General features: G+C 62.9%; 63 protein-coding genes and 1 pseudogene (2 of these 64 cut by a window edge). 27 read left to right on the top strand and 37 right to left on the bottom strand.

The window, feature by feature from the left end; genetic code table 11:
* The 7 genes from ahpC to DU505_RS06170 all read left to right on the top strand — a co-directional run.
* Positions 1-123 carry the final stretch of an alkyl hydroperoxide reductase subunit C gene (gene ahpC / locus DU505_RS06200; RefSeq protein ID WP_043515649.1) on the top strand. Its footprint begins 441 nt before the window's first position, so the window shows 123 of its 564 coding nt (coding positions 442-564); its start codon lies off the left edge, out of view; it ends in the stop codon at positions 121-123.
* A gap of 174 nt (positions 124-297) precedes the next feature.
* Positions 298-1,854 carry an alkyl hydroperoxide reductase subunit F gene (gene ahpF, locus DU505_RS06195; protein WP_114478121.1) on the top strand — a complete coding sequence of 519 codons (1,557 nt, stop codon included), beginning with the start codon at positions 298-300 and terminating at the stop codon, positions 1,852-1,854.
* Positions 1,855-2,078: 224 nt separating this feature from the next.
* Complete coding sequence (locus DU505_RS06190) at positions 2,079-3,086, top strand: amino acid ABC transporter substrate-binding protein (RefSeq protein ID WP_181872753.1); 1,008 nt, start codon at positions 2,079-2,081, stop codon at positions 3,084-3,086.
* A gap of 188 nt (positions 3,087-3,274) precedes the next feature.
* Positions 3,275-4,303: an amino acid ABC transporter substrate-binding protein gene (locus DU505_RS06185; protein WP_114478119.1), complete on the top strand. Its 1,029-nt coding sequence runs from the start codon at positions 3,275-3,277 to the stop codon at positions 4,301-4,303.
* Between the two features lie 114 nt (positions 4,304-4,417).
* Positions 4,418-5,608 carry an amino acid ABC transporter permease gene (locus tag DU505_RS06180; RefSeq protein ID WP_114478118.1) on the top strand — a complete coding sequence of 397 codons (1,191 nt, stop codon included), beginning with the start codon at positions 4,418-4,420 and terminating at the stop codon, positions 5,606-5,608.
* 9 nt (positions 5,609-5,617) lie between these two features.
* Positions 5,618-6,718 carry an amino acid ABC transporter permease gene (locus DU505_RS06175; RefSeq protein WP_114478117.1) on the top strand — a complete coding sequence of 367 codons (1,101 nt, stop codon included), beginning with the start codon at positions 5,618-5,620 and terminating at the stop codon, positions 6,716-6,718.
* A gap of 51 nt (positions 6,719-6,769) precedes the next feature.
* Complete coding sequence (locus tag DU505_RS06170) at positions 6,770-7,498, top strand: amino acid ABC transporter ATP-binding protein (RefSeq protein ID WP_114478271.1); 729 nt, start codon at positions 6,770-6,772, stop codon at positions 7,496-7,498.
* An 85-nt stretch (positions 7,499-7,583) separates the two neighbouring features.
* On the opposite strand, the gene DU505_RS06165 is transcribed toward DU505_RS06170, so the two are convergent.
* Both DU505_RS06165 and DU505_RS06160 read right to left on the bottom strand, forming a co-directional pair.
* Positions 7,584-8,015, bottom strand: a complete 432-nt coding sequence (locus DU505_RS06165) for a hypothetical protein (RefSeq protein ID WP_114478116.1) — start codon at positions 8,013-8,015, stop codon at positions 7,584-7,586.
* A gap of 129 nt (positions 8,016-8,144) precedes the next feature.
* On the bottom strand, positions 8,145-8,735 hold the full coding sequence (locus DU505_RS06160) for a histidine phosphatase family protein (RefSeq protein ID WP_114478115.1): 591 nt from the start codon (positions 8,733-8,735) through the stop codon (positions 8,145-8,147).
* Positions 8,736-8,900: 165 nt separating this feature from the next.
* Between DU505_RS06160 and phnD the strand changes: the two genes are divergently transcribed.
* From phnD to DU505_RS06130, 6 genes are all read left to right on the top strand, one after another.
* On the top strand, positions 8,901-9,902 hold the full coding sequence (gene phnD, locus DU505_RS06155; protein ID WP_114478114.1) for a phosphate/phosphite/phosphonate ABC transporter substrate-binding protein: 1,002 nt from the start codon (positions 8,901-8,903) through the stop codon (positions 9,900-9,902).
* A gap of 90 nt (positions 9,903-9,992) precedes the next feature.
* Positions 9,993-10,811: a phosphonate ABC transporter ATP-binding protein gene (gene phnC / locus DU505_RS06150; protein ID WP_114478113.1), complete on the top strand. Its 819-nt coding sequence runs from the start codon at positions 9,993-9,995 to the stop codon at positions 10,809-10,811.
* Entirely contained in the window at positions 10,798-11,616 is an 819-nt protein-coding gene (gene phnE / locus DU505_RS06145; protein ID WP_114478112.1) for a phosphonate ABC transporter, permease protein PhnE, read from the top strand. Before phnC ends, phnE (DU505_RS06145) begins: the two co-directional genes overlap by 14 nt.
* The gene (gene phnE / locus DU505_RS06140) at positions 11,610-12,419 is read left to right on the top strand and encodes a phosphonate ABC transporter, permease protein PhnE (RefSeq protein WP_114478111.1); all 810 of its coding nucleotides are present in this window, start codon (positions 11,610-11,612) and stop codon (positions 12,417-12,419) included. Before phnE (DU505_RS06145) ends, phnE (DU505_RS06140) begins: the two co-directional genes overlap by 7 nt.
* A gap of 106 nt (positions 12,420-12,525) precedes the next feature.
* A complete protein-coding gene (locus tag DU505_RS06135; RefSeq protein ID WP_114478110.1) occupies positions 12,526-12,954 on the top strand; it encodes a host attachment protein in 429 nt (142 codons plus the stop codon).
* Between the two features lie 107 nt (positions 12,955-13,061).
* Entirely contained in the window at positions 13,062-15,122 is a 2,061-nt protein-coding gene (locus DU505_RS06130; protein ID WP_114478109.1) for a methyl-accepting chemotaxis protein, read from the top strand.
* A gap of 21 nt (positions 15,123-15,143) precedes the next feature.
* On the opposite strand, the gene DU505_RS06125 is transcribed toward DU505_RS06130, so the two are convergent.
* Positions 15,144-16,070, bottom strand: a complete 927-nt coding sequence (locus DU505_RS06125) for a LysR family transcriptional regulator (RefSeq protein ID WP_114478108.1) — start codon at positions 16,068-16,070, stop codon at positions 15,144-15,146.
* A 146-nt stretch (positions 16,071-16,216) separates the two neighbouring features.
* Between DU505_RS06125 and DU505_RS06120 the strand changes: the two genes are divergently transcribed.
* A complete protein-coding gene (locus DU505_RS06120; RefSeq protein ID WP_114478107.1) occupies positions 16,217-16,993 on the top strand; it encodes a ferredoxin--NADP reductase in 777 nt (258 codons plus the stop codon).
* Positions 16,994-17,083: 90 nt separating this feature from the next.
* On the opposite strand, the gene glnK is transcribed toward DU505_RS06120, so the two are convergent.
* The 3 genes from glnK to DU505_RS06105 all read right to left on the bottom strand — a co-directional run bounded on the left by glnK (position 17,084) and on the right by DU505_RS06105 (position 19,222).
* The gene (gene glnK, locus DU505_RS06115) at positions 17,084-17,422 is read right to left on the bottom strand and encodes a P-II family nitrogen regulator (protein WP_043518541.1); all 339 of its coding nucleotides are present in this window, start codon (positions 17,420-17,422) and stop codon (positions 17,084-17,086) included.
* A 156-nt stretch (positions 17,423-17,578) separates the two neighbouring features.
* Positions 17,579-18,829 (bottom strand): ammonium transporter, encoded by a 1,251-nt coding sequence (locus tag DU505_RS06110; RefSeq protein WP_114478106.1) that lies wholly within the window; start codon positions 18,827-18,829, stop codon positions 17,579-17,581.
* Positions 18,830-18,883: 54 nt separating this feature from the next.
* Complete coding sequence (locus DU505_RS06105; protein WP_043518559.1) at positions 18,884-19,222, bottom strand: P-II family nitrogen regulator; 339 nt, start codon at positions 19,220-19,222, stop codon at positions 18,884-18,886.
* Positions 19,223-19,506: 284 nt separating this feature from the next.
* Between DU505_RS06105 and DU505_RS06100 the strand changes: the two genes are divergently transcribed.
* From DU505_RS06100 to DU505_RS06090, 3 genes and pseudogenes are all read left to right on the top strand, one after another.
* Positions 19,507-19,839, top strand: a complete 333-nt coding sequence (locus DU505_RS06100; RefSeq protein ID WP_114478105.1) for an accessory factor UbiK family protein — start codon at positions 19,507-19,509, stop codon at positions 19,837-19,839.
* Between the two features lie 72 nt (positions 19,840-19,911).
* Positions 19,912-20,106, top strand: a pseudogene (locus tag DU505_RS06095) (magnesium chelatase domain-containing protein); the annotation flags it as partial.
* A gap of 194 nt (positions 20,107-20,300) precedes the next feature.
* Complete coding sequence (locus tag DU505_RS06090; protein ID WP_114478104.1) at positions 20,301-20,603, top strand: hypothetical protein; 303 nt, start codon at positions 20,301-20,303, stop codon at positions 20,601-20,603.
* A 994-nt stretch (positions 20,604-21,597) separates the two neighbouring features.
* Here DU505_RS06090 and DU505_RS06085 read toward each other — a convergent pair.
* Both DU505_RS06085 and DU505_RS06080 read right to left on the bottom strand, forming a co-directional pair.
* Positions 21,598-22,671 (bottom strand): hypothetical protein, encoded by a 1,074-nt coding sequence (locus tag DU505_RS06085; protein WP_114478103.1) that lies wholly within the window; start codon positions 22,669-22,671, stop codon positions 21,598-21,600.
* A 35-nt stretch (positions 22,672-22,706) separates the two neighbouring features.
* On the bottom strand, positions 22,707-23,171 hold the full coding sequence (locus DU505_RS06080; RefSeq protein ID WP_245947787.1) for a DUF1441 family protein: 465 nt from the start codon (positions 23,169-23,171) through the stop codon (positions 22,707-22,709).
* Positions 23,172-23,451: 280 nt separating this feature from the next.
* Between DU505_RS06080 and DU505_RS06075 the strand changes: the two genes are divergently transcribed.
* Positions 23,452-23,706, top strand: a complete 255-nt coding sequence (locus DU505_RS06075) for a hypothetical protein (RefSeq protein WP_114478101.1) — start codon at positions 23,452-23,454, stop codon at positions 23,704-23,706.
* Positions 23,707-23,801: 95 nt separating this feature from the next.
* Here DU505_RS06075 and DU505_RS06070 read toward each other — a convergent pair whose 3' ends face one another.
* From DU505_RS06070 to DU505_RS05985, 19 genes are all read right to left on the bottom strand, one after another.
* Entirely contained in the window at positions 23,802-24,257 is a 456-nt protein-coding gene (locus DU505_RS06070; protein WP_114478100.1) for a hypothetical protein, read from the bottom strand.
* Complete coding sequence (locus tag DU505_RS06065; protein ID WP_114478099.1) at positions 24,257-24,703, bottom strand: hypothetical protein; 447 nt, start codon at positions 24,701-24,703, stop codon at positions 24,257-24,259. Before DU505_RS06065 ends, DU505_RS06070 begins: the two co-directional genes overlap by 1 nt.
* Positions 24,700-27,588: a phage tail tape measure protein gene (locus DU505_RS06060; protein ID WP_114478098.1), complete on the bottom strand. Its 2,889-nt coding sequence runs from the start codon at positions 27,586-27,588 to the stop codon at positions 24,700-24,702. The genes DU505_RS06065 and DU505_RS06060 overlap by 4 nt, the downstream gene beginning before the upstream one ends.
* A gap of 62 nt (positions 27,589-27,650) precedes the next feature.
* A complete protein-coding gene (locus DU505_RS06055; RefSeq protein WP_114478097.1) occupies positions 27,651-27,833 on the bottom strand; it encodes a hypothetical protein in 183 nt (60 codons plus the stop codon).
* Complete coding sequence (locus DU505_RS06050; RefSeq protein ID WP_114478096.1) at positions 27,830-28,090, bottom strand: hypothetical protein; 261 nt, start codon at positions 28,088-28,090, stop codon at positions 27,830-27,832. The genes DU505_RS06055 and DU505_RS06050 overlap by 4 nt, the downstream gene beginning before the upstream one ends.
* Positions 28,091-28,706: 616 nt before the next feature.
* Positions 28,707-28,931 carry a hypothetical protein gene (locus DU505_RS06040; protein ID WP_114478094.1) on the bottom strand — a complete coding sequence of 75 codons (225 nt, stop codon included), beginning with the start codon at positions 28,929-28,931 and terminating at the stop codon, positions 28,707-28,709.
* A gap of 17 nt (positions 28,932-28,948) precedes the next feature.
* Positions 28,949-29,164, bottom strand: coding sequence for a hypothetical protein (locus DU505_RS06035; RefSeq protein WP_114478093.1), 216 nt, complete (start codon positions 29,162-29,164; stop codon positions 28,949-28,951).
* Positions 29,161-29,505 (bottom strand): hypothetical protein, encoded by a 345-nt coding sequence (locus DU505_RS06030; RefSeq protein ID WP_114478092.1) that lies wholly within the window; start codon positions 29,503-29,505, stop codon positions 29,161-29,163. Before DU505_RS06030 ends, DU505_RS06035 begins: the two co-directional genes overlap by 4 nt.
* Entirely contained in the window at positions 29,502-29,951 is a 450-nt protein-coding gene (locus DU505_RS06025) for a hypothetical protein (protein WP_147273044.1), read from the bottom strand. The genes DU505_RS06030 and DU505_RS06025 overlap by 4 nt, the downstream gene beginning before the upstream one ends.
* Positions 29,948-30,238, bottom strand: coding sequence for a hypothetical protein (locus tag DU505_RS06020; RefSeq protein WP_114478090.1), 291 nt, complete (start codon positions 30,236-30,238; stop codon positions 29,948-29,950). The genes DU505_RS06025 and DU505_RS06020 overlap by 4 nt, the downstream gene beginning before the upstream one ends.
* The gene (locus DU505_RS06015; RefSeq protein WP_114478089.1) at positions 30,235-30,480 is read right to left on the bottom strand and encodes a hypothetical protein; all 246 of its coding nucleotides are present in this window, start codon (positions 30,478-30,480) and stop codon (positions 30,235-30,237) included. Before DU505_RS06015 ends, DU505_RS06020 begins: the two co-directional genes overlap by 4 nt.
* Positions 30,477-30,626, bottom strand: a complete 150-nt coding sequence (locus DU505_RS22500; RefSeq protein WP_181872742.1) for a hypothetical protein — start codon at positions 30,624-30,626, stop codon at positions 30,477-30,479. Before DU505_RS22500 ends, DU505_RS06015 begins: the two co-directional genes overlap by 4 nt.
* A gap of 70 nt (positions 30,627-30,696) precedes the next feature.
* Complete coding sequence (locus DU505_RS06010; RefSeq protein WP_114478088.1) at positions 30,697-31,092, bottom strand: hypothetical protein; 396 nt, start codon at positions 31,090-31,092, stop codon at positions 30,697-30,699.
* 504 nt (positions 31,093-31,596) lie between these two features.
* Positions 31,597-32,667 (bottom strand): P-loop NTPase family protein, encoded by a 1,071-nt coding sequence (locus tag DU505_RS06005; RefSeq protein ID WP_114478087.1) that lies wholly within the window; start codon positions 32,665-32,667, stop codon positions 31,597-31,599.
* Entirely contained in the window at positions 32,664-33,653 is a 990-nt protein-coding gene (locus DU505_RS06000) for a toprim domain-containing protein (protein WP_114478086.1), read from the bottom strand. The genes DU505_RS06005 and DU505_RS06000 overlap by 4 nt, the downstream gene beginning before the upstream one ends.
* A 9-nt stretch (positions 33,654-33,662) precedes the next feature.
* Positions 33,663-33,875: a helix-turn-helix transcriptional regulator gene (locus tag DU505_RS05995; protein WP_114478085.1), complete on the bottom strand. Its 213-nt coding sequence runs from the start codon at positions 33,873-33,875 to the stop codon at positions 33,663-33,665.
* Between the two features lie 594 nt (positions 33,876-34,469).
* On the bottom strand, positions 34,470-34,649 hold the full coding sequence (locus DU505_RS05990) for a hypothetical protein (protein WP_114478084.1): 180 nt from the start codon (positions 34,647-34,649) through the stop codon (positions 34,470-34,472).
* Complete coding sequence (locus DU505_RS22495; protein WP_181872741.1) at positions 34,646-34,792, bottom strand: hypothetical protein; 147 nt, start codon at positions 34,790-34,792, stop codon at positions 34,646-34,648. Before DU505_RS22495 ends, DU505_RS05990 begins: the two co-directional genes overlap by 4 nt.
* A gap of 62 nt (positions 34,793-34,854) precedes the next feature.
* Complete coding sequence (locus DU505_RS05985) at positions 34,855-36,162, bottom strand: tyrosine-type recombinase/integrase (RefSeq protein WP_114478083.1); 1,308 nt, start codon at positions 36,160-36,162, stop codon at positions 34,855-34,857.
* Positions 36,163-36,287: 125 nt separating this feature from the next.
* Between DU505_RS05985 and DU505_RS05980 the strand changes: the two genes are divergently transcribed.
* Positions 36,288-37,631, top strand: coding sequence for a YifB family Mg chelatase-like AAA ATPase (locus DU505_RS05980; RefSeq protein WP_245947786.1), 1,344 nt, complete (start codon positions 36,288-36,290; stop codon positions 37,629-37,631).
* A gap of 177 nt (positions 37,632-37,808) precedes the next feature.
* Here DU505_RS05980 and DU505_RS05975 read toward each other — a convergent pair whose 3' ends face one another.
* A complete protein-coding gene (locus tag DU505_RS05975; protein WP_114478081.1) occupies positions 37,809-38,288 on the bottom strand; it encodes a hypothetical protein in 480 nt (159 codons plus the stop codon).
* A complete protein-coding gene (locus DU505_RS05970; protein ID WP_114478080.1) occupies positions 38,282-39,262 on the bottom strand; it encodes an alpha/beta hydrolase in 981 nt (326 codons plus the stop codon). Before DU505_RS05970 ends, DU505_RS05975 begins: the two co-directional genes overlap by 7 nt.
* Positions 39,263-39,564: 302 nt before the next feature.
* Here DU505_RS05970 and DU505_RS05965 point away from each other — a divergent pair, with 302 nt between their 5' ends.
* Positions 39,565-41,739, top strand: coding sequence for a malate synthase G (locus tag DU505_RS05965; RefSeq protein WP_114478079.1), 2,175 nt, complete (start codon positions 39,565-39,567; stop codon positions 41,737-41,739).
* Between the two features lie 161 nt (positions 41,740-41,900).
* A complete protein-coding gene (locus DU505_RS05960; protein ID WP_114478078.1) occupies positions 41,901-42,314 on the top strand; it encodes a PaaI family thioesterase in 414 nt (137 codons plus the stop codon).
* A 47-nt stretch (positions 42,315-42,361) separates the two neighbouring features.
* Here the strand turns inward: DU505_RS05960 and DU505_RS05955 are convergent, their stop codons facing one another.
* Positions 42,362-42,739 (bottom strand): DUF423 domain-containing protein, encoded by a 378-nt coding sequence (locus tag DU505_RS05955; protein ID WP_114478077.1) that lies wholly within the window; start codon positions 42,737-42,739, stop codon positions 42,362-42,364.
* Positions 42,740-42,834: 95 nt separating this feature from the next.
* Here DU505_RS05955 and thiS point away from each other — a divergent pair, with 95 nt between their 5' ends.
* The 3 genes from thiS (at position 42,835) to trmB (ending at position 44,668) form a co-directional block, all read left to right on the top strand.
* Positions 42,835-43,035 carry a sulfur carrier protein ThiS gene (thiS, locus tag DU505_RS05950; protein WP_114478076.1) on the top strand — a complete coding sequence of 67 codons (201 nt, stop codon included), beginning with the start codon at positions 42,835-42,837 and terminating at the stop codon, positions 43,033-43,035.
* 61 nt (positions 43,036-43,096) lie between these two features.
* Positions 43,097-43,894 (top strand): thiazole synthase, encoded by a 798-nt coding sequence (locus tag DU505_RS05945; protein WP_066451948.1) that lies wholly within the window; start codon positions 43,097-43,099, stop codon positions 43,892-43,894.
* A gap of 27 nt (positions 43,895-43,921) precedes the next feature.
* Positions 43,922-44,668, top strand: coding sequence for a tRNA (guanosine(46)-N7)-methyltransferase TrmB (trmB, locus tag DU505_RS05940; protein WP_114478075.1), 747 nt, complete (start codon positions 43,922-43,924; stop codon positions 44,666-44,668).
* Here the strand turns inward: trmB and DU505_RS05935 are convergent.
* Positions 44,595-45,533, bottom strand: coding sequence for a DMT family transporter (locus tag DU505_RS05935; RefSeq protein ID WP_181872740.1), 939 nt, complete (start codon positions 45,531-45,533; stop codon positions 44,595-44,597). The genes trmB and DU505_RS05935 overlap by 74 nt on opposite strands.
* Before the next feature lie 86 nt (positions 45,534-45,619).
* On the opposite strand from DU505_RS05935, the gene DU505_RS05930 reads away from it, so the two are divergent.
* On the top strand, positions 45,620-46,528 hold the full coding sequence (locus DU505_RS05930) for a LysR substrate-binding domain-containing protein (RefSeq protein ID WP_114478073.1): 909 nt from the start codon (positions 45,620-45,622) through the stop codon (positions 46,526-46,528).
* A 957-nt stretch (positions 46,529-47,485) separates the two neighbouring features.
* Here the strand turns inward: DU505_RS05930 and DU505_RS05925 are convergent.
* Entirely contained in the window at positions 47,486-48,400 is a 915-nt protein-coding gene (locus DU505_RS05925) for an AEC family transporter (protein ID WP_114478072.1), read from the bottom strand.
* 121 nt (positions 48,401-48,521) lie between these two features.
* Here DU505_RS05925 and DU505_RS05920 point away from each other — a divergent pair, with 121 nt between their 5' ends.
* Both DU505_RS05920 and DU505_RS05915 read left to right on the top strand, forming a co-directional pair.
* Positions 48,522-49,034: a hypothetical protein gene (locus DU505_RS05920; RefSeq protein WP_114478071.1), complete on the top strand. Its 513-nt coding sequence runs from the start codon at positions 48,522-48,524 to the stop codon at positions 49,032-49,034.
* Positions 49,031-49,627 (top strand): SCO family protein, encoded by a 597-nt coding sequence (locus DU505_RS05915; RefSeq protein ID WP_114478070.1) that lies wholly within the window; start codon positions 49,031-49,033, stop codon positions 49,625-49,627. The genes DU505_RS05920 and DU505_RS05915 overlap by 4 nt, the downstream gene beginning before the upstream one ends.
* A 1-nt stretch (position 49,628) precedes the next feature.
* Here the strand turns inward: DU505_RS05915 and DU505_RS05910 are convergent, their stop codons facing one another.
* The 5 genes from DU505_RS05910 to DU505_RS05890 form a co-directional block, all read right to left on the bottom strand.
* Positions 49,629-50,669 carry a prolyl oligopeptidase family serine peptidase gene (locus tag DU505_RS05910; RefSeq protein ID WP_220250409.1) on the bottom strand — a complete coding sequence of 347 codons (1,041 nt, stop codon included), beginning with the start codon at positions 50,667-50,669 and terminating at the stop codon, positions 49,629-49,631.
* Between the two features lie 10 nt (positions 50,670-50,679).
* The gene (locus DU505_RS05905) at positions 50,680-51,363 is read right to left on the bottom strand and encodes a BamJ family beta-barrel-assembly machinery protein (protein ID WP_114478069.1); all 684 of its coding nucleotides are present in this window, start codon (positions 51,361-51,363) and stop codon (positions 50,680-50,682) included.
* Positions 51,364-51,488: 125 nt separating this feature from the next.
* Complete coding sequence (locus DU505_RS05900; RefSeq protein ID WP_114478068.1) at positions 51,489-51,932, bottom strand: universal stress protein; 444 nt, start codon at positions 51,930-51,932, stop codon at positions 51,489-51,491.
* Between the two features lie 32 nt (positions 51,933-51,964).
* Positions 51,965-53,248 (bottom strand): TRAP transporter large permease, encoded by a 1,284-nt coding sequence (locus DU505_RS05895; RefSeq protein WP_114478067.1) that lies wholly within the window; start codon positions 53,246-53,248, stop codon positions 51,965-51,967.
* A gap of 27 nt (positions 53,249-53,275) precedes the next feature.
* On the bottom strand, positions 53,276-53,638 hold the 3' portion of the coding sequence (locus DU505_RS05890; protein ID WP_114478066.1) for a TRAP transporter small permease. 216 nt of this gene lie beyond the right edge of the window; the window shows 363 of its 579 coding nt (coding positions 217-579); its start codon lies beyond the right edge, outside the window; the stop codon is at positions 53,276-53,278.

Genomic DNA, 53,638 nt, shown 5'->3' with positions numbered 1-53,638 from the left:
CTGCTGCGCAAGGTGAAGGCTGCCCAGTATGTGGCCGCCAATCCGAATGAAGTCTGCCCCGCCAAGTGGAAGGAAGGCGAAGAGACCCTGTCTCCGTCCCTGGACCTGGTCGGCAAGATCTAAACGTCGCTTGCCGAACCCGCGGGGCTATCCCCTGACCTCGTGAGTTCCACGCCCGGGCGTGCCCCGCCCGGGCGATTCAAGACCAAGACCCTGACCCGACGTGCGCTGGCCCCTGGCCTCGCAGGGCGTCGAGTCATGCCTGTTTCATGAGCCAGACATGAGGAAGCCGCTGTCATGTTGGACGACAATCTGAAGAGCCAGCTGCAGACGTATTTGCAAAAGGTCACCCAACCGTTCGAGATCGTCGCGTCCCTCGATGACGGCGACAAATCCAAGGAATTGTTCAAGCTGCTGGAGCAGATTGCCGGCTTGAGCGACAAGATTACCCTGCGCAGCGATGGTCGCGATGTCCGCACGCCGTCGTTCGCCCTGAACCGCCCAGGGGAAGACACCGGCCTGGTGTTCGCCGGGATCCCCATGGGCCATGAGTTTACCTCGCTGGTATTGGCACTGCTGCAGGTCGGTGGGCACCCGCCCAAGGTCTCCGACGAGGTAATTGAGCAGATCAAGAGTCTCGACGGTGAGCTGAACTTCGAGACCTATTACTCACTCTCCTGCCAGAACTGCCCCGACGTGGTTCAGGCGCTCAACCTGATGGCGGTGCTCAACCCGAACGTGCGCCATGTGGCCATCGACGGCGCTCTGTTCCAGGACGAGGTGGAGCGGCGTGAGGTGATGTCGGTACCGAGCATCTACCTCAACGGCGAACCCTTCGACCAGGGACGCATGAGCCTCGAGCAGATCCTGGCCAAGGTCGACACCGGCGCCGCCAGGCGCGAGGCGGCCAAGCTCAACGAGAAGCAGGCTTACGAGGTGCTGATGGTCGGCGGCGGTCCGGCCGGTGCCGCGGCGGCCATCTATGCCGCGCGCAAGGGCATCCGTACTGGCGTTGCCACCGAGCGCTTCGGCGGTCAGGTTCTCGATACCATGGCCATCGAGAACTTCATCTCGGTCTCGGAGACCAATGGCCCCAAGCTGGCCGCCGCGCTGGAAGAGCACGTCAAGCAGTACGAGGTGGATATCATGCCGCTGCAGCGTGCCGTCAAGCTGGTGCCGTCCACGCAGCCCGGCGGCGAGCATGAGGTGGTGTTCGAGTCGGGCGCTTCGCTCAAGAGCCGCTCCCTGATCCTCGCGACCGGAGCCCGCTGGCGTGAGATGGGCGTGCCCGGCGAGGAGGAGTATCGCAACAAGGGCGTGGCCTACTGTCCCCACTGCGATGGGCCGCTGTTCAAGGGCAAGCGCGTGGCGGTGATCGGGGGTGGCAACTCCGGCGTCGAGGCCGCCATCGACCTGGCCGGCCTGGTCGAGCATGTCACCCTGATCGAGTTCATGGACGAGCTGCGTGCCGATGCAGTGCTGCAGAAGAAGCTCGCCAGTCTGCCCAACGTGGACGTGATCAAGGGCGCCAGGACCACCGAGGTCAACGGCGACGGCAAGCGGGTCAACGGCCTCACCTACGAGGATCGGTCAAGCGGCGAGCTGCGTCGGCTCGAACTGGAGGGCATCTTCGTGCAGATCGGCCTGGTGCCCAACACCGAGTGGCTGACCGATTCGTCGATCGAGCTCTCCCCGCGTGGCGAGATCGTCGTCGACGATCACGGCATGACTTCGGTACCGGGGATCTTCGCTGCCGGCGACGTGACCACGGTGCCCTACAAGCAGATCGTCATTGCCATGGGCGAAGGTTCCAAGGCGGCACTGGGTGCCTTCGACTACCTGATTCGCCTCTGACGAAGCGCTTGCCGAGCCGCTCGGCGCAAGATGTCAGCAGTCGCCCCGCAGGCCCAGCCTGCGGGGCGACTGCGTGTGCGACCAGGCCAAATTCACGGGTTCGTTCAAATGAGCAGGTGAAAGTGGTGGGTATATGGGCTAATGGTAATACGGGAGCTATCTCCACCGGTCTCCCGGTACGACCCACCATGGCAAGGATGAACCGCATGATCGATAACAATACGATGGCTCGGCTGATGCCGGTGATACTGCTGACGCTTGGCGCCACTGGATTGGCACAGGCCAGCACCCTGGAGGACGTGCGCGACCAGGGTCATGTGCGCTGTGGCGTCAACGCCGCCCAGCCTGGCTTCTCGGCGCTGGATGACGAGGATAACTATCGGGGGCTGGATACCGATGTGTGTCGCGCCATTGCCGCCGCGGTGCTTGGCGATGCCGAGAGCGTGCGCTACGTACCGCTGGATTCGGTGGAGCGCTTCACGGCCATTCAGTCGGGAGAGGTCGATGTGTTGTCGCGCACCACGACCTGGACCTCGAGCCGAGACACGTCGATGGGCGTCAACTTTACCGGAGTCAGCTACTACGACGGCCAGGCCTTCATGGTGGCAAGCGACCTGGGTGTCAACAGCGCACTGGAGCTGGACGGAGCCGATGTCTGCACCCAGAGCGGTACCACCAGCGAACTCAACCTGGCGGACTTCTTTCGCGTCAATGATATGAGCTACAACCCCATCGTGTTCGACTCACCCGAACAGGCGATTGCCGGTTTCGAAGCGGGGCGCTGCGATGTGCTCAGCTCCGACGCCTCCCAGCTCTACTCCCAGCGCATGCAGCTGCCCGATCCCGACAGCGCCGTGGTGCTGGCGGATATCATCTCCAAGGAGCCATTGGGCCCGGCGGTCCGCCAGGGCGACGACCAGTGGTTCAATATCGTCAAGTGGTCGCTGTTCGCCATGATCAATGCCGAGGAGATGGGCATCACACAGGCCAACGTCGAGGAGATGCTCGATTCCGAAGATCCCGATATCGCCCGCCTGCTGGGACGTGACGGCAACTACGGCGAGGGCATGGGGCTCGAGGCCGACTGGGCCTACCAGATCATTAGCCAGGTGGGCAACTACGGCGAGATGTTCGACCGCACTGTCGGCGATGGTTCCGAGTTCAAGATCGCCCGCGGGCTCAATGCACTGTGGACCGAGGGGGGCATTCTCTACGCACCGCCGATCCGTTGAGGTCGATTGTGCCGGCCAGGCGGTGGCACTGGCAGGGTCTGGCCGGCGAGGGAGATCCTCTTCGGCCAGATCGTTGAATAAGGGTTTCGACTGGACTATCCCTGCGACGGAAGAAACCTTGCTAAGGTGCGTGGCACATGCCTCGGCATGCATCATTCATACGCTAATATTGTTATCGAGGGACCCTCATGCGCAACAACAAGAACAAGTGGCTACTGCTGACTTCCGCAGCGGCTTTGACACTGGGTGCGGTTTCCACGGCGTCTGCCGATACGCTCGAAAATACGCGTGAGCGCGGTGCCGTTCAGTGCGGCGTGAGTGACGGCCTGCCGGGCTTCTCCGCACCGGACGACCAGGGCGAGTGGCAAGGCCTCGACGTCGATGTCTGTCGAGCCGTGGCCGCCGCCGTCTTCGGCGACGCTGAAGCCGTGCGCTATATTTCGCTCAACGCCGTCGAGCGCTTCACCGCGCTGCAGTCCGGCGAAGTGGATCTGCTCTCGCGCAACACCACCTGGACCACCACCCGCGACACCACCCTGGGCCTGAACTTCGCCGGCGTGAACTTCTACGACGGTATCGGTTTCATGGTCAGTCGCGACCTGGGTGTATCCAGCTCCACTGAGCTAGACGGCGCGGCTGTCTGCGTGCAGTCCGGCACCACCACCGAGCTCAACGTCGCCGACTACTTCCGTGCCAACGGCATGGAGTTCGATCCCATCGTCTTCGACACCTCCGAGCAGACCGTGGGTGGATACGAGGCCGGTCGCTGTGACGTACTGACCTCCGACACTTCGCAACTGGCGGCGCTGCGCATCCAGCTCTCCGACCCTGACGGTTCGGTGATCCTGCCGGAAGTCATCTCCAAGGAGCCGCTGGGCCCGGTCGTTCGCCAGGGTGACGACCAGTGGTTCAACATCGTCAAGTGGTCGCTGTTCGCCATGCTCAACGCCGAGGAAATGGGCATCACCAGCGACAACGCCGAGGAGATGCTCGGCTCCGAGGACCCGGATGTCGCCCGCCTGCTGGGCGAGGATGGCAACTACGGCGAGGCCATGGGCCTGAACGCCGACTGGGCCTATCAGATCATCAGCCAGGTCGGTAACTACGGCCAAAGCTACGAGCGCAATGTGGGCATGGACTCCCCGCTGCAGATCGAGCGTGGCATCAACGCCCTGTGGACCCAGGGTGGCATTCAGTACGCACCGCCGATCCGCTGATCGAACCGTCCGAGGCGTCGCCTGAAGGCGCCTCGAGTCTTGTTATGCCCCGATCCGGTCATCCCGGGCCGGGGCTTGATACCTGCTTGACGGATCCAGGCGGAGAGTCCCTTCATGTCCGTTCGTCCCCAGCCCCATCCAGTTGGCCCAAAACCGCCTTTCTGGCGTGATCGCGCCAAGCGCGCACTGATCTTCCAGGTATTGCTGATTGCTGCAGTGGCTGCCTTCCTGCTCTATATCATCGGCAATACTCAGGCCAACCTGGCCGCTCGTGGCATCACGACCGGCTTCGGTTTCCTGACCAATACCGCCGGCTTCGGCATCGTCCAGAGCCTGATCGACTATTCCTCCCAGAGCACCTACGGTCGCACCTTCGTGGTCGGGCTTCTCAATACCCTGCTGGTGTCGGCGCTGGGGGTGTTGGCGGCGACGATCATCGGTTTTACCGTCGGCATCGCCCGGCTTTCGCCCAACTGGCTGATCGCCCGTCTGGCCAATGCCTATATCGAGATCTTTCGCAACATACCGCTGCTGCTGCAGATATTCTTCTGGTACTTTGCCGTGCTGCGGACCTTGCCGAGTGCCCGCGACAGCCTGTCGCTGGGCGAAGTGTTCTTCCTCAATGTGCGCGGTCTCTACCTGCCCGAGCCGCTGTTCGAATCGGGCTTTGGGCTGATTCCCCTGACCCTGGGTATCGCAGTGGCGGCCAGCATCGCTCTGGTGGTGTGGAACAAGCGTCGCCACGAGGCAACGGGCAAGCGCTTCCCGGCAGGCTGGTTCTCGCTGGCGCTGATTCTTGGCCTGCCACTGCTGGTACTGGTCGCCACCGGCGTGCCGGTGACCTGGGATGTGCCGCAATTGACCGGCTTCAACTTCCGCGGTGGCATCACGATCATCCCCGAGTTCCTGGCCCTTTGGCTGGCACTGTCGATCTATACCGCATCGTTCATCGCCGAGATCGTGCGCTCGGGCATCCAGGCAATCTCACACGGCCAGACCGAGGCCGCCCAGGCATTGAGCCTGCCGCGCAATCTGGTATTGCGCCTGGTAGTGGTGCCCCAGGCCATGAGGGTGATCATTCCACCGCTGACCAGCCAGTACCTCAACCTGATCAAGAACTCTTCGCTTGCCACCGCCATCGGCTATCCGGACCTGGTTTCCGTATTCGCCGGGACCACGCTCAATCAAACGGGACAAGCGATCGAGGTGATCGCCATGACCATGGCGGTCTACTTGACCATCAGCCTGCTTGTATCGATGTTCATGAACTGGTTCAACGCCCGTGTGGCGCTGGTGGAACGCTAGGAGAGCGCCATGACAATTCAAGAAAAGATGCTTGAGGCGCGCCCCGCACCCAAGAGCACCGTTGGCCCGGTGGCCTGGCTGCGTGCCAACCTCTTCAGCGGGCCGGTGAACACGGTATTCACCCTGCTTGGGTTATACCTGCTCTACCTCCTGCTGACGCCAACGATCCAGTGGGCCTTCATCAATGCAGACTGGATCGGCACCAGCCGCGACGACTGTTCCCGCGAGGGCGCCTGCTGGGTGTTCGTCAACGCCCGTCTTGGCCAGTTCATTTATGGGCTCTATCCCGGCAGCGAGATCTGGCGGGTCAACCTGACCTTCGCCACCTTCGCCGGGTTGATCGCCTGGCTGGCGATACCGCGGCTGCCCTACAAGCGCTGGGTAGCGGTGGCGACGCTGGTGGGTTTCCCGGTGTTGGCCTACTTCCTGCTCTACGGCGGGCACTTCGGTCTGCGTGTCGTGGAGACCCACCGCTGGGGCGGGCTGATGCTGACCCTGGTGCTGGCGGTGGTGGGTATGGTGGGCGCCCTGCCCATCGGCATCATGCTGGCCCTGGGGCGGCGTTCGCAGATGCCCATCGTCAAAAGCTTCTGCGTGGTGTTCATCGAGTTCTGGCGCGGCGTACCGCTGATCACGGTGCTGTTCATGGCCTCGGTGATGCTGCCCCTGTTCATGCCCACCGGCGTCAGCGTCGATCGCCTGATCCGCGCCTTCATCGGTATCACCCTGTTCCAGAGTGCCTACATGGCCGAGGTGATCCGGGGTGGCCTGCAGGCGATTCCGCGGGGGCAGGAAGAGGCCGCGGCGGCCCTGGGCATGGGCTACTGGAAACGCATGGGCCTGATCGTGCTGCCCCAGGCGTTGAAGATGATGATTCCGGGCATCGTCAATACCTTCATCTCTCTGTTCAAGGACACCACCCTGGTCATGATCATCGGGCTCTTCGACCTGCTGGGTATCGTCCAGGCGGCGCTGTCCGATTCTCGTTGGCTGGGCTTTGCCCTGGAGGGGTATGTCTTCGCCGCCTTCGTGTTCTGGGTCTTCTGTTTCAGCATGTCGCGCTACAGCCAGTATCTCGAGCGGAAGCTGCATACCGGCCATAAAAGATAAGGAACGAAAATAATGAATGAACAGGCAACCCAGGCCGGCACCGAGACACCCATGGTCGAGATGCGCGGCGTCAACAAGTGGTATGGCGACTTCCACGTGCTCCGCGATATCGACTTCGAGGTCAAGCGTGGCGAGCGTATCGTCATCTGCGGGCCCTCGGGCTCCGGCAAGTCGACGCTGATCCGCTGCATCAACCATCTGGAAGAGCATCAGCAGGGCGAGATCGTGGTCGGGGGTATCCCGCTGACCCAGGACATCAAGCGCATCGAGCAGATCCGTCGCAGCGTGGGCATGGTGTTCCAGCACTTCAATCTCTTTCCCCATCTGACGGTGCTCGAGAACTGCTGTCTCGCCCCCATGTGGGTGCAAAAGCAGCCGCGCCGCGAGGCCGAGGCGCTGGCCATGAGGTACCTGGAGCGGGTGCAGATCGCCGAACAGGCGCGCAAGTATCCGGGCCAGCTATCGGGGGGGCAGCAGCAGCGGGTCGCTATCGCCCGCTCGCTATGCATGCATCCCGATGTGATGCTGTTCGATGAACCCACCTCCGCGCTCGACCCGGAAATGATCAAGGAGGTGCTCGACGTCATGGTCGAGCTGGCCAACGAGGGCATGACCATGCTCTGCGTGACCCACGAGATGGGCTTCGCCAAGACCGTGGCCGACCGGGTTATCTTCATGGATCAGGGGCAGATCATCGAGGAGAACGCGCCGGAACCCTTCTTCAACAACCCGCAATCCGAGCGTACCCAGCTGTTCCTCAGCCAGATCCTCGGCCACTGAGCGATACCGGGCTCGGCGCCTGCGGCGCTGGCCCGGCCTCTCGGCAAGCGAGCCCTTCCAGGCAGGGGCCCCGGCCTCGGCCGTGTCAGCTCGAGGTACGCGTTGGCTTCAAGGGGTCCGCGGGTCGGGTGATCCGGGCGCTGCCCAGCACGCTGGCTTCTGTTTCCAGATGGCGCGCCTCGCTGGTCCAGGCGGCATCATCGGCGTGCACCGCGGGCCGGCGCTCGAACGAGCGAGTCATCACATCGCGAGGTGCGAAGCCCGGGCGGCCATTCAGATGATGGGGTAGCAGGCACAGTTCCACGAGCAGGCGCAGGATCATGGCGCCCAGCAGCCAGAGGCCGCCACCGACTGCCAGGGCCGGCCAGGCCGTTACCCAGTCGGTCGACGCCAGCACCGGGGTGCGAGGCATCAACCATAGTGCGGCTGCGGTCAACAAGCCGAGCTGAAGCAGTAGATGGCAGAAAATCAGGGTGCCGCGAGAGAGCGGACGGCGGGGAAACAGGAATTGTTGCATCGTGGGATCCTCCCGTAGAGTGCACATCGCGGCACGATGAATCTTACCGGCCTCCATGCCGATAATGCAGAATGCTACCTCAGATGCTGGCTGGGCGCAGCCGTTGTTGATGGCTATCGTGCGGCCGGCTCACTGCAGCACAGTCAAACTGGCGGGAGCCAGCGGCTCGCGATCCCGGTGCCGGCTCAGGGGCCGGCCCTCGAGAGCCGTCAGCAGTATCTGCAGCGGATCGCCATGGCTGACCAGAAGCACCGTTTCTCCGTCCAGTGAATGCTCCAGCGTCTCGATCACAGCCTGCATCCTCCTGGCTACGCTGGCGACGCTCTCCACGCCATGTTCGACGTGCTCGGCGCTGCGTGCATCCAGCGCCCAGACTCGGGGGTACCGGTCGTCCGCCTGGCCTTCAAGATCGCCGAAGTGCCTCTCCCGCAGGCGAGGCTCGCGCTGCAGCGGCAGCTCGAAATGGGCCGCCACCCGGGCCGCGGTCTCGGTGGTGCGCAGGAAGTCCGAATGGAGGATCCGCGTGGGTACCGGCCAGCACCAGTCGAGGAGCAGGGCGTCGAGCTGGGAGACGCCCTGGGGCGAGAGGCCAAAGGCCGTCAGGCCGCACTCGGGGGTGCTGACGATCAGCCCCTGAGCGTTGGCCTGGCTATGGCCGTGCCGCATCAGGAGGTAGCGGTTGCGCCGTGGTACCGCGGCGTTGAGGAATCCGTTTGACATGCTATCGTCATACTACCTAAATTGATCTTGAGTTTCGGTAATGATCATCGCAGGCGGTCATATGTTCGATTTCGATCAGGCGTATGAGAGACCATCCCTCCGACCTAACGTCAACAACCGCTGGACGAATGCCCAATAACAAACGCACGCAAAGTGAGTCACGCCATGAAAGCATACAGCATCACGAACAAGCACCCCTTGGCCGCGCTGGCCCTCTCTTCCCTGCTGCCCCTGGCCATGCTCATGTCGGCTCAGGCCCACGCCGACTGCCCGCGTGGCGACCTGGACGATCTCTACTGCGATGAAGACGGCGACATGGTCGCCGACCGGCCAGCCGACGAGTCGGAGTGGGCCAATCCCGATACGCTGATCTTTGCCTATACGCCGGTGGAAGATCCGGCCATCTATTCCGATATCTGGCAGCCGTTCATCGATCACCTGGAAGAGGTGACCGAGCGCAACGTGCGCTTCTTCGCCGTGCAGTCCAACTCGGCGCAGGTCGAGGCCATGCGCAGCGGGCGGCTGCATATCGCCGGTTTCTCCACGGGCCCGACGCCCTTTGCGGTGAACCTGGCCGGCGCCGTGCCATTCGCGCTGATGGGCTCCGACGACGGCCAGTTCGGCTATACCCTGCAGCTCTATACCCACGTCGATTCAGGCATTGACAGCATGGAGGACCTCAAGGGCAAGCGGGTCGCTCATACCTCGCCGACCTCCAACTCCGGCAACCAGGCGCCTCGCGCCCTGTTTCCGGAAGAGGGAATCGTGCCCGACGAGGACTATGAAGTGGTCTATTCCGGCAGCCACGATCAATCGATGCTCGGCGTGGTAGCTCAGGACTATGATGCTGCCCCGGTGGCCTCCGAGGTGGTCGAGCGCATGGCCGCCCGCGGGCTCTACGACGAGGAGGACGTCAAGATCATCTACGAGTCGGACCGCTTCCCGACCACCTCCTACAACTATGCGCACAACCTGCATCCCGACCTGGTCGAGAAGATCGAGGAAGCCTTCTTCTCCTTCGATTTTGCCGGCACCGCGCTGGGCGAGGAGTTCGAGGGCGTGGAGAAATTCATCCCCATCAACTATGAGGAGCACTGGCGGGTGATCCGCACCATCCAGGCGGCCAACGACGTTCGCTATACCCGCGAAGACCTGGATCAGGAGTAAGCCTGACAGTCCTCCGGGCTTCCTGTCCGAGAAGGTGTGAGCCCCCGGCCGCTGGCCGGGGGTCGGTTTTCTGCATAGCGAGGTGGATGAATGCTGGAGATCTCCAAGCTGGTCAAGCGCTACGGCAATGACGAGCCGGTGCTGCAAGAGCTGGATCTCGTGGTGGAGGGCAGCAGCGTGGTCGCCATCGTCGGCGCATCCGGGGCGGGAAAGAGCACCATGCTGCGCTGTATCAACCGGCTGGTGGAGCCGACCTCGGGTTCGATCCGACTCAACGGCAACGAACTGGTCAAGCTGAAAGGGGCTGCGCTCCGGCGAGCGCGGCGCAAGATCGGCATGGTGTTCCAGGGCTTCAACCTGATCGACCGTCTATCGGTAATGGAGAATGTGCTGGCGGGGCGGCTCGGCTACGTGAGCCTTTACCAAGCCATCACGAGGCGTTACCCCCGGGAAGATATCGAGCGCGCCTTCACGCTCATGGAGCGGGTGGGCATCGCCCAATACGCCAACAAGCGTGCCGATGAGCTTTCCGGTGGCGAACGGCAGCGGGTCGGTGTCGTGCGGGCGCTGATGCAGGAGCCCGAGATCCTGCTGGCCGACGAGCCGACGGCATCGCTCGATCCTCGTACGTCCGAGCAGATCATGATCCTGCTGCAGAGCCTGGCGAGCGAGCTGTCGCTGCCGGTGCTGATCAATATCCATAACGTGGCCCAGGCCAAGACCTACACCGAGCGCATCGTGGGCCTGCGCCACGGCAAGATGATCTTCGACGGTGTGCCTGACGATTTCAACAAGGAGGCACTGGACGCCATCTACGGCGGCATCGAGGCACCGGACGAGGAGATCACCAGGCAGCCCGGCAGCAGTCCGAAACAGGGCAAACAGGGGGCCGCTCATGACCAGATCTGACGTGCCCGGCACGCACCCGGCGCCCAGGACCTGGCGCAAGCCGTCGTTCATCGCTAATCCGGTCCTTCGCTATGGGCTGTGGCTGGTGGTGCTGGTCTATCTGATCTGGGCCTTCGGCAGCCTGCCGTTCAACTGGGAGCGTATCAGTGAGGGGCTGCCGCGGGCAGCACGAATCTTCGGCGGTGGTTTCCCGCCGAGCTTCGAGCGCAGCGGCCTGCTGCTCACCGGCTTCAAGGAGAGCTTTCAGATTGCCATCCTGGCAACCCTGCTGGGGGTTGCGCTGTCGATTCCCTTCGCGGTGATGGCGGCCCGAAACATTGCGCCGCTGCCGATCTATCTGTTCGGGCGTGCGGTGATCATCGTGTCTCGCAGCTTTCACCCGGTAATCGTCGCCATCCTGTTCGTGGCAGCGGTGGGATTCGGCCCCTTGGCGGGCGTGCTGACCCTGACCCTCTACTCCATCGGCTTCGTCGGCAAGCTGCTGGCGGAGGAGATCGAGGAGATCGACTGGGGTCAGGTCGAGGCGATGAAGGCGACCGGCGCGGGCTATTTCGCAATTCTGGTCTACGCCGTCTTCCCCCAGATCCTGCCGCGCCAGGTGGGTCTTTCCATGTACCAGCTCGACAGCAACCTGCGTGCCTCAGCCGTAGTGGGGATCGTCGGGGCCGGGGGGATAGGCGGCACCCTGATGAACGCCTTCGGACGCTACGATTACGATTTTGCGTTCGCCATCCTGTTGATCATTATCGCGGTGATCCTGGTCAGTGAAGGCATCAGCGGCTGGGTGAGGAAAAAGATATGGTAGATCAAGCCGAAGCCCTCGCCGATCGCATCTGGCATCGCTATGACCGCAAGGAGCGTCTGATCCGTTACGCCGTCCTGCTGGTGACCGTGATGGTGGTCTACTGGGCGGTTCGCGATATCGACATCTTCTGGCCCTGGGTGTGGGATGCGCCGAACCAGATCTCGAGCCTGGGGGCGCGCATGTGGCCGCCGGACCCGCGTCGGCTTGAACAGATCATCGGCGCCATGGTCGAGACGGTGCATATCGCCACGCTGGCGACGATGCTGACGATCTTCATCGCCCTGCCGGTCTCCTACATCGCCGCCCAGAACACCACCCCCAACCGTGCCTGCCTGTGGTTGGGGCGCTTCATCCTGGTCTCCAGTCGTTCGGTCAACACCATCATCTGGGCGCTGCTGTTCGTGGCGATCTTCGGCCCCGGGGTGCTGGCGGGGATCCTGGCGATCATGTTCCGTTCCGTCGGCTTCATCGGCAAGCTGATGGGTGAGGCGATCGAGGAGATCGACCGTCGCCCGGTCGAGGCGATGGAGGCCACCGGTGCCTCCAAGCTCAAGGTGATCGCCTATGCCGTTGTGCCCCAGGTCATGCCGGCCTTCTTTGCCATCGTCATACTGCGCTGGGATATCAACATTCGCGAGTCCACGGTGCTGGGGCTGGTGGGTGCCGGTGGCATCGGGGTCCTCCTTCAGGGATCCATCGACACCTTCGCCTGGCCCACCGTGGCGACCATCCTGATAGCCATAGTCATTCTGGTGCTGATCGGTGAAGGCATTACCAGCGTTCTGCGGCGCAAGGTCATCTAGGCGCTGTCCCCACTGGTTTGACCCCGGGGCCCCACCTTGCCATGTTGAAGAGGAGGGGCATGGCTCCATGGCATGCCCTCCCGTCAACCCGTATCAAGGAGAGGCTATGACAACGTATATCGTGGTGGCCGATGCAGCACGGGCACGCGTCTTCACACGCGATGCCCTCAAGCTGGAGGAGAAGGAAAGCCTCGTGCACCCGGCAGGCAGGCTGCACGAGGGAGATCTGGTGACGGATAGAGGCGCCGACGTACAGGAATCCAGAGGGCCCGGTTCACGTTCCTCTTACCGTGAGGATGTCGCCTCCGAGCACGAAGACCAGCTCTTTGCCAAGCAGGTTGCCGAGCGGATCTACCGTGCTCGAGTCGAGAATCTCATGGACAAGCTGATTCTCGTGGCTCCCCCGAAGTTTCTCGGCCTACTGCGTGACGAGCTGGATGATCCCGCCCGCAAGCTGGTCATCCATACCCTCGCCAAGGACCTGAGCAAGTCCGGACTGCAGGAGATTCAAGAAGCCGTCAGCGACATGCGCTGATCGCGTACTGACGGCACGGCCTCAAGAGTCAGGCGCTCTTGCCGATATCAAGCAGGGTACAGCCGCGGTTCCGCCGCCCAGCTTATCCTTCTTCAGCGAGAGCGCCCATGCACCTCAAATCGATCCGCCAGTTCGTGGTCATGCTGGCCGGCCCCTGCCTGCTGGCTATCGTGGTCGCCCTGGTGGTCTATAGCCTGTTTTCCTCATCCCGCACCCAGCAGACCGTCGAGACGCATACCCGGGAGTTGCTCGAAGGGGCCATCGACGAACGCCTGGCGGTACTGGCGGATGCCGAGGCGGGACGCATTCAGCGTGAGCTCGAGCATGCGCTGACCCTGGCCACCCAACTGGCCGGTGCCAACGCCCTGATGGGACAGCGTGACGACAGCGGCCGCATGGCGCTCTCCATGAGCCGTCGCGAACTCTCCAACCTGGTACGCCAGACCGTAGTCGACAATCCCTCGCTGCTGGATGCCTTCATCGGCTGGGAGCCCGACGCCTTCGGCCGTGATGCCCTGTACGCCGACCTTGGGGAAGCCGAAGGCTTCGATGGCTCCGGGCGTTTCATGCCCTGGTGGTACCGCACCGACAACGGTAGCGTCGAGGTGCTGCCACTGGGCGACACCATGGAGAGCGACACCCTGCTGGGCAGCGGTGTCCGCGAAGGCGAGTACTATCTCTGCCCGCGGGAGACCCTGGCGCCCTGCATCATCGACCCGGCCCCGTACGACTATGCCGGCGAAACCCTGATGGTCACTTCCTTCAACGTGCCGATCCTGGTGGAGGGTGCCTTTCGCGGTGTTGCCGGGGTCGACCTGTCGCTGGATTTTATCCAGGAGCTGCTGGAAGTCGCCAGCGCCTCCCTCTATGACGGCGCCGGTGAGCTGGCGCTGATTGCTGGCCAGGGCGGCCTGGTCGCCTATACCGCCGATGCCGAACGGCTGGGCATGCCGGCCGCTGACGCGCTGGGAGCGGACATCCTGGCCTCGGTGGATCAGGCCCGCGAACAGGGTGTAACGGCCAGTGTGTTTCGCAATGGCATGATCGAGCGTTACCAGCCCTTCACCATCGGCGCGCGCGAAGCGCCCTGGACGCTGATGATCCGCCTTCCCGAGCAGGCGGTGATGGGCGACCTGGCGGCTCTGCAGGGGGTGCTCGACGAGCAGCGTCGTGCCGACACCCTGGGCATGAGTCTGGTGGGCCTGGTGCTGGCCGCCCTGGGACTGGCGGCGCTGTGGGTCGTGGGCGGTCGGGTTTCCCGCCCCCTGCGCCTGCTCGCCGAGCGCATGCGCGGAATCGCCACCGGCAACGGTGACCTGACCCAGCGCCTGCCGGTCAAGGGGCGTGACGAAGGTGCCGAGCTGGCAGCGCAATTCAACGCCTTCGTCGACAAGGTGCACGATGTGCTGGTCGATGTACGCGACAGCAGCGAATCGGTTCGCCTCGCGGCCAGCGAGATCGCCATGGGCGGAGAGGACCTTTCGCGACGCACCGAGCAGGCGGCCGCCAGCCTCCAGCAGACCTCGGCTTCCATGGAGGAGATCTCGAGTACCGTGGAGCATACATCCGCCTCGTCACGGGAAGCCAACGCCCTGTCGAAGTCGGCCGCGGAGGTGGCGCAGCATTCCGGCGAGGCGGTGGGCCAGGTGGTCAGCACCATGGATGAGATCAGCGACGCGTCGCGCCAGATCGGCGACATCGTCAAGGTTATCGATGGCATCGCCTTCCAGACCAACCTGCTGGCGCTCAATGCTTCCGTCGAGGCGGCAAGGGCCGGTGAGCATGGCCGCGGCTTTGCCGTGGTGGCCGGGGAGGTGCGTCAGTTGGCGACTCGCAGCGCCGATGCTTCACGGGATATCCGGGGGCTGATCGAGACTTCAGGCCAGCGAGTGGCTGCGGGCACCAAGCTGGTCGGCCAGGCGGGTGCCACCATGGGCGAGCTGGTCGCCAGCGTGAATCGAGTGGCCAGCATGCTGGGTGAGATCAGCGTGGCCGCCGGTGAACAGAGCGATGGTATCAGTCAGGTCAGCGTGGCCGTGGCGGATCTGGACCGCATGACCCAGCAGAATGCTGCCATGGTCGAGGAGTCGACCACCGCCGCCGAGCGGCTGAGCGATGAGGCCGACCGGCTTGCCGGCGTGATCGGGGGCTTCAAGCTGCGTCAATGACGCCGCGTCTGGCGGAAGGGATCAGGGCACCGACGGCAGGTCGATCTCGTCGCTGCGCTTTACTCCTTCCGTCATCTGGCGACACAGCCGCAGGAATTCGCGCATGCCGGTGGCGAGATACTTGTGGCGATGCCAGATGAAGGCGAACTGCCGGCTCAGGTCCAGCTCCGGCGTGGGGATCGGTACCAGGCTGCCGCGGCGAAAGGCGTCGCGGAGTGCCAGCTTCGAGACACAGCCGATGCCCAGCCCCGACTCCACCGCTCGCTTGATCCCCTCGGTATGCTCCAGCTCCAGCAGAATATTGAAGCGTCCGCGCCGATGACGGGTGGCATGCTCCAGCGTCAGCCGCGTGCCGGAACCCTGCTCGCGCATGATCCAGTCGGCACGCAGCAGCTTGTCCATGTCCACCTCGCCGACATTGGCCAGCGGATGACGCGGTGAGCAGAAGACGGCCAGTTCGTCCTCCACCCAGGGCTGCATCACCACGTCCTCGTGCTGGCAATCGCCCTCGATCAGACCCAGATCAAGTTCGTGATGTACGATCCGCTCGATAATGGCACTGGTATTGCGCACCTGCAGCCGTACCCGGCTGTCGGGATGGCGCTGCATGAAATCGCTGATCAACAGTGTTGCCAGGTAGTTGCCGATCGTCAGCGTTGCCCCCACGTCCAGCGAGCCGACACCGCGCTGGCCGCGCAGCAGTTCCTCGATTTCCTCGGCCCGGTCGAGTAGGGCCACGGCCTTGGGCAGCAGCTGGAAGCCCAGCGCATTGAGCTTCAGGCGCTTGCCGATACGGTCGAGCAGCTGGCAGTCGAACTGCCGCTCGAGCTCCGAGAGAGCCGTGCTGGCCGCCGACTGCGACAGCGACAGTACCCGGGCGGCGTGGGAGACGCTCTCGTGCTGGGCGACGGCGACGAACACTTCCAGTTGGCGCAGGGTGTAGCGCATGGCATCTCTCCGGGCAGCGACATATTCATATTATAGATATGCTTTATCCAAACTACCCATTTAACAGATATGCTGTGAGCGCTTAGAATTAGTATCAAAGTTGAAGCGGCGACGTTATTCGCCAATGGAATATCAAGGAGCCGGTCGTGAGCAAGTTTGCCCTGGAAGAGGTCCTCAGCGTCCACCATTGGAACGATACCCTGTTCAGTTTTCGCACCACCCGCGAGCGTAGCCTGCGCTTCAAGAACGGCCAGTTCGTCATGATCGGCCTGGAAGTGAACGGCAAGCCGCTGATGCGCGCCTACTCCATCGCCAGCCCCAACTACGAGGATCACCTTGAGTTCTTCAGCATCAAGGTCCCCGATGGTCCGCTGACGTCGCGGCTGCAGCATCTCAAGGTGGGCGATCAGATCATGGTCAGCCGCAAGCCGACCGGCACGCTGGTGACCGACGACCTGCTACCGGGCCGCAATCTCTATCTGCTCTCCACCGGCACCGGCCTGGCGCCGTTCATGAGCCTGATCCAGGATCCGGAAGCCTACGAGCGCTACGAGAAGATCGTGCTGGTACATGGGGTGCGCAGCGTCAGCGAACTGGCCTATGCCGACTTCATCCAGAAGGAGCTGCCGGCTCACGAATACCTGGGCGACGAGATCAGCGAGAAGCTGGTCTACTACCCCACCGTGACCCGTGAGGAGTTCCACACCATGGGACGACTGACCGACCATATCCGCAGCGGCAAGCTGGCCGAGGATGCCGGCCTGCCCCAGCTGGATCCCAAGCAGGATCGCGCCATGATCTGCGGCAGCCCGGCGATGCTCGACGAGACCAGCGCCCTGCTCGACGACCTGGGATTCAATATCTCGCCACGCATGGGCGAGCCCGGCGACTACGTGATCGAGCGGGCCTTCGTCGAGAAGTAAATCCCGTCATTGACGGAGAAACCACCTGTGCAGACAGGTGGTTTTTTTCTAGGTGCCTGCGGCTGTTTCGGCGCCGCCAATCGTGTCCTGTTACACCGCATCCTTGCCGGTTTCGCCGGTGCGGATGCGAATCACCTGTTCCAGCGGGGTGATGAAGATCTTGCCGTCACCGATCTTGCCCGTGTTGGCGACCTGGGTGATGGCATCGATGACCTTCTCGGACATCTCGTCATCCACGGCGATCTCGACCTTCACCTTGGGCAGGAAGTCGACCACGTACTCGGCGCCCCGGTAGAGCTCGGTGTGGCCCTTCTGGCGGCCGAAGCCCTTCACCTCGGTCACGGTGATGCCCTGAACGCCGATTTCGGAGAGCGATTCGCGAACGTCGTCGAGCTTGAATGGCTTGATGATGGCGGTCACCAGTTTCATGATCTTATCCTCGTAATCCAGGGTAGGCTCGCTGGGTGCAGCCCTTCGCAGTGTAGGGTTTCGTTGGGTTCAAGCATACACCGCGACGAGCGGGAATAAAAAAGCCCCCTCGGAAGGGGGCCAGGTGGAGCACGCCAGCTCACAGGGTTGGCGTCGTCACTTGTTGGCGACGCTGAACTCGGGGTAGGCCTCCATGCCGCACTCGGCAAGGTCGACGCCCTCGTACTCTTCTTCCTCGCTGACCCGAATGCCCATGACGGCCTTGAGGATCAGCCACACAGCCAGGCTGGCAAGGAATACCCAGAGGAAGATGGCCAGGCCGCCGATGATCTGCGGACCGAAGCTCGCGTCGCCGTTGGTGAGTGGCACGGCCAGCAGGCCCCAGATACCGACGACACCGTGGACCGAGATGGCACCAACGGGGTCATCGATCTTCAGCTTGTCGAGGCCGACGATAGCGGCGACCACGATAGCGCCGCCCACGGCACCGATCAGGGTGGCACCGAGGGCCGTCGGCGCCAACGGTTCGGCGGTGATCGCCACCAGGCCGGCCAGCGCGCCGTTGAGGGCCATGGTCAGGTCGGCCTTGCGGAACCATATCTTGGCGAGAATCAGGGCGGTGATCACACCGCCGGCGGCGGCGGCGTTGGTATTGACCAGTACCTGGGCCACGTTGTTGGCAGAGGCTACGTCGGAGAGCTTCAGCTCCGAGCCACCGTTGAAGCCGAACCAGCCCATCCACAGGATAAAGGTACCCAGGGTGGCCAGCGGCAGGTTGGCACCGGGGATGGCATGGATGCTGCCGTCCTTGCCGTATTTTCCCTTGCGCGGGCCGAGTATCAGCACACCGGCCAGGGCGGCGGCGGCGCCGGCCAGGTGGACGATGCCGGAACCGGCAAAGTCGGAGAAGCCCACGGCGTCAAGCCAGCCCCCACCCCAGGTCCAGTAGCCCGATACCGGATAGATGACGGCGGTCATCACCACGGCGAAGGCGAGAAAGGCCCACAGCTTCATGCGTTCGGCGACGGCGCCGGAGACAATGGACATGGCGGTTGCCACGAACACCACCTGGAAGAAGAAGTCGGCGCGCATCGAGTAGTAGGGTGCGTCGTCGCCACCGGCGGTGACGGCCGCCACGCTGTTCTCGCCACCGATCAGGAAGCCCAGGTTGGGCAGGATGCCGCCTTCGTTGCCCGAATACATGATGGTATAGCCCACCAGCAGGTACATGGTGCAGGCGATGGCGAACAGGGCGATGTTCTTGGTCAGGATCTCGGCGGTGTTCTTGGAGCGCACCAGGCCGGCCTCGAGCATCGAGAAGCCTGCTGCCATCCACATCACGAGCACACCACAGATCAAGAAATAGAAGGTGTCGAGTGCGTAACTCAACTCTGCCAGTTCAGTCATTGGAATCTCTCCAGAGCCCTTGAAAACAGCTTGTCATTGCAAGCGGTGTCTTTTTTAGACGGCGTCGGCGCCGCGTTCGCCGGTACGGATGCGGATGACATCCTCCAGCGGTGTGACGAAGACCTTGCCGTCGCCGATCTTGCCGCTGTTGGCAGCGCTGCAGATGGCTTCCAGTACACCTTCCAGGCGCGAATCATCCACGGCGACCTCGACCTTTACCTTGGGCAGGAAGTCGACCACGTACTCCGCACCACGGTAGAGCTCGGTGTGGCCCTTCTGGCGACCAAACCCCTTCACTTCGGTCACGGTGATGCCCTGAACGCCGTTGTCGGCCAGCGCCTCGCGGACGTCGTCCAGTTTGAATGGCTTGATGATGGCGGTAATGAGCTTCATCTCGAATCTCCCGGCTTGGGTGGCGCGACGGCACTTGGCCGCCGGATTGGTTATGCTTGCCAAGCGAGATGTATGCCGGACTGATTTAAATACAATATGTATCAATATGTTGTGATGAAGAATTCGGCGTCGGGGCTCTTGCTGTCGAGGCTGGGCGGTGGTCGTTGCACCAAGCTGGTGCTTGGTCATGGTGCAGGTGCTTCACGGTGGGGCGACGAAGGGGAATGCGTCACTGGCAGGCGTTGCGTATCCTGTAGGCAACCTTTTGCGTTGGAGAGAGAACCATGGCGAGTCAAGATCCCATCAGCCGGCTGGCCCAGCAGCTGGGCGAACGCCTTCAGGGCGCTTCCCAGGCACCCGAGGAGATCCACAAGGGGGTTCAGCAGGTCGTGCGAGGCGCCTTCGACCGCCTGGATCTGGTGTCGCGAGAGGATTTCGACATCCTCATGGACGTCATGCAGCGCACCCGCATTCGCGTGGAAGCGCTGGAGCAGCAGGTAAGCGCGCTTGAAGCGGCGCTGGCGGCTCGCGCAGACGAGGCAGCAGCAGGCACGGCGCCGAACGACGACGACGGCCATCCCGAGGAAGACGCCGGCGGCGGCGAAGCCGGGCGTTGACGGGCCGCTCGGCGGTCTTTATGCAGCAGTGCTAATCTGTAGCGATCAAGCACACTGACTGCGAGGGACCGCATGATGCTGGCAATCGTTGCCACCCGGGCCGGCTTGGGGCTGGAGGCCCCGGAGGTACTCGTCGAGGTACATCTGGCCAACGGCCTGCCGGGCATGACCCTGGTCGGCCTGCCGGAGGCCGCGGTCAAGGAGAGCCGCGAGCGGGTCCGCAGCGCTCTGGTCAACGCCGGGTTCGACTTCCCCAACACCCGTCAACAGTATTTATTAATCAGCATCTTGCAGGTGATATTTTTCCTTACCCACCATAAAGCACGCCATCATCCAAGGGCTTGATGCGTGTCTTAGAAAAGAGGGCTTCGCTGGGCCGAGATGCCGGCCCAGCGAACTGCCTCTAGACTCCCTCATACTGGCCAGTTATACAGTGCTCATCCATCAGCGATGAGCCGACCATGGTCCCCATCTACATCACCAAGCCTGCCTTTGACCCACAGGAGAAGTCCCGGCCCGCCTCGTCTGTATGGCTTGATCTTCATGCCCTCGGCGTCACGGAGCTAGACGGTCAGCCAATAGGGCAATACGCAGCGCTCCCGGCAGTAGAGCCAGGAATAAGCCTCCAGGTGGTTCATAACGGCTCGTGTGCGATGCTCATACCGATGCAGGGGGTATCGTTGCTTCCGGCGCCTGTCGTGCTGATATGCGATACGGCCGGCGAGCTGGGGCAGGTGGCCGACGCGGTGCTCATCTCGGAATGATTAACGCCACGCCGGTAACCACGCGCGACAAACCGAAACACTCGCCTGCTTCACCTCGGTCGTATGGATGCAGCATCGAGTCAGGTGGCTTAATAACTGGAAAAGCCCCCTCTACCACCCCCGCAAAGCCCCTAAAGCCCTTCGCCACGCTCACGCCTAAGGCTGCGATAGCCCACCGCCACTGGATCACCTATTGGCGGAGCATCAGCTAGTTTCCCGCTTCGTGCTATTGTTACGTATAGATACATAGGCATGGGGGCAGGGATGAAATTTATGGCGGTTGGATTGGTGCTGATGCTCGCGCCGGGAGCGGCTCTGGCCGTGAACAAATGCGAGATCGATGGACGGACGGTGTACCAGAGCGCGCCATGTCCTGACGGGGCTGGTGGTGCCCCGCTGAGTGGCGCGGTATCTTCCATGGCTGGCGGCACAGGCGGCAGTGCCGCCCGCGCCTCACCCGGCGCAGGCCTGGCCGAGCAGCGCGCAGCCCGAGAGCGACGCGAAGCGCAGCGTCATCGCGAGACCGCCAGCCGTGCATATCATCAGAGACAGCGAGAGGAAGAAGCCCGCCGCCAAGCCCGCCGCACGGGCATTGTGGCTGAAGGTATGAGTGAGCGGGATGCGGTTAGGATGTACGGATCGCCTGACAGCACCAATGTTTCTCAGTCAGGGGGCAGGACCTGCAAATATCTGCACTGGTACAACCCTCGCCGCTCCGTCATGGTCTGTGATGGAGAGGTGCGAAACTCCTATGCCCAGGGCGTTCACTAGCGCCCGATGCAACCAATAAACCACACCCGCCGTCATTGCTAGATGATAGGTAGTGTGCGATCTGCTGGCACATAGCAGCACCAATGCAGGCTTGTTAGCCGGCATAAAAAAGAGGCCCCGAAGGGCCCCAAGGATGCGGGCATCGAGAGGAGTAAATGCCCGCTAGCCCCACCGATCATGTCACCCGTTGCTGGGCGGAAATCTTTGAATGGTCGTCATTGGGTCACTCCTCGATGCCGGCTGCCGTCACTTCGAGACCATTGCTGTTGAACAGGTCGCGGCTCGGGTGGTGGTGAAGGTATGGCATTGTCGCCGTCAGTCGGGCGCGGCCGTAGCTGGCTTCCGGGTTCGCCTCCTCCAAGTCCGCATAGATGCGGTCAAGGTCGGCCAGGTCATCGCGCATGGCCTCGATCTTCTCCACCAGGGCGCTCTCGCGGGCGGCGAGGTCGGCTTGCCGTACCCGGTCCAGGGCGGTGTGGTAAACGCTCCGCACGGTGGCCAGAGTCTGGTCTGCACCTTCCAACTTGCGCTCCAGCCCGCGTCGAGCGGCGACCATATCACGGTATTGCTTCTGTTCCTTCGCCAGCGCATCGGCAGCCTTTGCGGCCGCCTCCTTGGCGTCCTTCACCTCGTCACTGCCCGCCTCACCCATCGCGGCCAGCGCTTCGGCTTCTTCAAGGCGCTCCATGGCAGCCCGCTCGGCATCCTGGCTCAGTTGCAAGGGGCCTTCATCGCTGTCCATGTTCCGTAAGGTGGTCTCGATGCGGTCGCGCTCACCCTCGGCGTTTTCAACCTCCTTGCGCATATCGCCAAGCGTGGAGGCGCTGGCTTTCGGCGCCTTTCCCTCGATGGCTTCCAGCTCAGCCGCTAAGGCTTCACGCCGGGTAGTCAGGCGTTCGAGTTCGGTGGTTGCCTCATTGAGGGCTTCCAGGTGGACGCTGATAGCGCTCAACGTGGCGCGTGCGAACTGGTCGCGCTCGGGATTAGCGTGGCGATTATTTGCCCGGAGGATCTGGCTCAGAATGTCGGCGAGGCGCTTTGCCTCAGCTGCCATGTCCTCGGAGGTTTCATCGCCCTGGATGGTGTAGTGGTACGCACGGAGCGGCATGGCGCCACTACCGTTGGCGGATCGGATGGCGTGCTCCAGGCCATTGCGGGCGCGCTTCACCTCATCCTGTACTTTGCCGATGCCGGGAACTTCGGCGAGTTCTGCCTGCTTCGCCTTCAGGGTCTCGAACCAATCCCCCCAGCTGGCGAAGGTGCGGGTGGTGATCTTGCTCTTAGTTGCGGTGGCCATGTTGCCTCCTCGGTTTCACGGTGTGGTGGTTCTTGTCACGCCCTGGCGGCGTCTTCGTCGTCATCGGCCACGATGGCCTGATACATTTGTTCGCGTAGCGCATCCGTCACGCGCTCGACTTGTTCAATCGCCTCCGGCGGCAGGCCGGCATCGCGCTCCAGCATGTCGGCCAATGAATCGAGACCACTTGCCATTGCCTTGGCCAGGATGCTCATTTCCCGCTGCGCCTCTTCAACTGGCACCAGGTTTCGCAGTTCGCGATCTAGCTTTACGCGCTCGTTTTCGCTCTGGAACCACGCCTTCCTGTCTTGTGGCATCAGCTCGTCAATGCTGGGCGGGCCGGCTGTCTCTGACTGGCGGGCGGTCATGGCGTCCACGACATCGGCTAGCCGGTAAACAGGGTTGCCGCGCAAGGTGCCAGCAGGTGGAATAGCAGACTCGCGAACCACGCGGGACACGGTGCGACGGTCGCGGCCAATGGCCTCGGCGATACGGTTCACCGACCACTCGTAGGCACGCCCTCTGCTGACTACCTCACCCATGGCAGCACCTGTACATCAGCGGTCCGGCCTGCCGGCGCTTGATGCTCACCTCCATAAGGCCAGAGGCGGCGCCCTGTGCGGCTCTCAGGCACCTGTGGTGGAGCGCCCTGGAATGCCGAAAAATTGCCGAGAGCCAGGACTCGGCGGCCCCATGGATGGGGGTAGGTGGCCAGGGAGGACCCGGCGTTTTGTTACGTTGCGCTACACTGACTAGCCACACATCGCCGGGGGCAAGCGCATGGCACAGAACAAAGTTGAAGAGCAGGGGGGCACAGCGGCTGTCTGGTGTTTTGTCGCGGCCGTCCTGATCCCAGTGGCCGCCGGTATTTGGCTCGAATGGGCCGGCCCTTGGTGGGTCTATGTCATCGCGGGGGTGCTGCTTTTCATGGCTACCCTTACCGGCTGGGTTACCGGGACTCAGGAAAGGGAGGTCCACCAGGCAATCACGGAAATGAATGAACGCCAGAAGGCAGCTGAACGGGGTGGCCAGTAGCTCGCGCCACTTCTCTGGAGCCATCGGCACTTCGCCGGCAGCCCACGCTCCACAGGCGTATGGCCTCTGGCCCTGAATCAGAGCTGGCACGGTGATCACTTGGCCCACCTGGCGCTGGCCGTCTCACTGGCCTCGCTGTCTTTGGCGGCTTGGGTGCCGGCTTCGATAGTTTCCAGCGTGTATTGGAACAGCTGTAATTCTCGCTGCGCTGCCGCCTCTCGATCGACGTGGTGGGCCAGCTCTCGCATGTAGCCTACGGCCCGGTTCGCCAGGCGCTTCACTCCATCCCCCCTGCTATTTTTCGGCAGGTCGCGGGCATGGTCGCGGATGGCATCGGCAAAGGTCATGAAAGGCGCATGCACCTCACTTCGAGTGGCTTTTGCCAGCACCAGGCCTGCCGCCTGGACTCGCGGACAGCTCACGCCAGGGCAGTGGCTACCGAGTGTCTTCAGGTTGGCAAGGGCTTGGTTGAACTGGCGGTGGTGATAGTCGCGGCGCTGGCGGGCAGCGGCGGCTTTCTCACGAAGTTCGCGGATCATAGTCGGCGGCATCAGTGAATCCCTCCCCCTTGCTTGCGCTCCAGCGCATAGAGAGCTTCGGCTTCCCGTGCCAAGGTGTTCATTCGCAGCAGGGCGCATAGCTCGTACTGGCGAGCCTCCTGGGCCTTGCTCATGGTTTTGCTGGCTTGATCTACCATGCCCATCAGGCGGGCGCGCTCTGCATCCTCGGGGGAGTGCTTTTGCGCCAGACTGATCAGCCCATCGGTGAATTCTCGGAACGGGATAAGGCGCTTATCATTGGGGGCGGTGGCCAGGGCTTCGCCGGCCTCAGTTAGCACCGGATCACCCAGGGGCCGAACTTGCCGGGTCAGCTCTGCGAAGTCTTCTCGGGCCTGGTCCAGTGTCTTGCGGGACTCCTTGAGCGCCATCCGGCTGGCAGCGATTCTGATCAGCAGATCGCGCATGGCCGGGGAGTGAGTCGGGTCAATGCCGGTCATACGCCACCCCCCGGACCATTCAGACCTAACAGGAACTCGGCGCCTTCGGCATTTGCCCGCAGCTGTACCCGCTCGATGATGTTCCACATGATCATCTCCAGGGCGGGCTCCAGACCGTCGCTTTCGATCTTGATCAATCCATCGCCGTCCTGGAGCGCCTTGGTGCGGGCCTGCATGTTTTCCGTTGATGCTTTGACGTGCTCAACCTGGGCATCGATAGCCTTATCACGCCGCTTTTCTTCGTTCTTGATGATCTCGAGCATTTCACGGTAGCCGCTGGAGTGCCGGGAACTGAACCCGGCCAGGTTTCCGGTCAGGGACTCCAGGGTCTCGCCGGTGCTGGTGATGGTGTTGTCGAGGCTGTCGAACATCACTTCGAGGCGCTTGGTCTCGGCCTCTACCTGAGCAATCTGAAGGTCGGCCGTGAACTCCATGGCCTTGATGCGCTGGTTGCTGGCCAGCTCATTCAGCTGCATCTCAAGGTCGAGGGCCTGGCCTGTGGTTTTATCAAGCTGCTTGCCAGCATCCTCCATGTCCTTGCCCATGATGCTGATTCCCTCGCCGGCTTCGATGCTGCCAGTCTTCATGTCGCCAAGGGTGGCCACCATGGCATCGTAGGCATCTTCATCGATCATCCCCGCCTCGAACTGGCTGCGTACCTTGCCTAAGGCCTCCTCGATCTGGCGGCTGTTATCGACGGCCTGATAGGTGTTGTCGTTGAGCTTTTCCCAGGCCTCGGCAGATTCTTCGATGCCGTTGATGTAGCTCCAGAGCGTGTCCGCATTGGTCGAATGCGCCTGCTCGGTCTGTTCGGCTTGCTGGTTCGCAGCTGCCAGCGCGGCACGCCACTCGTTCCAGGCATTGACCCCTTCCATGATGGAGGTGCCAGTGCCGGCCACGGATTGAGCGGCCTGTACGGCGGCCTCTGAAATCGTCCGCGTGCTATTGGCGGCTTCGTCAGTCTCCCGCACCATGGCCCCCAGGGCGGTATTCACCTCCCCGGTAGATTTGATCCACTGGCCAGTGGCGTGATCCCAGGTGACGGTCCCGTCCTCGATGGCATCGAACAGGTCATCGTAGTTTTCCACCATCCCTTTGGCGGATTCATCGACAGCATCCAGCAGCTTGCCCTGGGCCTCCTCGATGTCGCCGATCCCCAGCAGGTAGTCCGTTGCCTTGCCCGTCAGGTAGACCAGGGCGCCGGCAGCCAGGCCAGCAGCGCCGACAAGCCCAGCGGCGCCGGTAGCGCCCATCACAGCTGCCAGCTTGCCGGTTGCGGCGGTCATCGCCGGGATCGCGCCCTTGGCTCCGGCCAGGCCGTTGATGATGCCCAGCAGGCTGCTGAAGACGCTCAGCACCGTGGTCAAGACGACGGCACCCCCGCCAATCTTGCCCATCAGCGCAACCCACTCGGGGTCTATCTTCATGATCCAGCTGGCCAGGTCGGCAAGCTGCTCGATGAACGGCACCAGGGCGGTGATTGTCCCGGCGGTGTATTGGCTCAGCATCTCGAAGCCGGTGCCCAGCGTCTCGATTACCGATGCGAGGCCTTCGGCGCTGGTGATGTCAGCGTTGTTGAATATTCCGCCGATGGCTTCGCGGATCGCCTCAATACCGTTGAGGAACCCGCTCCAGTCGGCCGACTCCAGGGCTTCGGGGAGGTTGGCGGCGACAGCCTGTAGCTTGGCCTCCATCGCCTGGAATACGCTCTCGAGTTGTTCGACAAACTGATTGAGCTGGCCATCGTTCAACGATATGCCGATGGCATTGAAGATGGCGGCAATGGCTTCCTGAATGCCCCCGAACGAATCGAGTAGCGGATCCCCCAGGTTGATCAGCGCCACGGTCATGGCGTTTTTGATCTTCTGCGAACCCTGCTCGACGGTGCCGGCCATCTTCTCGAAAGCGGTGGCTGTCGCGCCGGCCTTGTTCTCCATGTCCTCCAGGCCATCGGCGAAGGCTTCGGCCACAGGCCCCATCAGCGACAACATGCCCTTGGTCGCCTCGGAGGAGCCAAACAAGGTGCGCATTTGCTCCTCGCTGCCGCCAGTGGCCTCAGCGAGCATGTCCATGAAGTCGGCCAGGCCCATGCTTCGCAGAGCCGTTGCGCTGAACTCGATTCCCAGCTCTTCCGCCAGCGTCCGCGCTTGCTGTGAGGGGCCCATGATCGAATTCAGGGCGGCGCCAACCTGTGTTACTGCCTGGCTGGTCGATAGGCCGGTGGTAGTCAGAGCCGACACGGCAGAGGAAAGGGTGTCGAAGTCCACGCCAAGCTGTGAGGCCAGGCCGGTGATGTTGGGAAGGCCGCTTGCCAGTTCACCGATGGTCGTCATGCCGTTGGCCATGGCCACGAAAAGCGTATCGGTGTAGTCGCTCGCCTCGCTGGCTTCAGCGCCGTAGGCACTCAGCGTGCCGGCCAGCGACTTGGCGGCGGTATCAAGATCCGTCTTACCGCCGACTGCCAGTTGCTCGGCGGCGCCCAGCAAGGTCATAGCTTCGGTCGTGTCATTGCCGGCCGAAATCAGGTTGTAGTAGGCGCCAGTGATCGTGTCGATGGATTGCGTGCTGTCGGTGGCGTAATCGAGGATCCCCGAGCGCAGCCCGTCCAGGGAGTCGCCCGACTCATCCAGCAGGGTAGTGATCTCTCGAAAGCTGGCGTCAAAGTCCCCGGACACCTTCACGGCCAGGCCGGTTACAGCGGCGCCGGTTGCCAGCAGCGCGGTCTGTGCCTTCAGCACCCCATAGGTGAAGTCGGCAAGGGGCTGGGCGGCGCCCTGGACGCTGCCGGCCACGTTGTCGAGCTGCCTGGTGACTGACGTAACGCCCGCACCCATGGCATCAACGCCTTCGAAGATTATCGCTACGCTTTTTTCCAAATCTGCCATGGGTCTATCTCTCTATTCGTGTCACGCCACCAGCGCGAAGTAAGAGCGCCGAATGGTCGGGGCTATGCCGGAGAGCTGCGCTCTGAGTCCTGGCGCTGTTCGTTGAGGAGCAGGAGCCAGCCGGCAGCGGCGGTGTCGCCTGTGTCTGCCTTGTCCTGCAACAGCCGGTAATAGTTGGCCACAGCGGCTTTGCTCGGCTTGATGTTGCGGCTGCCCCTGGGGCGGCCTGTGCGGTCTTGGCTCATAGCGTTGACTCCATGAAGTCAGCCCACTGGCGGCGAGCATGGGTGCCGTGTCGGTGCCCTTTCATGAATGCGGTAATGCGAGCAGCACGCTCGTTCACGCGCTTGGCGATGCGGGCGGCACGATCTGGGCAGTAAGCGGCGATGTGGTAGGCGCGGCATTCCTCGTCCAGCCGGAGCAGCTCACGGCGCAACGGGGCATCTTTCTCCCAGCTCGGCAGGTCGGTCGTTTCCAGCAGCACAAGCGCGTGGTCGATCATGCTGAACCTCATTCATGTAGATGCTCTTAAAGTAGCATATTATTCATATAAATTCCATTTAACTTGAATTTCATTCATGTCATGGCTTTCAGTGCATGCCAGGGTGGCAAGCGATAGGCGGATAAGTTGGGTGGCCAGGAATGGCGGGTTGTGTCGCAGGAGCCAGCGCTTTCCTTCCCTCTCATGGATGGGCGCACCTTTCGGCGCCTTGCTGATCTGGCGTTATCGCTGATCCACCACCGGTGGAATACCTCGATACCCTGGGGCGCAAGGCGGTCGAGTCCCAAGTCGGCAAGCGTGACAGCTACGTGATCGTCGCCCAGCTAAGCCCAGTAACCACGCGGTCTAGGGTGGCCGGCCGGGTGGTAGGTGGCCGAGTTCGGCCAGTCGGCCAGGTAGGTTTTCCCCAAAGCTGGGGGAAAGTAGGGAGGACCAAAGTTGGAAGCGCCTGCATGCTCAGTCCAGAGTTGGACCGAGTCGATAACGCAGATCTGCGTCATGGCTGCATGATTCGATAGAATCGAACGAAACCGCCCTTTTCTATCGATTTCACTCATGAAAAAGCCCCGCTCGGTGGCGGGGCTCAGTGGTTCCGGCAAATGCATCATAAGGGTAATTATGTGGAGCTTGGCCTGCTCATTGCCTCAGCGCAGTCCATCACGTCACCAGCCAGGAACAGCATGCTGCGTTGATTCACTCCCGCACGAACGATAGGTTGCGGTGGTATCACACCTCGCAGAGGCTCGCCCTTGTTAACGGCGTCCTTCAGCTCTGTCACCGGCACGCCTAGCAGGCGGGATGCATTGGCTATGCCAATGCGTTCGGCGCGGAAGTCGGTCATTAGTCGCTGTCCTCCAGTTAGTCGAGACGGATCAGCCTACCGTGGCTTTCCTTCGCGCTGGTCAGCATCGAGTGCATCGTTACCACTGCACCGGCTCGCTCAGTCGGCGTCACTCGCACCACCAGCTCCAGGGTGTCGCCGTCAGCAACGGCCTTGCGGGCTCGTTCGGTGATCTCGGTTTCGCCCATCTTGCAGCCCATGGCCGCCAGTGCCTCCTCGATGTTCTCAATCATTGGGCGGTCTCCGGTTCGCTGTGCACCTCCTCAAGCTTGGCGGCAATCTCACGCCACAGCAGCTCATCCAGGGGGCGGCCAACGATAGGCTTGAACAGTTCAGCCAGCACAACGCCGCAATCGTCCTGAATGAACCAGCCAGGGCCTGTGCCAGCGGGTAGGTGCTCCGCCTCGATAGCGTCCGTTAACGCCTGGCCCTCGATCCAGCAGATGGCATAGGGCACGTCCAGTTGCCAAGAATCCACGCAGGCGACTAGGGTATGCCGCTTACCGTCCTTCGACGTATCCCACCAGTACGTCACATTGGGCAGAGTGCGTAGGGGTTTAATGCTGGGCATCATGCTTCGACCTCCATATCGACAAACTCCCACTTATCGCCGCTCAGGCGCTCAAGGCGCAGCTCAGAGAGTGGTACGGTTTCGGCCATGGCAAACCACTGCTTAGGATTACCTCCGGCCTTGATGCCCGTCTCCTCCATAGCCCAGCGGTCGCGCTTGGGTATCCCGGCGAATTTGCAGGCTTTCCGCCAATCCATCAGGCGCCGGTCGTCGGCAGGCAGGGCGAAGCGAGCGCACCCCGCCATCTCTCGGTACTGTTCGAAAGTCTGATTGGCCAGCAGGCCGCCCAGCCAGCGCGGCTTGGTTGCTGTCGGCTCCCAAAATGGGTGCGATGAAAACCATACGAGCGGGCGCTCCTGGTCATTGTCAGCACGTCCGCGCAGAACTCCCGATGCCAGAATCTTGGGCAGGTGCTGCCGCTCGCTGGTGTAGTGGTAGAGCATCTTCACGCCAGCTCCTCCCCGGTGAATGCACGGCCCAGCTCCTCGTCAGACTTGCCCTTGAACTCGCCGCGATCCATTCGGGCACGCACCCAATCGGCACGGTCTGGACCATAGAACCATGCAGCCGGCTCGGCATCGCGGCGACGTATGTCCTCTTTCCTGACGCGCATCAGCCTAATGTTCTGGTCCTTGGTCAATCCAATCTTGCGGCTCAGGATGAACGTCGCTTGCAGCGAGACGCGGTTCAAGTTCGCGTTCAGGTGGCTGGTGGTGTCCAGGCGATATGCGCTCATTTTCCCTCCTCCCGAGCGTCGAGGATCTGCAACTGGCTGTGGAATTCCTCGGCGGCGTTCCCGGCCTGCTCATATCCCATCAGTGCCAGCGTGGACGCCTTCTCGTAAGCGTGGTTTTTGATCATCATGCGGATGGATTGGAACAGGGCCTCGGCTTGCTCCAGGTGCTCTTGAGCGAGCGCGCAAGTGTCGAAGGGGTCATTGACCGGCAGGGCGGCGAGTTGCTGTTGCTGAGTTCTCATTGTGCGGACTCCATGCGGGCTAAGCGGTAGGCGAGGATCATCAGGCCGCGTGACAGCGGCTCGTCACGAAGCTCATTGAGTATCCGCATCAGCCGCCGGTGCTGATCGGTCGATAAGGCGCCAAAACTGCTATGATGGTTTTGCATCGCGGTCTCTCCAAAGGTTCGCGGTGTCATGCCTCGGGCCTGTTACAGCAGGCGCCGGGGCTCTTTCGTCCTACACGGAATGCAGCGTGCCGTGCAGCTTGCTCACGAAGGCGCGGAGTCGCGCTGTTCGTGGATCTCGTTCAGCGGTAGGCGCAAGGGTCAGGGCCATGTCCTGCACATCCTCGATGCCTCGCCGCTCAGCTTCGTCGGCCAGTTGCTCTAGGGCATCCAGCACGATTGTCCCGAAGTCGCATTCGTCACCATCACCGAGCGCCTGAAAATCCGACTGTCGGCTAACCTGCCGGTCGGCGTCTCCTGCTGTCAGCCTCTCCAGGGCTTCCCGTATCAGGTCAGCACGACGCACTACCGCGCCAGTCTGCATGCGACGCTGCTTGGCGAGGTCGTCCAGCGCCTCGATAAGCTGGCGTCGTACGCGGGTCGTCAGGTGAACCATGTTCTCGGTCATGTCTGGCCTACGTGTTTTGTGTGTTACGTGTTACACACATTAGTATGAGGGGAATCATGCTGCAAGCGATTTTCTTCATCGTCGGTCTATTTCATTAATTCCGATGATATGGCGGTAATCGTTCGATTGAGTCGAATAGCGCCACCTCAGTCAGGGCAGGATGCCCTTGTCCAGTGAGGTGCCGGCGATCTCTAGCAGGTCATCGGGCGGGAGACGCTGCTGTTGATGCTCGACTTGCTTTGCCCGGTGCGCTCGGCATGCTCCTGGGAGGGGGCGGCATCCTTCATTTTGTGGCCATTGGCTAGCCACATAGGGCGCGTATTCGAGCGCTGATAGCGGGGTCTGGGAAACTGGAATCTGAGTAATCTTGTTAAACTAGAGAAACCTGAAAAACTCCGGAAACTCACGGCCCATACGGGTTAGAAGCTGGAGCAGGCACGAAAAAAGGGGCGCTTGGCCCCTTAGTTGCGATTCAGTTTCCCAGTTTCGCAAGTTTCCCAGTTTTCAGCCCCCACCCCAATTCAGCTTGTAGATGTGGGCGTTCTTGTCGGCCACTTCCAAATGCCAATATTCATGGCTTGAGGGGCTGCTCCCTGTGTGCTCCTTGAGCGCCCTCTCGATCTTCTGGCGGCTTACAACTGCCCTGGACTTGGCCTCAACTATCAGCTCAGTCTTCTTGCAGATCCCATCCCGCAAGCATGACTTAATGGCATCGACTGCTTCCCGGTTGCGCTCCAGCCGGTCAGCCATCATCCGCCGCTTCTCAGCCTGGTGTCGTTCGGCATCACTCACCGGTCGAATTGACTCTAGCCGTTCTCGGTAGCTGAGCCCTTCGCTGGCGTCATACTCGTAGACAGCCTCAAGCGCGACGTCACCCCGGTTTTTCAGGTTCTCGAACTTGGCTGTACGCCGCCCCATTTCCTCTGTGACGAGGTCCAGGGTGTAGGCGCAATCACAGTCGTCCACAAGGTCGCTCGTCCCTGAGTACACGACACGCTGCTCCTCATCACGATGCTTGTTGACGTGAGCCAGCATGATTACAGAGCCACCGTGCATGACGAACTGACGCACCACTTCGCTGAAGGCCGACGACTTCCCTTTGCTCATCAGGTCGGTGAACTTCTTCACAGTGTCGAGCACGAGTATCTTGCCCATGGCCTGGTCGTCATGAACCATGCTCCCTAGGTAGGACGGCAGCATCTTCGCCTCGAAGCCGTTATAGCCAGGGGCAAGCATTCGAAAGCCGTACTGCTCCGCCAGCCTCAGCTTGAAAGCAAGCCCCTTGTGGTTGTCGTCGGCGTTGACGTAGAACACATGAGTCGGCTCGATCTCGCCGGCTTTGATGGCCTCTATCAGCAGCCATACGGTCAGCAGCGTCTTGCCGGCATTAGGCTTGGCGTAGAACACGGTCGACTGCCCAAGGATTGCTAGGCGACCAAGGATGAATTTGTCTTCTTGCATCTTGGCTTCCATCGTTTCCGCATGGCCGTTGAGGGCGAATTGGTCCAATGAGAATGGCTGTTGCCCATCGAGCTGTTCAGCCGCTAACTGCGCCGCGCGGTCGAGCATCGTCATAGCAGCATCCCCCCGAGCTCAATGAACAGGTCATTGAAGTCCATGCCGTCGGGCTTGTTTGGATTCTTCGATGGCCATACGCACTGGCCTTTGACAGCTTCGGCAGCGGCCTTTCCATGCGTCACGCCGGGGTTGTCGTCGCGGTGATAGTCGTTATCCGCCATGACGACGATTGGCAGGTCAGGGTGCCGCTGTCGCAGGTTGAGGGCCACAGGCTTGAGGTTGCCGCAGTCCATCGCCGCAGCCACGGCACAGTCATAGGCCATGTGGATCGAGATAGCGGTAGCCACGCCTTCACAGATAACTAGCCGGTCGCTCAAGTGGCCGAGTGCGAAGTAGCAGCCCTGCTTTCGAGCACCAGCCAGGAACCGCTTGTTACCATCGGGGGCAATGGTCTGGTAGTTGACGATGGTCTGTCCGTCTGTCATCGGCGCCACCAGTAGCGGCCCCTTCTGCTTTAGGCCAGGCGCCTCGATGCCCTTCGCTATGAGGTACGGGTGCGAGGCATTCGCCCACGGCATAGCCCTTACCTCTGAGGCTGCCCGTTCGGCCTTCTGGGCGTGCCTACGCTTCTCTGCCGTCTGGTGCTCACGGCGGCGGCGGTCGGCGTCCTCGCGGGCATTTTGGCGGTGCTCTCTGCGCTCCTCCTTCGTCATCTCGTCGTCACTCAGAACAACCAAGTGTTTTTCGTTGCCCCAGACGCCAAAGATGGCCACTTCGTTACTCAGTACAGCCGCGTAGCCGTCAGGATTATGCTTCCCTGGCGGTTTGAAGCGCTGCCAAAGGCCTTTGCCACGCAGGTGAATGCCGTTGCCGTACTGGTCATCAAGCGCCTGCATCATGGCGCTGTCGATCGTATGGCGCTGCTTCGCGTATTCCTTGATGCTGTCGTAGCCCGAACGGCCTGCCTCGATCTCTGTGTCTAGCTGATTGGAGAGCGCAGCACGGACCGCCCAAGCGCCGGTCGGCTTGGGTGCATTGACCATGAGGCCCCCTTACTTGGCATCAAGTTCGGTGGCTATAAGGTCAGACAGGCGCCAGCGGCGTGAACCGCCGATAGTGACGGGGCGGGGGATCTTCCCTTCCTTGGCCCAGCGGTGAACCGAATTGCGGTGAACGCTGTAGCGCTCGGCCACATCGGTATCGCGGAGGTAGCGCTCATTCGCCGCAGTGCGGATCAGCTCGGGGGTGGGGTACGGAATAGCCATAACCAGCTCCTTCATATGAAACACTGGCAAGGGCGGGCTTTACAGAATCAACCTGACGGGTCGATAATGATGGCGTGTTGTCGACTCCTACATCGACTTCACCGCTCGCGCCTCGCGAGTGTCTAGCTCTATTTAGCCCCCTAGCGTCCTACCGCCATAATGGGGGCTTTCCTTTTGGTGCTGCACATTGCCGGGCGTATCAATCTGGGCATCTTATGGTTGAGCAGTCGCTTGATCAGCCCATGCCGCATCAAGCGGCGTTAATCACCCTCAGCACTACGCTTACTTCACCTACGTTGCAGAGTGTATCAGAGCCTTTTTGGGTTATCCCTATTCGTGCCGTGTACGTTTCACTTGTGGATAACTCAGCATATCGCCCTAAATCGCGGTGCGCTGGATGTTGTCGACTGTCAGCGCCATGCCCAGTGCCAGCCTGCTACACCAACATAGTGAACGATAATTGTCTGATTATGTCGATTCGGGCCAAGTATCGCGTCGTGACAACCTCTTAAGTAGTTGATTACAAACCACATGTCAGGATTTTAAGACGTGCGCCTTGAAAAACACCTCATTGTTGCCTTCCCTGGCATTCACTCAGTCTTCCAGTGCTGTGCGTACCTGCCGGCTAAGATCGGCCATGCAGTCGGCCACAGCGTCCAGCTCGCTGGTCGGGGTTGGCTGGCATCTGATGTAATGCTCCGTCGCTATCCGCCGCCAGTTGACGCTCGCGTGCTCTAGCTGCATCGCCACCAGCTCCAGGGCTTCTCGGTTCATTGCTGCGCCTCCAGTTGAGCAAGAGGATGGGCGAGCATTGGAACGGCAGGCAGCAGAGGGTTGTGGAGGAACTCGCTTAGGATGGCCATCAAGGCGCTGAGTTGAGCAGCCGACGTTGGGTTGATGTTATGCTGTGCTTGCATCGCGTTATCTCCAGTTTCGCGGTGTCATGCCCTCGGACTGCTCCAACAGTTGCGGGGGCTTTTTATCCTTCCATGGTTCGTATGGGCGTCACGCTCCCTTGGACGCCAGTTCCTGCGCAGTAGTCGGCCCAGCTCTTCATGAGCTGACGCCGCTTTTCAAATAGGTCGCCTCGGGCATAGGCGCGCTCTGTCTCGTCGCCTACCAGGTGGGCAAGGGCAGTTTCGATGATGTTTCTCGGGTAGCTGGTGCGCTCGCCGGCCCAATCGCGGAATGTCGAACGGAAGCCGTGCATGGTGACGACTCGACCGCTGACGGCATCGACATAGCCCTTGCCATCTTTGCCATCCTGCTCCTTCTTCTCTGCGTGCATGCGCCGTAGCAGTAGGCCGGGGGTGTTCTCGGACAGCGGCTTACCACCAGTGCCAGGGAAAACTAAGTCGCTCAGGTCGCGGGGGATTTGCTTCAGCATCTCAACGGCGCATTGCGGCAGCGGTACGCGGTGAGGGCGGTCCATCTTCATCCGCTCGGCCGGAATGGTCCAAACGCCTTTATTGAGGTCGATTTCTTCCCAGCGTGCCTTCCTCACCTCGCCAGAACGAACAGCGGTCAGGATGCAGAACTCTAGGCAGCGGGCCGTCATGGTGCCGCGCTTCCGCAGGTCAGCCATGAAGGCGGGCATTTCTTCGACGGGGAGCGCCGGCTGGTGCTGCTTCTTGCGCTTGTGCAGCTCTCGGGGTGAGGGCAGGGCGTGATCCAGCCCACCGCGCCACGCGGCCGGGTTATCGCCATGCCGGTAGCCCATGGCCTTAGCCCAATCCAGAACTCGCTCTATGCGAGCCCTGACGCGGCTAGCGGTGGGGGTCTTGTCGAACCAGAGCCGGCCATCGACCAGCAGCTCGTAGATGTGCCGGCGCTCGATCTCGCCAACGCGCATGTTTCCGATGAAGGGATAGACGTAGCTCTCCATGGTGTTCTCGAACATCTGGGCTTCCTTGGCCGCATTCTTGAAGCTCTCCCGCTTGTCTCGCAGGTAGCGCTTGGCTGCCTCACGAAAGATCAGGTCTTGCGCCTGCGCGGCCTCCAGTCGAGCCTTGGCTGCTTTCTTCTCCTCCAGGGGGTCTATGCCCTGGTAGGCGAGGTCGCGCATCTCTCGGGCGCGATCTCGGGCCATGGACAGGGTGACGCCAGGGAAGCCACCAAGGCCGATGTTCCTGCGCCTATTGCCGACCACGATGCGCAGGATCCACGACTTGGCGCCGGAATCGGTGATCTGGAGGGCCAGGCCTGGCACGCCGCCCACGCTATGGATGCCGGGCTTGCTTAGATCCCGCACCGCTTTCGCGCTCAGTTCCTTGGCTACCTTGGGCATACTACCCCCTCAAATACCTGCCATAAATTGTGTTATTGGATGGTAGTCATCGGGGCAACAGGGTGCAAGCACTTTAGTAAGTATCTGAGCATGAAATGATAATCTGCGGGATTCCGTGCATTGGTTTGCAGAAATTCGACTTCCCCAACACTCGCCGTATCGTGCTCAACCTGGCGCCCGCCGACCTGCCCAAGGTCGGCGGGCGCTTCGACCTGCCCATTGCCCTGGGGATCCTGGTGGCCTCAGGCCAGCTTCCCGGCGATGCCCTCGATGGCATCGAAAGCGTCGGCGAACTGGCGCTGGACGGCCGGCTGCGCCCGATCAGCGGCGTGCTGCCGCTGGCCCTGGCCGCAAGGCGTGCCGGCCGGAAGCTGATCGTGCCGCGGGAATGTGCCAACGAGGCCGCCCTGGCCGGCGACCTTCAGGTGCTTCCCGCCGACCACCTGCTGGAGGTAGTGGCCCACCTGCTGGGCCAGAGATCGATTGCGGCGCACCAATTGGAAGCGCCGCCGGTGTCGTCGGTCATCGAGGGAGATCTGGCCGAGGTGCGGGGTCAGCACCAGGCGCGCCGGGCGCTGGAGATCGCCGCCGCGGGCGGCCACAACCTGCTGTTCTCGGGCCCGCCAGGCACCGGCAAGACCATGTTGGCCAGCCGCCTGCCGGGCATCCTGCCGCCGCTGACCGAGGATGAGGCCCTGGAAGTGGCCGCCGTCCGTTCGGTCTGCGGCCTGCCACTGTCCGAGCAGTGGGGGCGTCGGCCCTTCCGTGCGCCTCACCATACCGCCAGCGCCGTGGCCCTGGTGGGCGGCGGTTCGTGGCCGCGTCCCGGTGAGATATCCCTGGCCCACCAGGGGGTGCTGTTTCTCGATGAGCTGCCCGAGTTCAGCCGCCATGTCCTCGAGGTGATGCGAGAGCCCATGGAGTCGGGACAGATCCATATCGCCCGGGCCAGTCACGAAAGACGCTTTCCCGCTAGATTTCAACTTGTCGCAGCCATGAACCCTTGCCCCTGCGGTCACCTGGGCGATCCCCGTCAGGCCTGTCAGTGCACCGCTGCCCAGATCCAGCGCTATCAGTCGCGGCTCTCCGGGCCGTTGCTGGACCGCATCGACCTGCAGGTTGAGGTGCCGGCACTACCCCCGGAGCAATTGACCTCTCGCGAGACCGGAGAGAGCTCGGCCGAGGTGCGCGAGCGGGTGATGGTGGCGCGCAATCGCCAGTACGCCCGTGGAGCGCTCAATGCCCATCTGGGCAGCCGGGAACTCGAGGCGGCCTGTGCCTTGTCGACGGCCGACCGGGCCTGGCTCGCCGGGGTACTCGAGCGGCTGCGGCTCTCCGCTCGGGCCTATCATCGGGTGCTGCGGGTGGCGCTGACCCTGGCCGACCTTGCCGACAAGCCGCAGCCCGAACGCGCCGAGCTGATGGAGGCGATCGGCTATCGGCAACTGGATCGTCAGCGCCAGGGCTAAGTGGCTGTTTACACGCTACTGCGCTAGGCCATGCTGTGTTGAAATCAATCTCAAAATGCTCATTTACAAACCCGTAAACTCCGCTTTCTCGATTGATTTCGCCTTGCCTGGCCGTCGCTCGTGACGCGTGTAACGTGTAAATAGCCTCTCCTCATGAGCAAGCCCTCGCTGACGAGTTTACAGCGCCGTTGCGTCGAAGGCTCCTTCGATTGAGGTTTCCCAGAGCGCCCCTTCGGTATCGGGGCGAAACAGGGCCAGCGTCAACCGGTAGGGCAGGAGTTCGCGGTCGGAGAGCTGCAGCCGCGGCGCGGAGGCTTCCAACTGGGTTTCCAGCCGCCACTGATGGCCGCCACTGTCGCCCGCCATGGCGGGACGCCAGTCCAGCACCTGAGGGCCGTCGGGAACCCTTAGCATGGCCCGGGTCAGGTTCTCCAGGAAGCGTTCGGAGGCGATGTTCAGGCTGCCATCCACCGAGGGTGTCGCGAGCAGCAGCACCTGCTCCTGGGTTGGCTGTAGCTCGGCCACATTCATCACCCGGTCGGCGGCACGATTACTGAGGTTCTGCAGGGCCTGGCGAATCGGGTCGGGAGCGGGAGGCTGGTTGGCGCAGCCGGTGAGCAGCAGGGCCGCCAATAGCATCGTGGCGTATTTCAGCATCGGGGCGATGACTCGTCGAAGGCCTGGGAGGGAAGCTCCAGATCGACGATGAAGTCGTCCAGGGCCGCGAACAGCGTATGGCGTATGGCCTCCGCTTCATTGACCAGGTGATGACGCGCTTCGGGGTGGCGGTGAACGCGCGCATTGGGAAACTTGCGTTCCAGCACCGACAGGTTCCACTCCCAGTCCACGGTGAGGTCCTGTTCCCCCTGAAGAATCAGCGTGGGCAGCTTGCTGGGGGGTAGCGCGAGCAGCTGCGGCATCCAGCGGCGCATGGCGCTGACCCAGTTCATCGACAGGTGCTCGGGTTGCAGAGGGTCCTGTTCCCGCAGAAAGAGCGCGAACTCGCTATCGGTGGAGTTTTCCCGGAACCGCCGGGGCAGGGTGCGCACGAAAGGGCCAACCAGCAGATGCAGCCAGCTCGACTGGGACCAGCCCGAGGGGCGTACCAGCGGCGCCAGCAGGGCCAAGCCCGACCAGTGTCCATCGTCGGGGCGGCTGAGCGCATCGGTGGCGAGGATCGCCGCACCGGTGCTCTGACCGACGCCGAGCCAGGGCTTGGGCGCAAGGCCCCGGTCGCTCAACTGATCCTGCAGGGCACGCAAGCATTCACCATAGTGGTCGAAATCGTCGATACAGGCGCGTCGGCCGCTGGAGAGGCCGTGTCCTGGCAGGTCCCAGAGCACCACGCGCCAGCCACGCTCAAGCAGACGCTCCAGCAAATGGCGATACAAGCCCAGGTGGTCGAAGTAGCCGTGTACCACGAAAGCGGTGCCGACCGCCTGGGGGGGGCTCCAGACCTGGGTCCATAGCTGATAGCGATCCGTCTCCAGGTAGCCGACGTAGAGCCCCACGTGTTCGGTCAGCAAGGGCGACAGCCCGTAGTAGTCGAGATAGTCGGCCAGCGGTTCTCCGGCGTCCGAGCCGAAGGGGGCGATTGGCCCCAGGGCTTGCAGGGGCGTGAAGTCGGTCATCATGTCCTCCGACAGGTAAGCCGGTCGTCTTGCGAGCCGTTCATGGCTGCTGGCAGTCGAATGATATTGAGGCGCAGTTTACACAGGAGTCGTCTAGCCTAGCGAGAGACCCCTGGGGCGAAAGCGAGCTGACCAAATGGTCAAAACCATGCCTCTTAACCCTATGTCTAGTGCGCTGAACCTTTTACCCGGGTTTACATATGGAACAATTTTCCACAAAATTGGCGTCATAGAGTGGTTTCACCCCCACGGATTGCGGCTGCGGATTGCATCTCGTCCGCCGCCATCACGAGGAGATTTCCATGCCAGAACGCGTCACTCGCCACCGTCTGCAGGTGGCCGCCGAGCTGGACGGCTTCATTTCCGAGCAGGCCCTACCGGGCACCGGCATCGACGCAGATACCTTCTGGGCCGGTGTCGACGCCATCTTTCATGATCTGACAGCAAAAAACCGGGATTTGCTCGCCGAACGCGAGAATCTGCAGGAACGCCTCGACACCTGGCATCGGGAAAACCCCGGCTCGGTGAGAGACATGGCCGCCTACCGAGGCTTCCTGAAGGAGATCGGCTACCTGGTGGATGCGCCCGCCCAGGTCAAGGTCTCTACCGGCAATGTGGATAGCGAAGTCGCCATTCAGGCCGGTCCACAGCTGGTGGTACCGGTGAGCAACGCCCGCTATGCGCTGAATGCCGCCAACGCGCGCTGGGGCAGCCTCTATGATGCACTGTACGGTACCGACGCCATCTCCGAAGAAGGTGGCGCCGAAAAGGGTACCAGCTTCAACCCCAAGCGCGGCGAAAAGGTCATCGCCTACGCCCGCGGGGTTCTGGATCGTGCGGCTCCGCTGGCCACAGGCTCCCATCGTGACGCCGTCAATTACGCGCTACGCGACGGCCATCTGGTGGTGACGCTGGAGGGAGGTCGCGAGACCGGCCTCAAGGATCCCGGCAAGCTGGTGGGGTACCGCGGTGATGCCGCACGCCCCGAGGCGGTCCTGTTGACCAATCACGGGCTGCACCTGGAGATCCAGATCGACCCGACGCACCCGATCGGCAAGACCGACCCGGCCGGGGTCAAGGATCTCGTGGTGGAAGCCGCGCTGACCGCTATCATGGACTGCGAGGACTCCGTGGCGGCGGTGGATGCCGAGGACAAGGTTGGCGTCTATCGCAACTGGCTGGGCCTGATGCGGGGCGACCTGGAAGAGCAGGTCGCCAAGGGTGGCGAGACTATCACCCGCCGCCTGCATGGCGACCGCGACTACACTACGCCCGATGGCGGCAAGCTGACCCTGCCGGGCCGTTCGCTGATGTTCGTGCGCAACGTCGGCCACCTGATGACCACGCCGGCGGTGCTCGATGCCGACGGCAATGAGCTGCCGGAGGGCATCCTCGATGCCATCGTCACCGGCCTGCTGGCGCTCCACGACCTCAACAAGGGCAGCGATGCGCCGCGCAACTCGCGCGCCGGCTCCGTCTACATCGTCAAGCCCAAGATGCATGGCCCGAAGGAAGTGGCGTTCTCCAGCGAGCTGTTCGGCCGCGTGGAAGACCTGCTGGGCATGGCCCGCGATACCTTGAAGATGGGTATCATGGACGAGGAGCGGCGTACCACGGTCAACCTCAAGGCGTGTATCGCCGAGGCCACTTCCCGGGTGGTGTTCATCAATACCGGCTTCCTCGACCGCACCGGCGACGAGATGCACACCGCCATGGAAGCGGGCCCGATGATCCGCAAGGGCGACATGAAGAACGCCGCCTGGATCGCCGCCTACGAGAAGAACAACGTTCAGGTCGGCCTGGCCTGCGGCCTGCGCGGCCGTGCCCAGATCGGCAAGGGCATGTGGGCCATGCCGGATCTGATGGCGGCGATGCTCGATCAGAAGGTCGGCCACCCCAAGGCCGGCGCCAACACCGCCTGGGTGCCGTCGCCCACCGCCGCCACACTGCATGCGCTGCACTATCATCAGGTCGATGTGACCGGCATCCAGCGCGAGCTGGAAGCCCAGGGCGAGCCGGACCTGCTCGATGACCTGCTCTCCGTGCCGGTGGCCGCCGAGGCGAACTGGTCCAGCGACGAGATCCAGCAGGAGCTCGACAACAACTGTCAGGGCATCCTCGGCTACGTGGTGCGCTGGGTCGAACACGGCGTCGGCTGCTCCAAGGTGCCGGATATCCACAACGTCGGCCTGATGGAAGACCGCGCCACCCTGCGGATCTCCAGCCAGCATATCGCCAACTGGCTGTATCATGGCGTGGTCGATGCCACCCGGGTCCAGGAGACCCTGGAGCGCATGGCCAAGGTGGTCGACGAGCAGAACGCCGGTGACCCGACCTATACCGCCATGAGCGCCAACTTCGAGGCCTCGACCGCGTTCAAGGCGGCCAGCGACCTGATTTTCAAGGGGCGCGAGCAGCCTTCCGGTTACACCGAGCCGTTGTTGCACCACTGGCGTGCCGTGCACAAGTCGAAGTAGACCTGCGTCGGCGCCGCACGCAAGACGTCTCGCCCCCGCGGCCCAGCCGCGGGGGCGTTTTCGTTGATGCAGGCGGCGTTCGACGACTGGGCGGGGCGAGCTGCCTCGTCTATCTTGGTCCGATCGTCCTACGCTTACTTCTTTCCGCAGGGAGCCATGCCATGACAGTGATGACCGCCGCCGCCATCGAAGACTTTCTCGACGAGATATTCCCCCAGCGCACCGGGACCATCGAGGGCGTCGATCATATGCGGGCCACCATGAGCCTGGCCATCGAGGATGAACACCTGCGGCCCGGGGCCAGCGTGTCGGGCCCCACCTTGATGGGGCTGGCCGATGTCTGCCTCTACGTGGCTATCCTGGCCCAGATCGGCCCCGAGCCCATGGCCGTGACCAGCGACCTCCACTGCCGCTTCCTGCGCCGCCCCCGGGGGGATCGCGATGTCATCGCCAATGCCCGCATCATGAAGCTGGGCCGACGCCTGGCGGTGGGTGAGGTGCAGCTGTTTTCCGCCGGTGACGAGGCGCCGGTGGCGCTGGTGACGGCCACCTATGTGCTGCCCGACAACGACTAGGCACTGTCCGAAAACTGGCTGCGCTCGGCGACTTTTCAGACACGTGCCTAGTCGCGGTTACGCAGGGCGCATACCGCCAGTGCCAGCCAGCCGCCGATCATCAGCACGCCGCCGATGGGTGTGATCATGCCCAGCCCGCGCACGCCGGTCAGTGCCATGGCATAGAGTGAGCCGGAGAACAGCACGATTCCCGCTGTCCAAAGCCCCAGTACCACTGCCTGTCCCCGATGCGGGTGCGAGGCGCGCCAGGCCAGTATTCCCAGCATCGCCAGGGTGTGCCAGGCCTGGTAGCGAACGCCCGTCTCGAAGGCGGCAGCCAGCCGGGGGGCCAGCTGGCCTTCCAGGGCATGGGCGCCGAAGGCGCCCGCCATGACCACGAGGGCACCCGACAGCGCCGCCATGCCCCACCAGGGTCGGTCCTGCATCGATGTCTCTCCCTGCCGGTTGGTATCGTTGCACACCGTACCCCGAGGGGGCGTAACCGGCTACAATGTTGGCCCGTCAATCCAGAGAGGACGCCATGCAGATCCAGCTCAACGGTGAAGCCCATGATCTGGCCGCCGACCTCACGGTGGCGCAACTGATCGACAGCCTTGGTCTGACAGGACGACGGATAGCCGTCGAGCTCAACGAGGAGATCGTACCCCGGAGTGAGCACGGGACGACCCGCCTCGGCCAGGGTGATCGAATCGAAATCGTCCATGCCATCGGCGGCGGATGAGTGGCTAGATGATTGGATAGATGAGCTGCCGTTTCCCAGACTCCATACGAAGGCATACCCGATGACAGACTTCTTTCAGGATCAACCGCTGCGAATCGCCGGCCACACCTTCGCGTCACGGCTGCTGGTCGGTACCGGCAAGTACAAGGATTTCGACGAGACGGCCGAAGCCATTGCCGCTTCCGGTGCCGAGGTGGTCACCTTCGCCGTGCGCCGCAGCAACCTGGGTCAGGAGGCCGGCGAGCCCAACCTGCTGGACGTGGTGCCGCCCGAGCGCTTCACCCTGCTGCCCAATACCGCGGGCTGCTATACGGCGAAGGATGCCGTACGTACCTGCAAGCTGGCCCGGGAACTGCTCGACGGCCACAAGCTGGTCAAGCTGGAAGTGCTGGGTGACGACCACACCCTCTATCCCAACGTGGTGGAGACCCTCAAGGCGGCCGAGGTGCTGCTCAAGGATGGCTTCGACGTCATGGTCTACACCAGCGACGACCCGATCGTTGCCCGGGAGCTCGAGCAGATGGGCTGCTGCGCCATCATGCCGCTGGGCTCCCTGATCGGCTCCGGCCACGGTATCCAGAACCCGCACAACGTCCGGCTGATCATCGAACAGTCCGGCGTGCCGGTGCTGGTGGACGCCGGCATCGGCACCGCCTCGGATGCGGCCATGGCCATGGAGCTGGGCTGCGACGGCGTGCTGATGAACTCCGCCATCGCCCATGCTCGTCAGCCGGTGCTGATGGCCAGTGCCATGAAGAAAGCCGTCGAAGCCGGCCGTGAAGCCTTCCTGGCCGGGCGCATGCCGCGCCGCCAGAGCGCCGACCCCTCGTCGCCCTTTGCCGGCCGCATCAACGGCTGAATTTCCTACCAGAGCCCAATCGATTCCATGAGTGACCAGCGCCACGACAACGTCACCTCGAGCACCGGCCCGGAAGGGCCGGATGCCCCCCTGCACCGCCGCGGCATCAAGAGCTATGTGCTGCGTGCCGGACGCATGACCCAGGCCCAGACGCGCGGGCTGGAGGAGGTCTGGCCTCGCCTGGGACTGACCCTGGCGGATGGGCGACAGGACCTCGATGCCCTGTTCGGACGCCAGGCGCCCCGGGTGGTGGAGATCGGTTTCGGCATGGGCGGCTCGTTGATCGAGCAGGCGGAGAGCCACCCCGATACCGACTTCATCGGTATCGAGGTGCACGCCCCCGGCGTAGGCAAGCTGCTCGACGAGGCCGACAAGCGCGGCCTGGGCAATATCCGCATCTATCGCGAGGATGCGCTGGCGGTGCTCGAGCAGTGCCTGCCGGAAGCCAGCCTGGATACGCTGCAGCTCTTCTTCCCCGACCCCTGGCCGAAGAAGAAGCACCACAAGCGGCGCATCGTTCAGCCCGCCTTCGTCGAGCTGATCCGCACGCGCCTGAAGATGGGCGGCACGCTGCACATGGCCACCGACTGGCAGGCCTACGCCGAGTGGATGGCCGAGGTAATGGAGGCTGCTTCCGGCTATGCCAACACCGCCTCGCCGGAGACCGCGCCCTACGTCCCTCGGCCGTCGTTTCGCCCGCTCACGAAGTTCGAGGTTCGTGGCGAGCGACTGGGACACGGGGTCTGGGACCTGCTGTATCGACGCTGTGCATAGCCAGGCCCGCGCCGGCGATGGCGATCGCCATGCCGGCGATGCCCTGGGCACTCGGCTGCTCGCCGAACATGGCCGCCGCCCAGAGCAGGGTTACCGCGGGGGTAAGGTAGACCAGCGATGAGGTCAGGGTCACGCCGAGCCGGCGCAGGCTCGCGACGAAGAAGCCGTACCCTCCCAGGCTGGAAAGCACGACCAGCCAGCCGATCGCGGAGATGCTGAGCCGATCGGTGGGCAGGGCCGGCGCGCCACCCGCCACGATCATTGCCGCCAGGGTAAATATCCCGGTGGCGGCGAACAGCTGTACCATCAGGGTCGCCGCCAGCGGCATGGCGGTCGCCCAGCGCACTGACAGAAGACTACCCAAGGTCACTGCCAGCACTGCGCCCAGGGGCAAGGCATAGGCCCATAGCGGCGCGCTGCCGCCGCCATGCTCGATATCATCGATTACATAGAGCAGTACGCCGAGCGTGGCGACCGCCATGCCCGTCCAACCCCGGGCCGAGAGTCGTTCACCGAGCCATGGCCCTGCCAGCGCCGCGGCGAGTAGTGGCTGCAGCGCCGTGATCAGGGCGGCCACGCCGGTACTGACGCCCTGCTCGAGCGCCAGTATCACGCCCAGCAGGTAGCCGCCCATGGTCAGGCTGCCGACGGCCATTTCCCGCACCACATCGCGCCGCGCCAGCCGGGCACCGCCGACCAGTCGCCACCAGAGCGCGACCAGCAGGCTTGCCAGTAGGAAACGCCAGGCGAACAGCGACAGCACCGGCGTATCGGCCTCGGTCGCCAACCGGCCTCCGACGAACCCGGAGCTCCAGCACACCACGAAGCCCATGGCGATAAGCGGTGAAACCCATGACGCTCGCATTTTTCCTCCCTCCTGATTGAACGGCCTTGAGCATGGAGGAAAAATGGATTTCAATGAATCGACATATTTTCGATTGAGCATTCAATATGTCTGAAGTCTCGATTGCGGCGCTGGACCTTGAGCTGTTGCGCAGCTTTCAGGTGGCCGCACAGCTGGGATCGCTGGCCGCCGCGGCACAGCAGCGCCATCGCACCGTCAGCGCCATCAGCATGCAGATCAAGCGGCTCGAGGAGGCACTGGGGTCGCGACTGCTCGAACGGGGCTCACGAGGGGTGACGCCCACGGCCGTGGGCGAGGCCCTGCTGCAGGAGTCCCGTGAGCTTCTGCGACTGCATGACGGGATGCTCTCGCGGTTCACCGGTCGCGGCCTGGGCGGCAAGCTGCGCCTGGGCTTGCCGGAAGACTATGCACGGGAGCTGCTGGGCAGCGTGCTGCCGGAGTTCATGGCGCACCATCCCGATGTCCTGCTCGAGATCGTGACTGCCACCAGCGGCGAGCTGGCCCGGCAGCTGAGCCGCTCCCAGCTGACGCTGTCGGTACTGCTGGACCGCCCCAACCCGCTGCCGGGCGGCGAGGTGCTGTGGCGTACCTCGCCGGTCTGGGCCAGCCCCCGGGTCGGCGACCTGAGCGACAGGCCACGCCTTCCCCTGGCGCTCCACGAGGTGGACTGTCCCTATCGCGCCCTGGCCATTGAAGCGCTGGAGGCGATTGGCCGACCCTGGCATGCGGTCTTTACCAGCACCAGCATCCACGCCGTCGAGAAAGCGGTGGAAATGGGCCTGGCGATCAGCGTACTCGACCGTGAACGGCTGACCGGGTCCATGCGCGAGCTGGGGCCCGCGGAGGATATGCCACCGCTCAAGCGTTGTGAGGCGAGGCTCCATTTCGCCCCGCATATCGCCACCGCCTCACAGCCGGCGGCAGAAGCGATGGCCCACCTGCTGCGCGATCGCCTGACCCATCGCGGGCCCTGGCGCGGTGCTGGCACGCCTTGAGAGAAGCGGCAACGTCGGTGGAGAGAATCATTGTTGGAGCGCTCGGTTCGGCGCTCCGACTCCGCGTCGCGACTGGCGCCGCCAGGCGCCTTGGCGGAGGCTGAAACGCCGGTGATGGGCGCGAACGTTGGCAACCCCGCCGGGAGCCCTTCGGCCTCCAGTCGCGATCTAAAGGTGCTCCAACAGCGATGTGGCAGCGTCGGTGGAGAGAATCATTGTTGGAGCGCCGCTCCGCATCGCGACTGGCGCCATCAGGCGCCTCGGCGGAGGCGGCAACGCTGTGGTTATCGCCAGCGCTGGCAACACTGCCGGGAGCCCTTCGGCCTCCAGTCGTGAGCTAAAGCTTCCTCCAACAGTATGGAAGTTGCCTGCCTTGGCAGGAAAAATCAGCTGTTGGAGCGCTGCTTCGCGTCGCGACTGGCGCCATCAGGTGCCTCGGCGGAGGCGGCAACGCTGGTGATCATCGCCAGCGCTGGCAACACCGCCGGGAGCCCTTTGGCCTCCAGTCGTGAGCTGAAGCTTCCTCCGACAGCATGGAAGTTACCTGCCATGGCAGGAAAATGCAGCTGTTGGAGCGCTCGGTTCGGCGCTCCGACTCCGCGTCGCGACTGGCGCCGTCAGGCGCCTCGGCGGAGGCGGTAACGCTGGAGGTTACCGCTAATGCTGGCAACACCGCCGTCGCGAGCTAAAGCTACCTCCGACAAGATGGAAATTGCCTGCCATGGTAGGCAAGGTCCTGAACCGGGAACAAGGGGAGCAATCGAAGCAACAAAAAAAAGCGCCCTCAGAGAGGGCGCAGGCAAGACCGTGACTAGCAAATGAGGGGGAGAAACCATAACGAGGAACTGGCGATCCTCTTATGGGTGTGGCGCCTCATCAAACGCCACACCCACACTGTAATCATTCTCGTTTACGACGTCAACACAAATGCGAATACTTTTTATTAAGTTTTATTTCCTAGCCGGCCAGCCTCAACCAGAGCGGCAGCGTGGCCATGGCCAGCAGCGTCTGGCCGGTGATCAAGGCGGCCATCAGCTCGGCGTCTCCTCCCAGCTGGCGGGCCAGGATATAGGCCGAAGTGGCGGTGGGTAGCGCGGCGAACAGCAGCGCCACGTCGCGGCTTACCGGGTCCAGCCCCAGCGCCATGGCGAGTAGCAGTACCACTGCCGGCATCAGTGCCAGCTTCACCAGGTTGGATGTCCAGACGCCGCGGTCCAGGCGCATCAGCGCTCGGGGGCGCAGCGCCACGCCTACCGCGACCAGGCCTAGCGGCAGGGCCGCTCGTCCCAGCAATTCTACTGTGGCGCCGCTCCAGCCGGGAAGTCCGATGCCAGTCAGGTTCAGGGCGATGCCGACCAGGCAGGCAAGAATCAGCGGATTGCGCACCAGCGCCAGCAGGCTCTTGCCCAGACTGGAGGGGCCCAAGGTGCCGGCGGCAATGAAGCTCGCCACACAGAGGACGTTGACCACCGGTACCATCAGTGCCACGGCAACCGCTGCCACGGTGGCACCGGCAGAGCCGTGCAGCGCCGCCGCCCCGGCAACGCCCACGTAGGTGTTGAAGCGCACGGCGCCCTGAAATACCGATGTGAAGGCAGCCGAGTCGAGCCCCAGTTTCGGCCGCAGGACCCACAGCAGGGCGGCGAAGAGCAGCAGGGTGCCGAGCAGCACCATTGCCAGACGCGCCACGGGTACCTGACTGACATCGGCAGTAGCCAGGGTGGCCACCAGCATGGCGGGAAACAGCAGAAAGTAAATCAGCCGCTCCATGGCGGGCCAGAAGTCGTCGCCGGGCAGGCGGCGCCAGCCCAGCACGGCGCCCAGCAGTATCAATAGAAACAGCGGGCCCAATGCCTGCGCCACACCTTCCATTCCCCCTCCTTACGTCCAGGTAGAGCCGCTGCCCTGCGACATCCATCCACGGTCGACGCCCGGCAAATGCTGTTAAGCTTACCCCTCTGTCGCCTCTCATTGGAGTGCTGCTTTCGCCGTCATGAGCTCATCGACTCTGCCAGATCCACGGCACACCCGCTTTCCCGGACTCCGCCTGTTGATGCTCGCCACCCTGCTGGCACTGGTGGCGGCATTATGGTACCTGGCTTCGCACCTGGTGCGGGGCGACCGCGACATCGCCTGGTACGCCGCGGTGGCCCCCTGCGAGTTGCATCGCTCGTCCTGCAAGGCGATGCTGGGGGGCTCCCGGGAGCTGAGCCTGGCGGCCGACGCTCCGGAGGGGATTCAGGCGCTGGACCTGCTGCCCCTGACGGTAACCCTGGAGGGCGTGGAGGCCACCGCCGTTCATGTCGACTTCGTTGGCCGCGATATGGACATGGGCTTGCACCGATTCCCCCTCGAAGCGCAGGATAATGGCCGCTACGAGGGCTTGGCCCAGGTACCGATCTGCACCGAAGCGACCATGCCCTGGCTAGCCCGGGTCGTGGTGGAAACCCCCGATGGCCGGCTGGGTAGCCGGTTCGATTTTACTGTGGAGCGAAGTGTGCCATGAGGCGACAGGGTATCTGGAAGGTGTTGGGTGTCGTGTTCGTGCTTGCCGTTGCTCTCGGGGGCTATGGTTGGTACGAGCAGCAAAGGGCGGCGGACGATGGCAGCCCTCGGGGTGGCCCGGTAGAGCTGCCCTCGACCCAGGGTGATTTCTCGCTGAGCCAGATGGATGACGGCCAGATCGCCATACTCTTCTTTGGCTATACCTACTGTCCGGACGTCTGCCCCATGAGCATGGCCGTGATTCGTCAGGTCATGCAGGGGCTCGATGACGAGCAGCGCCAGCGGGTGGTGCCGGTCATGATCACGGTGGACCCCGAGCGGGACACGATTGAGCGACTGGAAGAGTACGTAGGCTATTTCGGAGACGACTTCATCGGTGCCGCCGGCAGCGAGGCGCAGCTCGAGGAGCTGGCCGGGCGCTATAACGTGGTGTGGCGCCGGGTGGAAACACCCGATTCGGCGATGGAATACACCGTCGATCACAGTTCATCGCTCTATCTCGTCGACCGCGATGGCCAGATCCTGCAGCGGGTGCTCTATTCGCCGACGCCGCACCCGCTGCGCTCGGCGCTGGAGAACGAACTGGGAGGGTAGGTCACTCGTCCTCGGCCGGGCTCTCCTCCAGCCGGTCGATCATGGCCATCAGCGCGCTTACCTGGACCCCTTCCCGGGTATCGTGCAGGGGGTCTAGCTGCCAGGTGCTCTCGGTAAAGCCCCACCAGTCCCAGCACCCCTGGGGATTGGCCAGGCTGGTTTTCGCCTGGGGGTAGAGCACGACCCGCTGGTTGGCCACGGCCCACTCATTGAGACCGCTGTGGCGGACGAAGGCTTCGTCGATCTGCTCGCTGTCCATTCCACAGCCATGCAGGGCGAGTGTCAGGTCGCAGCCCCCGGCCTTGCACGCCTCGGGGATCAGCGCATACCCCACCGAGCTCATCCCGCGTACCGCAAAGTCTTCCTGATCGAAGCGCAACAGCTGCGTCATATCAACTTCTTGCGCCGGGGCAAGCTCGCCGTGGAGCCAGGCCAGTGCATCGCCAGCGATATCCGTACCGCAGGCCAGCAGGTGAGTCCCGCCACCGCCGCGACACTCGGCTAGCCAGCTGGGGGGAATCTGCTCATTGGAGCGTATGGGCCAGCCGTGGCCGGCTTCCGGAGCGACGTCTACCTGCAGCTGTTCCGGGGGATTGGCCAACCAGCCCGACAGCTGCTTGGCCAAGGCCTCACCCAGGGAAGGATCGACCACATTATCGGCGCCACCGTGCCACACATAGGCACGTAGCTTGGCGAGGTCGGCGGTATGACCCACCAGCTCACGCGCCTGGTAATCGCGTAGCTTCAGGTCCAGGCTGGCCAGGTCCGGAGGGCCTCGCCGGGTCGACATGCACTGGCCAAGGGCGCGTCCCAGGCCGCCCTGGGCGCAGCTCCACGGGCCGGCAGCGAGTACTGCCAGGCCCTTGAAGCGCTCCGGCCAAGCCACGGCAAGCTGGGTGGCCATATAGCCACCCGACGAGATACCGATCACGCTGATGGCGTCGGGCGATGTGCCAAGTTGTGGCAGCTCCGGCAGCGGGTCGTCAGCCAGGGCGCCGGCCGAGAAGATCAGGCCGGCGATAAAAGGGGGAAAGGCTCTCATCGGCTGGCTGTCAATCCATCACATCGAGCAGTTCGACCTGAAAGATCAGCGTCTCGTTGGGTCCGATGGGACCCTGTCCCTGAGCGCCATAGCCAAGCTCGGGGGGAATGTAGAGCGTCCAGGTATCGCCGACACTCATCAGCTGCAAGGCTTCCTGCCAACCCTCGATGACCTGATCGACCCGAAAGCTGACCGACTCACCGCGATCGAAGGAGCTGTCGAATACGGTGCCGTCGACCAGCGTACCCTCATAGTGGACTTCCACGTGGGAGGTCGGCCCCGGGCTTGCGCCATCGCCGGCTTCCATGACCTCATACTGCAGGCCCGACTCGGTGGTCTCGACTTCTTCCCGTTCGGCATTCTCGACCAGGAAGGTTTCACCCTCTGCAAGATTGCGTTCGGCCATTTCCTGGGTTTCGGCCTGACGGGTGGCAATGGCCTGCTCCTGAAACCGGCTCAGGGTCTCGGCCATCTCATCGGCACTCATGGCCAGCTCATTCTCTTCGATGACATCGCGTATTGCGTCGGCGAAGGCATCCACGTCCAGGTCGGCATACTCCTGTGCGATGCTCTGGCCATAGGCAATGCCCAGGCTGTAGCTGAGGCGCTCGTCCTCGGTCTCCGGTGAGGCTAGCGCGAGCGGAGCTGCGGCCATCAACGTGACCAAGGAGGCGGAAGTCAGGAGTGTCTTCATGCTGAATCCTTTGGAAATAGAAGCAGTGTGGCGTGAACCCGTTGGCAGCTATTCGGACTCTAACAAGGCCGGTCTGGTTCCCCACCCGCTGACAAATGGGGGCTCGACCGGACAGGCCGAGTGGGTCAGACCACCAGGGTAGGGCAGTGGGCGGAGCCCGCCACGCGCTGGGCGACGCTCCCCAGCAGCAGGCTCTTCTCCCCATTGGTGCCCTGTGCTCCGATCACGATCAGGTCGCACTCACGCTTGCGGGCGAAGCGAACGATGGTGCGCGAAGGACGCCCACCCTTGACGAAGGCACGCAGTCGCGCCGGGTCGGCGCCCAGCTCCACCGCCTCGCCCTTGGCATGCACGGCGATCTCGGTGGCGTACTCCTTGAGCGCGTCATCGGGAATATCCAGCTTGTCGGGGCGCACCATGGAGAGCGAGGCCTCCAACAGGCTGTGGTGCTTGAACACACAAAGCACATAGAGCTCGGCGCCGGTCAGCATCTGCAGCCCCACGGCCTTTTCCAGCGCCTTCATGGCGCCCTTCGAACCATCCACCGGTACCAGTATCCGATTGAACATCACCATCTCCTTAGCGGGGTCAGTCTCGCCGATCAACGGAAGGCCAGGTCACGCAGAAACAGCGCGATCTGCGGGAACATGATGATCAGGGCCGCCGACAGCACCAGCATGAAGATAAAGGGTGGGGTGCCACGGATCACCTCCCAATAGGGTCGCTTGAAGATGGCGATGGCCGTGAAGATATCGCAGCCAAAGGGTGGCGTCGCGGAGCCTATCGCAACCTGCAGGGTGATCAACACACCCACATGCACGGGATCCAGGCCGGAGGCGGCGATCGCCGGTGCGAAGATGGGTGTCAGCACCAGGATGACAACGATGGGGTCGACGAACATGCAGGCGACGAAGAAGGCGATGGATATCGCGACCAGCACACCGACAGGGCCCGCCTCGTTGATGCCGAAGGCGGCGAGCAGGGACTGTGGAATTTGGGCGAAGGAGATGATCCACGAGAAGCCGTTGCCTACCGCCACCAGGATGAAAACCACCGCGGTGATCAGGCCGGTGGACTTGGCGATGGTATAGATATCCGGCATTTTCAGCGAGCGGAAGATCACGAATTCAAGCAGTACCGCATAGAGTACACAGGCGGCGGCTGCTTCGGTCGGGCTGAAGATGCCGCCATAGATGCCGCCGACGATCAGTACCGGGAAACCCAGGGGCCATAGTGCGTCACGTACCGCAAGGGCACGCTCCTTCCAGCTCGACTTGGGCTCGGTGGGCACCTTGTGATAGATGGCGTAGAACACGCAGTAGATCGAAAACATCAACAGGATCAGCAGGCCAGGGCCGATACCGGCGATGAACAGCTCGCCGATGGAGGTGCCGGAAATGACCCCGTAGATGATCATGCCGATACTGGGGGGGATCAGAAAGGCGATATCACTGGAGTTGATGATCAGCGCCAGGGTGAAGGGATCCTTGTAGCCGGCCTTGAGCATGCGCGGGCGCAGCGGGGAACCGACCGCCACCACGGTGGCCTGGGTGGAGCCGGAAACGGCACCGAACAGGGTGCAGGAAGCCGCGGTGCTGACGGCAAGGCCGCCTTTGACGTGGCCGACGAAGCTCATGACCATGTCGATCAGGCGGCCGGCGGACTGGCCTCGGGTCATGATGTCGGCTGCCAGGATGAACATGGGCACGGCGATCAGTGCCGTGGGCCGTATGCCGCCCATCATCTGCTGGATGAGGGTTTCCATCTGGCCGGTGCCGCCGAAGGTCATGAAAAAGCCGACGAACGCCGCCGTGGCAAGGGGAATCATCATCGGGAAGCCGAGCATCAGCAACACGATCATGAGGGAAACGATGATGGTTGTCATGGTGGTCTAATCCTCTCGTGCTCAGCGTCAGACTTCGGTTTCCGTGTCCTTGTAGCCATCGACCACATGGGTCGACAGATAGACGTCACGGGAGGTGAGGTTCTTGATGGCGGTGAGCAGGTACTGAATGCCGGTAATGGTGAATCCGACCGGGACCCAAAGGTAGATGATCCATACCGGGATGCTCAGAGAGGGGAGCACTCGTCCGCGACCGTAGAGCGTGCTGATATAGCCGATGGAGTAGTAGCAGAGCGCGAACATCACCACCGAGGTGAAGAGGCAGATGATGATCATCAGCCAGCGTCGGCCGCCAGTGGGCAGGGCGTCATAGAAGGCGGACATGCGGATATGTCGCCCGTGGCGGGCGGCGTAGCCGAGCCCGGCGAAGGT

The sequence above is a fragment of the Billgrantia montanilacus genome (genome assembly GCF_003336675.1).
GTDB lineage: Bacteria > Pseudomonadota > Gammaproteobacteria > Pseudomonadales > Halomonadaceae > Halomonas > Halomonas montanilacus.
The sequence above is the reverse complement of the archived record's forward strand: the minus strand, read 5'-3'. Positions and strand labels throughout refer to the sequence as shown.

Excerpts from the sequence above, each read along its gene's own strand:
- ahpF (WP_114478121.1), top strand. The coding sequence starts at position 298 with ATGTTGGACGACAATCTGAAGAGCCAGCTGCAGACGTATTTGCAAAAG.
- DU505_RS06190 (WP_181872753.1), top strand. The coding sequence starts at position 2,079 with ATGGCTCGGCTGATGCCGGTGATACTGCTGACGCTTGGCGCCACTGGA.
- DU505_RS06185 (WP_114478119.1), top strand. The coding sequence starts at position 3,275 with ATGCGCAACAACAAGAACAAGTGGCTACTGCTGACTTCCGCAGCGGCT.
- DU505_RS06180 (WP_114478118.1), top strand. The coding sequence starts at position 4,418 with ATGTCCGTTCGTCCCCAGCCCCATCCAGTTGGCCCAAAACCGCCTTTC.
- DU505_RS06175 (WP_114478117.1), top strand. The coding sequence starts at position 5,618 with ATGACAATTCAAGAAAAGATGCTTGAGGCGCGCCCCGCACCCAAGAGC.
- DU505_RS06170 (WP_114478271.1), top strand. The coding sequence starts at position 6,770 with ATGGTCGAGATGCGCGGCGTCAACAAGTGGTATGGCGACTTCCACGTG.
- DU505_RS06165 (WP_114478116.1), bottom strand. The coding sequence starts at position 8,015 with ATGCAACAATTCCTGTTTCCCCGCCGTCCGCTCTCTCGCGGCACCCTG.
- DU505_RS06160 (WP_114478115.1), bottom strand. The coding sequence starts at position 8,735 with ATGTCAAACGGATTCCTCAACGCCGCGGTACCACGGCGCAACCGCTAC.
- phnD (WP_114478114.1), top strand. The coding sequence starts at position 8,901 with ATGAAAGCATACAGCATCACGAACAAGCACCCCTTGGCCGCGCTGGCC.
- phnC (WP_114478113.1), top strand. The coding sequence starts at position 9,993 with ATGCTGGAGATCTCCAAGCTGGTCAAGCGCTACGGCAATGACGAGCCG.
- phnE (WP_114478112.1), top strand. The coding sequence starts at position 10,798 with ATGACCAGATCTGACGTGCCCGGCACGCACCCGGCGCCCAGGACCTGG.
- phnE (WP_114478111.1), top strand. The coding sequence starts at position 11,610 with ATGGTAGATCAAGCCGAAGCCCTCGCCGATCGCATCTGGCATCGCTAT.
- DU505_RS06135 (WP_114478110.1), top strand. The coding sequence starts at position 12,526 with ATGACAACGTATATCGTGGTGGCCGATGCAGCACGGGCACGCGTCTTC.
- DU505_RS06130 (WP_114478109.1), top strand. The coding sequence starts at position 13,062 with ATGCACCTCAAATCGATCCGCCAGTTCGTGGTCATGCTGGCCGGCCCC.
- DU505_RS06125 (WP_114478108.1), bottom strand. The coding sequence starts at position 16,070 with ATGCGCTACACCCTGCGCCAACTGGAAGTGTTCGTCGCCGTCGCCCAG.
- glnK (WP_043518541.1), bottom strand. The coding sequence starts at position 17,422 with ATGAAACTGGTGACCGCCATCATCAAGCCATTCAAGCTCGACGACGTT.
- DU505_RS06110 (WP_114478106.1), bottom strand. The coding sequence starts at position 18,829 with ATGACTGAACTGGCAGAGTTGAGTTACGCACTCGACACCTTCTATTTC.
- DU505_RS06105 (WP_043518559.1), bottom strand. The coding sequence starts at position 19,222 with ATGAAGCTCATTACCGCCATCATCAAGCCATTCAAACTGGACGACGTC.
- DU505_RS06100 (WP_114478105.1), top strand. The coding sequence starts at position 19,507 with ATGGCGAGTCAAGATCCCATCAGCCGGCTGGCCCAGCAGCTGGGCGAA.
- DU505_RS06090 (WP_114478104.1), top strand. The coding sequence starts at position 20,301 with ATGGTCCCCATCTACATCACCAAGCCTGCCTTTGACCCACAGGAGAAG.
- DU505_RS06085 (WP_114478103.1), bottom strand. The coding sequence starts at position 22,671 with ATGGCCACCGCAACTAAGAGCAAGATCACCACCCGCACCTTCGCCAGC.
- DU505_RS06075 (WP_114478101.1), top strand. The coding sequence starts at position 23,452 with ATGGCACAGAACAAAGTTGAAGAGCAGGGGGGCACAGCGGCTGTCTGG.
- DU505_RS06070 (WP_114478100.1), bottom strand. The coding sequence starts at position 24,257 with ATGCCGCCGACTATGATCCGCGAACTTCGTGAGAAAGCCGCCGCTGCC.
- DU505_RS06065 (WP_114478099.1), bottom strand. The coding sequence starts at position 24,703 with ATGACCGGCATTGACCCGACTCACTCCCCGGCCATGCGCGATCTGCTG.
- DU505_RS06060 (WP_114478098.1), bottom strand. The coding sequence starts at position 27,588 with ATGGCAGATTTGGAAAAAAGCGTAGCGATAATCTTCGAAGGCGTTGAT.
- DU505_RS06055 (WP_114478097.1), bottom strand. The coding sequence starts at position 27,833 with ATGAGCCAAGACCGCACAGGCCGCCCCAGGGGCAGCCGCAACATCAAG.
- DU505_RS06050 (WP_114478096.1), bottom strand. The coding sequence starts at position 28,090 with ATGATCGACCACGCGCTTGTGCTGCTGGAAACGACCGACCTGCCGAGC.
- DU505_RS06040 (WP_114478094.1), bottom strand. The coding sequence starts at position 28,931 with ATGACCGACTTCCGCGCCGAACGCATTGGCATAGCCAATGCATCCCGC.
- DU505_RS06035 (WP_114478093.1), bottom strand. The coding sequence starts at position 29,164 with ATGATTGAGAACATCGAGGAGGCACTGGCGGCCATGGGCTGCAAGATG.
- DU505_RS06030 (WP_114478092.1), bottom strand. The coding sequence starts at position 29,505 with ATGATGCCCAGCATTAAACCCCTACGCACTCTGCCCAATGTGACGTAC.
- DU505_RS06020 (WP_114478090.1), bottom strand. The coding sequence starts at position 30,238 with ATGAGCGCATATCGCCTGGACACCACCAGCCACCTGAACGCGAACTTG.
- DU505_RS06015 (WP_114478089.1), bottom strand. The coding sequence starts at position 30,480 with ATGAGAACTCAGCAACAGCAACTCGCCGCCCTGCCGGTCAATGACCCC.
- DU505_RS22500 (WP_181872742.1), bottom strand. The coding sequence starts at position 30,626 with ATGCAAAACCATCATAGCAGTTTTGGCGCCTTATCGACCGATCAGCAC.
- DU505_RS06010 (WP_114478088.1), bottom strand. The coding sequence starts at position 31,092 with ATGACCGAGAACATGGTTCACCTGACGACCCGCGTACGACGCCAGCTT.
- DU505_RS06005 (WP_114478087.1), bottom strand. The coding sequence starts at position 32,667 with ATGACGATGCTCGACCGCGCGGCGCAGTTAGCGGCTGAACAGCTCGAT.
- DU505_RS06000 (WP_114478086.1), bottom strand. The coding sequence starts at position 33,653 with ATGGTCAATGCACCCAAGCCGACCGGCGCTTGGGCGGTCCGTGCTGCG.
- DU505_RS05995 (WP_114478085.1), bottom strand. The coding sequence starts at position 33,875 with ATGGCTATTCCGTACCCCACCCCCGAGCTGATCCGCACTGCGGCGAAT.
- DU505_RS05990 (WP_114478084.1), bottom strand. The coding sequence starts at position 34,649 with ATGAACCGAGAAGCCCTGGAGCTGGTGGCGATGCAGCTAGAGCACGCG.
- DU505_RS22495 (WP_181872741.1), bottom strand. The coding sequence starts at position 34,792 with ATGCAAGCACAGCATAACATCAACCCAACGTCGGCTGCTCAACTCAGC.
- DU505_RS05985 (WP_114478083.1), bottom strand. The coding sequence starts at position 36,162 with ATGCCCAAGGTAGCCAAGGAACTGAGCGCGAAAGCGGTGCGGGATCTA.
- DU505_RS05975 (WP_114478081.1), bottom strand. The coding sequence starts at position 38,288 with ATGCTGAAATACGCCACGATGCTATTGGCGGCCCTGCTGCTCACCGGC.
- DU505_RS05970 (WP_114478080.1), bottom strand. The coding sequence starts at position 39,262 with ATGACCGACTTCACGCCCCTGCAAGCCCTGGGGCCAATCGCCCCCTTC.
- DU505_RS05965 (WP_114478079.1), top strand. The coding sequence starts at position 39,565 with ATGCCAGAACGCGTCACTCGCCACCGTCTGCAGGTGGCCGCCGAGCTG.
- DU505_RS05960 (WP_114478078.1), top strand. The coding sequence starts at position 41,901 with ATGACAGTGATGACCGCCGCCGCCATCGAAGACTTTCTCGACGAGATA.
- DU505_RS05955 (WP_114478077.1), bottom strand. The coding sequence starts at position 42,739 with ATGCAGGACCGACCCTGGTGGGGCATGGCGGCGCTGTCGGGTGCCCTC.
- thiS (WP_114478076.1), top strand. The coding sequence starts at position 42,835 with ATGCAGATCCAGCTCAACGGTGAAGCCCATGATCTGGCCGCCGACCTC.
- DU505_RS05945 (WP_066451948.1), top strand. The coding sequence starts at position 43,097 with ATGACAGACTTCTTTCAGGATCAACCGCTGCGAATCGCCGGCCACACC.
- trmB (WP_114478075.1), top strand. The coding sequence starts at position 43,922 with ATGAGTGACCAGCGCCACGACAACGTCACCTCGAGCACCGGCCCGGAA.
- DU505_RS05935 (WP_181872740.1), bottom strand. The coding sequence starts at position 45,533 with ATGCGAGCGTCATGGGTTTCACCGCTTATCGCCATGGGCTTCGTGGTG.
- DU505_RS05930 (WP_114478073.1), top strand. The coding sequence starts at position 45,620 with ATGTCTGAAGTCTCGATTGCGGCGCTGGACCTTGAGCTGTTGCGCAGC.
- DU505_RS05925 (WP_114478072.1), bottom strand. The coding sequence starts at position 48,400 with ATGGAAGGTGTGGCGCAGGCATTGGGCCCGCTGTTTCTATTGATACTG.
- DU505_RS05920 (WP_114478071.1), top strand. The coding sequence starts at position 48,522 with ATGAGCTCATCGACTCTGCCAGATCCACGGCACACCCGCTTTCCCGGA.
- DU505_RS05915 (WP_114478070.1), top strand. The coding sequence starts at position 49,031 with ATGAGGCGACAGGGTATCTGGAAGGTGTTGGGTGTCGTGTTCGTGCTT.
- DU505_RS05910 (WP_220250409.1), bottom strand. The coding sequence starts at position 50,669 with ATGAGAGCCTTTCCCCCTTTTATCGCCGGCCTGATCTTCTCGGCCGGC.
- DU505_RS05905 (WP_114478069.1), bottom strand. The coding sequence starts at position 51,363 with ATGAAGACACTCCTGACTTCCGCCTCCTTGGTCACGTTGATGGCCGCA.
- DU505_RS05900 (WP_114478068.1), bottom strand. The coding sequence starts at position 51,932 with ATGTTCAATCGGATACTGGTACCGGTGGATGGTTCGAAGGGCGCCATG.
- DU505_RS05895 (WP_114478067.1), bottom strand. The coding sequence starts at position 53,248 with ATGACAACCATCATCGTTTCCCTCATGATCGTGTTGCTGATGCTCGGC.